Raw genomic sequence first — 57671 nt, forward strand, 5'->3', positions numbered from 1 at the left:
TCTAACTGGTCGTCTAGCAGCTGCATCAGCCCCTCTTCCGGCAACGCGAGAGCCGAACTGATCAGACTGTCTGCATAAACTTGCGCGGTTTCATACTGCATCGTTGGATGCATCTCAGCGGTCATCCGGTCCGCCACGTTTATCTCACCGTGGTCCAAAACGTGCCGCAATAAGGCCACTTCAACGAAACATTCAACATCTTCTATGGTCGCATTGGCCACCCAATCAAGATTTGCGGCCAGCTTCGCACGCGGATGAGCGATGCTAATCAAGCCACTGTCCCGGAGCACTTGCCAAGCCGTGTGGACCAATGGCACATCACTGTGCTGTGCTCGGTGAACGTCGAGGCTTTCGGACGTCTGGAAAATGCTATGCAGCGTCGACGGGTCAACGAGCAGTCGCCGCAGCTCAGACACCGGCATGTTTCCAGCTTTTGTCAGCTGCACGCCATCAGCCGATGCCGCAATAAAGCGGAACAACTCCCTAGCCGCCAGGACATACGGCTCTTCCACCACGAACCATGGCAGATAATGCACATCGCTGGCAGCCATTCCCAAGCGAACTCCGTGATGCATGGTGAGCGCCATCACTTGGCAGATCTCGCTGGGAGTGAGGTCAATAGGCTCGGTGAGCTCAACGAGGATTTGCTGTTGCACCGGGGTCAGCTGCTCACCGTCGGAAGCCTGCAGTATCACGTCCGTTTGCTCAGCCGTTAAGGTCACCGGAATCGCAAAAGGATCGTGTTCGACCCGTATGGCTGACCCCGGCATGCCCGCTGCCGCATCGCCAAGCGCCTCTGCGGATTCGAGTTTGACTCGTGCTCGGTATCCGCGCCCGGGATCTAGCTCAGCGTAGAGTTCGGTTTCTGGGACGAATAGCTGCCCGAACTGGACCGACTCCATTCCATGAACGTTCTCACGATTGGCGCTATTCTCCCAGGATGTTGTGAGACCGAAGTGTTCCTGTGGAGCATCTTGACCCTGACGCGTCAACAGCCCAGATGAACTCGAGGTCAATCCGGTTGCCGCCCACAGCACGTGCATGACCTGGTCAGCTGGCATGGACACATCAATCAGGACTCTAGTAGTCAACGGGCACTCGACACCGGTGGTACTTAGTACAACCGTTCGCATTGTCCCCGTGGGCAACGGTTGATTAAAAGTGGTTTCCGTTTGCGGTTTCGGCCCTGGCCGTTCATGCAACCAGGTGACGTTATCTGAGGATTCCTGTGCTGATGGTCTACTCATGCCAGTTCCTTTACGCATCCGCTAACGTACCGCAAAAACCTTGGTTACTTTAGCGTACTGACCTCACCCGCCAAACACCAAGTGATCGTAGAAAGATCCCAGGGCTACGACCGACGATGCGTGGTAAATGCTGACTTCCCAGTGATGGCTCGCCCCACGATCAGTGCTTGCATCGAGTCGGTGCCCTCATAAGTCGAAATGACCTCCATATCCGTCAGGTGACGAGCCACATGGTTTTCCAACAGCAAGCCGTTGCCGCCCATCATGTCCCGTGCTTCACGACAGATGGCCAGCGCTTTGCGTGAGGTCACCATTTTCACCATCGAAGCAATAGCCTGGTTGTCTTCCCCGAGGGTTTGAAGCTCAGCCAGACGCTTGCACATCAACTGCATCGTAGTCACATCGGACAGCATCGTTGCAAGTTTTTCTTGGACCAGCTGGTAATGCGCGATCGGTGCACCAAACTGTTCACGGTTTAGGGCATAGCGGGCGGCATGTTCAAACGCTGCCATGCCGTGGCCCAGGGCCTCCCACGATGCACCGCCACGCGTAGCTTGCAGCACCCGGTTGACGTCTTTGAAAGACTGCCCAAATTCCAACTGATTATCGTTGCTAACGCGAACATTGTCGATGGTAATGTCGGCTTGCAGGATCGAGCGCTTGCCGACTTTGCCTTCGATGACGACGGGCTCATACCCAGTCGGGAACTCGCCGTTATCTTTTTCGATGACGAATGCCTTGACCTCGCCGTCTGCCTCATCGCGGGCGTACACCACAGTGACGTCTGCGGCATAACCATTCCCAATCCACCGCTTGTGCCCATTGAGAATCCAAGAATCCCCATCACGACGGGCAGAGGTTTCTAAAGCCACCGAATCGGAGCCATGGTTCGGTTCCGTCAAGGCAAATGCGCCGGTCTTTTCAAGCGCAGCTAGGTCAGGCAGCCAGCGCTGACGCTGTTCTTCATTGCCCAGCAGGTAGATGGATCCCATGCACAGGTTGGCATGCACGCCCAAGAAGGTGCATACCGAACCATCAATGCGTCCAAGTTCGCGCGACAGGAGTCCTGCTTCTCGGCGCGAAAAGCCAGGAGCACCGTAGCCTTGAACAAAGCTACCGACAATGCCGAGCTCTTTCAGCGCGGGCAGGATTTCGTAGGGAAATTCTGCCCGTTCCCAATGATCATTGATGACCGGGCGGACATGGTCGATACCGAATTGCCGGATCTTGTCACGCAATGCAATTTCTTGCTCGCTCAGCTCGCTGTCGAGCATGAAAAAATCAGGATGGTCAATCAAATCATTGGTTTCCAGCAAGGTGTTGTCCTTTCATGCCGCCTTCTATGCGATGGCGTGGTGAACCTATGCGTGAGTCAAAGGCCGGGCCCGAGTGGGCTTCTAAAATCCGACGGAATTCCTCGTCGTGTGGTTTCGGTTGACCTGTGTGTTCATCAACAACCACCATGGTCACTTCTGTGTAGACGCACGGTTGCCCATCCTGGGCCAGTAAGTGACCGAAGATAAATGAAGTATTCCCAATCTTTGGGATCCACACCCAGACAGTGGTTTCTTTGCCGTAATGTGCTTCGTGGTTAAAAATAGAGTTGAGTGCCCGAACTACCCGTCGTGGGCCGCTCAGTCCAGGAACTGTATCCGTCCACTGTTTAGTCGCCCTTATTCGTGCTTCTTCCATCAGAGTCAGGATTCGGGCATTATTCACATGTCCGTTGATGTCCTGGTCGGACCACCGGAGTTGGATATCAATCGGGGTTGCTATGGTTTTGATGTGATCGAAATTCGACACTGGTTGTTGCTCCTCATTAGAGGTCGGTGTGTCCGCTGGTCATATACATTGCGTCGAACCTAGTAAGGTCCCCAAGCTAGTACCTGCTCCACAAGTATTCGATTTCCAGTCGTGCTCATCCTGTGGTCCTTTATCGTCGTTCTATCTCATATAATCAGGTACATTTATTGGTGTCCAATACTTATTCGCCAGTAGTTTGATACCGAAACATCAAGAGTGGTGGTTGTTCTGGAGGTTAAACAGGCAGAGGCTTTTCTCGCCGTAGCAGTAGAGCTGCACTTCGGTCGCGCAGCTGGCCGACTACGGATTGCCCAGCCACCGTTGAGCCGGATGATCAAACAACTTGAACGGCAACTGGGCGTGGAGTTGTTTATACGCAGTACCCGCAGCGTCGAACTCACCGCGATTGGGCAAGCACTGCTAGACCCTGCCCGAAAGCTCGTTGCGGCATCTCAGGAAGCTGTCGAAACGGTATTGCATGTTTCTGCAGGAAAAATCGGCCGAGTTCGCATTGGTTTTGCCGGAGCATCCACGTATCAAACTGTTGGAGACATCTCTCGCCAACTCCGGTCGCAACATCCTGGCTTGACGTTGGACGTACACTCAGCCATGTTCTCACCCAATGCACTGCAGCATGTCCTGGATCAAGAATTAGAGCTCGCAATCGGTCGCTGGGATTTCCTACCTCCTGAACTTGATTCCTTGATCTTGGCTCAAGAGGAAGTCATCGTAGCACTGCCTCCAAACCACCGTTTTGCAGACAACGAATCCATAGCAATGCGAGATTTGGCCGACGAAAATTGGATTTCACTACCCATCGACTCGGGTTCTGCCTTGCACAATCGGCTGATTCATCTGGCTTTTGTCGCAGGATTTACTCCGCGCATTACTCAGACAGCTCCAGACTCCTGGGCACAGTTAGTACTGGTCGAAGTCCAAAGCGGGTGCGCGATTACCCTAAACTCCGTTCGTCGGCACCTACCCGACTTAGGTGTTCGGTTTAAAACAATTGCCGATTCCCCAAACCCACCACTCGATGTACGACTGATCTGGCGGAAGGATAACCTCACTCCACCCGTTCAAGCTGCCATCGACGTCGCACGCGAGCTCTTTCCTGAGCCCGAACAGAACTAATAATGACTGGGCTCGATGGTTTCGATACGTCACACACTGTTGGTGTATAGATGCAAAACTTGGGCCGCGTTTCTCCGCAGTAGCTCTCTTTCACAGCCCGAACTTCGGCATCCCAATAGCCTGGTGCACTCAATGTATTGTGCTTTCGAAGGGCTGACTTTAAAGTGAGATTTATCGTCTCACGACCGCCTGATGGAAAGAGTACTCATGGCCATATCATTAGCTGATCGCGTCGTCATTGTCACCGGTGCTGGATCTGGCATCGGAAGAGCCACCGCCCAGCTTGCGGCACTTCGTGGAGCACACGTGATTATTCAGGATATTTCCGAAGCCGGGGCTTACGACACCGTCAAGATCATTTCCGATTCCGGAGGTGCCGCTACCGCGAGCATCGGTGATGCTTCCAACCAAGCCGACATTGATGCAACCGTTGAGCTCGCACTGCAAACCGGTGATCTTCGCGGTCTGGTCAACAACGCCGGGATCATGGATAACTTCGCACCGGCTGCGCGTACAACGGACGAGACGTGGGAACGTGTCATGCGTATCAATGTGGACTCAGTTTTCAAATACACCCGCGCTGTCATACCGCACTTGATCGAAAACGGTGGTGGATCGATCGTGAACCTTGCGTCTGCAGCCGGGATTCGCGGTGCTGCAGCCGGTGCCGCGTATACGGCATCAAAACACGCAATTGTTGGGCTGACGCGCAATACTGCCTATGTTCATGCTGGCGATAATGTCCGAACCAATGCGGTCGCACCGGGCGGTGTAGAAACCAACGTCATGGCCGCCATCGATCCGTCGAGCTACGACGCCGCTGCCATGGAGGTGACCGGCCCGGTCCATGCAACGGCCGTCCGTAGCGCCCAGCCCGACGAATTAGCGCAATTAATTGTGTTTCTCCTGACCGATGCAGCGTCCAATATCAACGGCGCCATTATCCCCAGCGACGGCGGTTGGTCGGCGGCCTAGTCACCGTAGAGATTTCACCCCTCCCAACTTGGCAAAAGCTCTGTTAGTGTTAGGCTCATGGCACGGTTCTCAGTTCTCGGTTGGCCCGTTTTTCGTCAGGCCAAGTCAAAGGACAAATTAGGGCGCGGTCCGGCGGTTGAATCGCCAAAATATGCAAATATGCGCCCTCGCACGGAAGACGCCGATAAAGTAGTTCAGAGCGTCTGTCCGTACTGTGCCGTCGGCTGTGGACAACGCATCTACGTCAAAGATGACGAAGTCATCCACATTGAAGGCGACCCAGATTCACCGATTTCGCGCGGTCGGTTGTGCCCGAAGGGTGCTGCGTCTGAGCAGCTCGTGAATACTCCATCCCGGCAGAAGACCGTCCTGTACCGTCGTCCCTACGGTACAGATTGGGAAGAACTCGATTTAGAGACCGCGATGGAGATGATTACGGATCGGTTTTTAGAAGCACGCCGCAATCATTGGGAAGATTTTGATGAACATGGTTCGCCCGTCAATCGCACCATGGGGATCGCATCCCTGGGCGGTGCGACCATTGATAATGAAGAGAACTACCTGATCAAAAAACTGTTTTCTGCTGCCGGTGCTGTGCAGATCGAAAACCAGGCTCGCATATGACACTCCTCCACAGTTCCTAGTTTAGGAGCTTCCTTTGGGCGTGGCGGTGCCACCCAGCCATTGCAAGATATGGCGAATGCAGACCTGGTATGGATTCAGGGTTCAAATATGGCCGAAGCACATCCCGTTGGGTTCCAGTGGGTTGCCGAAGCCAAGGCTCGTGGCGCCAAACTCGTCCACGTTGACCCGCGCTTCACCAGAACTTCCGCGATGGCAGATAAGCACGTCCACATTCGGGCGGGTACTGATATTGCGCTGCTTGGTGGGCTGATCCGCTACATGATCGAAAACGATCTGTGGTTCAAGGAATATGTCACCCACTACTCCAACGCCGCCCATTTGGTCGACGAAGGATTCAAAGACACCGAAGATCTCGAAGGTCTGTTCTCCGGGTTCGATAAGGACACCGGCGGGTACGACAAGTCGACCTGGCAATACGAAAAAGACCCATATGAGGCCGATGGTATTGCCAAGGACATGACATTGCAGCACCCGCGCTCGGTCTTCCAGATCCTGCGTCGTCACTACTCGCGCTACACCCCTGAGATGGTTAGCGACATCACCGGGATCAAGACGGAAGACTTCCTGGAAATAGCCGATTTATTTGCCAAGAACTCTGGCCGCGAGCGCACCACCGTCATGGCGTATGCACTGGGCTGGACCCAGCACTCGATGGGCTCGCAGTTCATTCGCACCTCCGCGATCCTGCAGCTGCTGATGGGCAATATGGGTCGACCAGGTGGCGGCATTATGGCGCTGCGTGGTCACGCGACCATTCAGGGTTCCTCGGATATTCCAACCCTGTTCAACCTGCTGCCCGGTTATCTGCCATTCCCGGTTGCTGGCAAGCACGACACCCTGCGAGACTATCTCGACGACTCCGTACCAAAGCATCAAAAGGGCTTCTGGTCCAACGGAGACGCCTATATGGTCTCGCTGCTCAAGGCATGGTTTGGCGACGACGCGACCGAAGAAAACGACTTCGGATATAAATACATGCCACGCCTAACCGGTGCCCACGGCACGTATCAAACGTTGATGCGCATGTTCGACAAGGGTGTCGATGGCTACTTCGTGCTGGGACAGAACCCCGCGGTGGGTTCGGCCAACGGGCGCATGCAACGGTTGGGCATGTCGAATCTGAAATGGATGGTCGTTCGCGACTTCCAGCTCATAGAGACGGCCACCTGGTGGAAAGACGGCCCCGAGATTGCCACCGGTGAGCTCAAGACTGAGGACATTGCCACCGAGGTCTTCTTCATGCCTGCGGCCAACCACACCGAAAAAGCTGGAACGTTTACTCAAACCCAACGACTGGTGCAGTGGCGTCATCAAGCCATTACCCCACCGGGTGATGCTCGTTCGGAGCTGGAATTCTTCTACGATCTCGGGGTGCGGCTCAAAGAGAAGCTTAAAGACTCGACCGACCCACGAGATAAACCATTACAGGCCATGACTTGGGATTACCCGGTCGATGAGCACGGTGAGCCATCCGCAGAGGCCGTGTTGAAAGAGATCAACGGCTACTACACGACCGGTCCGAATGCCGGCAAGCCGGTGGATAACTTCAACCAGTACAAGGCCGACGGTTCGACCGCGGGTGGCTGTTGGATTTACGCGGGCGTCTACGCCGGCGGGATCAACCATGCGGCCAACCGGGTACCTGGTAAAGATCAGGATGAGATGGCGCATCAGTGGGCATGGGCCTGGCCGGCGAACCGTCGCATCCTATACAACCGTGCTTCGGCTGACCTAGATGGTAACCCCTGGTCGGAACGCAAGAAGCTGGTGTGGTGGGATGAAGACCAAGAGGTCTGGACCGGTCGAGACATACCGGACTTCCCGGTCAATCGTCCGCCATCAACCAAAACCGCCCATGACACCTACGGTCCTGATGCACTGGCCGGTGATGATCCGTTCATCATGCAGTCTGACGGTAAGGGCTGGTTGTTCACACCGAAGGGTATGAACGATGGCCCGATGCCAACACACTTCGAACCGGCGGAATCACCGGTGGAGAACCCGCTGTACCCGCAGCAAGAATCACCATCGAGAGTGTTGATCACCGCCAAGGGCAACCAAACGGCACCATCTGCCGGAGAACCCGGGTCCGAAGTGTTCCCACATATCTTCACGACCTACCGTCTCACCGAGCACCAGACGGCCGGCGGGATGAGCCGCTTCCTGCCCTACTTGTCTGAGCTGCAACCCGAAATGTTCGTTGAGGTCTCCGAAGAGCTCGCCGCCGACGTCGGGCTGGAACCCTATGGTTGGGCAACGATTGCGTCACCGCGCGGTGCGATCGAGGCCAAGGTGTTGGTCACCCAACGCATGAAACCGGTGGTTGCCGGTGGCAAGACCGTCCACCAGATCGGGATGCCATTTCACTTCGGGGTCGGCAACCAAGCTTTGGTCACCGGTGATGGTGTCAACGATCTGCTGGGTATGACGCTGGATCCCAACGTGTACATCCAATCGGGCAAGGCGGTGGCTTGTACGATCATGCCGGGACGACGTCCACGCGGACCAGCCCTGGTCAAATTCGTGGAAGATCTGCGAGAACAGGCAGGCATTACCCCACTGACCGGACATCGACGGGTGACGTATGAACGCGACCCTGAGACCATGGAAGTATCCGATCCACCAAGACTGACCGAACCCGAGCCTCACACAGGAGAATAGCGTGGTTGATTTCCTCGAGCGCCCCGGCGAGCTGATTGACGCCTACGGTCAAGACACCGAGCGCAAAGCCTTCTTCACCGATACCTCGATTTGTATCGGGTGTAAAGCCTGTGAGGTGGCGTGTAAAGAATGGAACCAGGTCCCAATGAAAGGGGATCTGGAAATACTCGGATCCTCCTATGACAACACGGGTGGACTGGGTGCCAACACTTGGCGTCATGTGGCGTTCATCGAACAGGGCCAAGAGCAAATCGAAAAAGCCCGCGAATCCGGGGCAAAACTCGTCGGGCTCGGGATGCCGGCGTTTGGCGCTCCAGAAACCCGAGAACCCAATACCACCGAGGACCTTGGTATGCCCGAATTTGGGTCGCCCGGCGTTCGGATCAAGAATAAGGTCGATAACCCACCAAATCCTGACACCCCAGAATTTCGTTGGCTCATGAGTTCTGATGTGTGCAAACACTGTACATATGCGGGCTGTTTGGACGTGTGCCCAACCGGTGCACTCTATCGCACAGAATTCGGCACGGTGGTCGTCCAGGATGATATTTGCAATGGGTGCGGAACCTGTGTCGCTGGATGTCCTTTCGGGGTGATTGAGCGCCGTGATTCCGGGACCATTCACACCAAGCCTGACCGCGTTGACTCTCGATATGCGATGGACGTCAAAAACGAAGGCACAGCCAATAAGTGCACCATGTGCTTTGACCGTCTGGTCGATGGCCAAACCCCTGCCTGTGCACAAACCTGCCCGACGACGTCCATCAAATATGGCAGTCGCGAAGAAATGGTCGACACCGCGCAGAAACGCGTGACCGCCATGCACGAAAAAGGTCTCACCGAAGCCCGCCTCTACGGGGCAAATCCCAACGACGGGGTGGGCGGTATTGGCTCGGTATTCCTGTTGCTAGACGAACCTGAAGTCTACGGTCTGCCACCGGACCCACGGGTACCCACCAAGGATTTGCCGTCCATGTATAAAAAGGTTGGTATCGCTGCCGCCGGTATGTTAGCGGCCGCGGCGACCGCATTTTTAGGAGCCCGCAAGAAGTGACCCTGTCTGACTTTGATGCCTACCGACCAGAAAACGAGCCGCGTCGGAAAAAACGCCGCACTCGTCCACCCGGCCAACGTCGTGGTGGCGGTGCCGGCGATGGTTCCCGCGAAATGCCAATGGTCGAAGACGTCGAGTTCGCAGATTCCTACTACGGTCGACCCATCGTCAAACCACCACCATGGGATGACAAAATTTCTGCCTACCTCTTCTTGGGAGGTATCGCTGGTGGGTCAGCAATGCTGGCAATCGGAGCCGATCGTATTGGCTTCGACAAACTACGCAGAAACACCCGGCTGACCGCGCTCGGGGCAACGATTGCCGGGACCGGATTTCTCGTCGCTGACCTTGGTCGTCCCGAACGTTTCCATCACATGATGCGCACGTTCAAGCCGGCATCCCCAATGAACATGGGCACCTGGATTCTCAGTGCCTTTGGAGTTGGCGCTGGAGTCGTGGCAGCCATTGATGTCGACCGGATGACAGGCCAAAAGATACCGTTGGGCGTGCTCCGGCCGATTGTCTATGCGTTCGAAAAACCTGCCGGTCTATTGGCGGCATTGATGGGAGCACCCCTGGCTTCCTACACGGGCGCCTTACTAGCCGACACGTCCGTACCAACCTGGAACGGTGGAAAAGACAACCTGTCATATCTCTTTGTATCATCCGCCGCGATGGCATCCTCTGGTGTGGCGCTGTTGACGACTCCAACTTCGGAAACCCGACCGGCCCGAGTCTTTGCAACCCTAGGCGCCGCCTCGGAACTGTACTTCTCGGAAAAACTCACCGCGGACATGCACCCCGTGGAAGCCGAACCGCTGCAAACTGGACGCCCAGCACGCAAACTGCGCTGGGCGCAGGCGCTCACGATCGCAGGGGGCGTTGGTGCCGCACTATTAGGTCGCAACCGGATTGCTGCAATGGCCTCAGGTGCAGCGCTTGCATCGGCATCATATCTGACCCGTTCGGCCATCCTAGAAGCCGGGATCAACTCGACCAAGGATCCGCGCCATGTAGTTGAGCCGCAGCGCGACCGGCTTGCGGCCCGTCGCGCTCAGGGCATTGTCGACGATTCCATTACGACGGTCGGCTAGCGTACTTCGACTACCCCTGCACGCTGAGTGGTATAGCCGACCACCGGGTAGCCGGGTAATTCGCCGACCACCAGGAGACCACCCGATGTCTGGGCATCAGCCAGTACTAGCAGGTCGTCTTCGGTGATCCCTTCGGCTGCTTCGATGTTCGGTGAAACCCAGTCCAGATTCCGGCGGGTGCCACCAGAGACATATCCATCACGCAGAGCTTCGGCTGCACCGTCCACCAACGGGACAGCGTTGCGATCTATCACGGCACCGGTTCCTGAAGCCCTCATCATCTTGTACAGGTGGCCAAGCAAGCCAAACCCAGTCACATCTGTTGCCGCTTTAATCCCTGCAGCAACGGCTTGTTCGGCAGCAGCCTTATTGAGCGTCGTCATGGTCGCGATGGCTTCATCAAAGACTTCACCGGTGGCCTTGTGGCGGTTATTCAACAATCCCAGGCCGATCGGTTTGGTCAATGTCAGCGGCAACCCGGCCTCAGCCGAGTCATTGCGCAACAACTGATCAATTTTTGCAACACCGGTGACAGCCATCCCGTATTTGGGTTCTGGATCGTCCACCGTGTGCCCGCCGATCACCGGGCAACCGGCTTCTTTTCCGATGGCCAGTCCACCGGCGAGAACTTCCGACATCAGTTCGGAAGGTAGCACACCGCGCGGCCAACCCATCAGGTTAATGGCAACAATTGGGCTGCCACCCATCGCATAAATATCGCTGATCGCATTTGCTGCTGCGATTCGACCCCAGTCATATGCCGAGTCGACAACAGGGGTGAAAAAGTCTGCGGTCGACAGGATCGCGGTATCCCCATCCAATTGGACAGCAGCGGCGTCGTCGCCGTCATCAACTCCGACAATCACGTGTTCATAATCCTGGCCGACAAGCTGTGCCACGGCTTCTTCGAGTTCACCGGGCGGAATTTTGCAGGCGCACCCGCCACCGGAGGCAGTTGTGGTTAATCGTGGAAGTGTGGTGGGTTCTAAAATCTCAGACATATCCCCCAGTATAGGAACGTGACAGCTTCGGTGACAGAAGCGCTGATCTTTGGGTGAGACAAAACAAACGTGATAGTTTGAGATTTTGGAGGCGTCAGGGTTCCTGGTGGTCCCCGCGGTCTTCAAAACCGACGAGACCAAGTAGCTTGGTCTGGCGGGTTCGATTCCCGTCCGCCTCCGCCAGAACCGTCCGATGTGCGATGAAAGGACCGTTTGGTGGCCGCAGATCCGCGCCGCGCGATTCCCTCGACCGACCGTCTGCTTGCCCTGCCCGAAGTACAGGCAACCAAAACCCGACTGGCACCGCACGTCATTCGACGCGTCATCACCGAGGCGCAAAACGATGCCCGGCACGGTGAACTGGCCCCCGACGACGTCGCACCCACCATCATCAATCGCCTCAGCGCGCTGTCGCCAACCCGATTGTCGTCGGTGCTGAACGCCACCGGCGTCATAATCCATACCAATCTTGGGCGCGCTCCCCTCTCCGATGCAGCACGCGAAGCCCTCATGACCGCCGCGGGCTACGTGGATTTGGAGCTTGATCTGCGCGACGGGAAACGCTCAAAGCGTGGCATGTGGGCAAAAGCCGCGCTCTTATCTGCGGTGCCGGACGCCGAAGATGCGCTCGTGGTCAATAATGGTGCCGCCGCGCTATCGCTGGCAACCACCGTTCTGTCGGTCGCCCTTGATATGCCCGAGATGGTGATCAGCCGTGGGGAGCTGGTCGAGATCGGTGCTGGGTTCCGGCTGCCTGATCTCATGGTCTCCACGGGTGTCGAATTGGTCGAAGTTGGCATGACCAATCGAACCAACCTGGACGATTACCGCAACGCGATTACCGAGCGCACCGGTGCGATCCTGAAAGTGCACCCGTCGAATTATTGGATCGGTGGGTTCAATTCGGCGGTTGAGATTAAAGAACTTGCGCAGCTAGCCCACGAGCACAACTTACCGTTGATTGTCGATGTCGGCTCAGGGCTGGTGGATGCGGATGACGTCCTGACTGATGAACCGACCATGTCGGCTGCGCTGCGCGACGGCGCCGACGTCGTTATTGCCAGCGGTGACAAACTCTTAGGCGGGCCGCAGGCCGGGATCCTGCTGGGTAAAACCGAGATCATTCAACGGCTGGCCAAGCATCCGCTGGCACGGGCATTTCGAGCCGATAAGTTCACCTTGGCGGCACTGGAGGCAACATTGAATTCGCCCTCCACGCCGATTCACGACGCGCTGCATGCGGATTCGAAGTCTCTCCGCGAGCGCAGTGAACGCGTCGCCCAAGAGCTGGGTGCCGAGGTTGTGGCGCACGACGGCCGAGTCGGTGGCGGCGGTGGCGCCGGAGTTCCCCTGCCCGGCTGGGCGATTAGCCTGCCCGAGTCCTATGCGTCTGCGCTGCGCACGGGGAGCCCTGCGATTCTGCCGCGGGTTGCGGACGGTCGGTGCCTCGTTGATCTGCGCTGCGTGCCTGCGGAGCAGGACAAAATACTTATGGTTCGACTACGCGAAGTTGCCAATGAGGTGGCCTCGTGAGCGAACGGTTCGTGATTGCCACGGCAGGTCACGTGGATCATGGTAAATCTGCACTCGTGCGTGCCTTGACCGGAACCGAACCCGACCGCTGGGATGAGGAACGCGAGCGCGGCCTGACCATCGATTTGGGTTTTGCCGAAACGACCCTGGTATCAGGTCGATCGGTTTCGTTTGTTGATGTGCCAGGGCACGAACGGTTTCTGGGCAACATGCTCGCCGGGCTTGGACCGGCACCAATTGTGTGTCTGGTGGTGTCCGCTGATGAGGGCTGGTCTGCTCAGACTTCTGAGCACCGTGATGCCATCGCTGCCCTGGGGGTCGACACCGGGATAGTTGTCATTTCGAAACTTGATCTGGCACCGGAAAACGTGGAGATCGTGACCCAGCAAATTCGCGACGAACTGTCAGACACTGCGCTGGCGGATGCTCCGATCATCGCGACGTCGGCAACTATGGGTACCGGACTAGATGCTTTCCGGCAGGAACTCGATCAACTACTCGACGGTGTCCCCTCCCCCGATACCTCGGCACCAATCAGGTACTGGGTTGATCGCAGTTTTGCGGTCAAAGGTGCGGGCACCGTGGTCACCGGGACCCTGGCTGCCGGCACACTTCGAGTCAACGACACCCTGGAGCTTGCTGGCACCGATACCCAGGTGACGGTCCGGAATCTGCAAAGTCATGGTAGTTCAGCAGATGTCCTCACACCGGTAACGCGTGCCGCGGTGAATCTGCGGGGTGTGGACGTCGCAGAGGTCGCACGTGGCGACGTCTTGGTTACCCCGGGGGCCTGGTTCCACACAGAGTTGATTGACGTTGTGGGCACCCCGGGGGTCGATTTCACTGACCTGGCTCAGGAGTTCTCGATCCATATTGGCACGGCGACGGTTTATGCACATTGCCGTGCCCTCGGACCCAATTTTGCTCGGCTGGCCCTGGAACGCGCGCTGCCGCTCCACGTTGGTGACCGACTGATTCTGCGCGGCACCGGCCAGCGGTTGATTACCGGTGGAGCCACCGTGCTGGATCTGGACCCGCCCCAGCTGCGTCGTCGAGGGGCAGCCACGCGTCGAGCCGAAACATTGGGTCACCTCACCGCAGCCAATCACCTAGAACTCGACGTTGCTCGACACGGTGCACTAGAACAAGCAACAGTCACTGCGATGAGCATCCCGGTGCCCGAGCCGCTGGCCGCATCGGTGCTTCTCCATGATCGATGGTTCATCGACCGCGATCGCCTGACCGCTTGGGCGCAGCGCCTCCGCGAGGCTGTGACCGAACAATATAGCAAAGACCCGGCGGCCGGGGGTATTCCCCAGCAGGCCGCGGTGTACCTGTTAGAGCTGCCGCATCGTGAGCTGTTGCCACTGGTTATACAGCGGGCACAGCTGATTGAGCACAGTGGCAGGGTGACCGACCCGGTGCTGAAACCAACCCTGGGGGCGGCCGAAGCCGCCGTTACTCCCCTGGAACACCGATTGCTGGCCGAACCGTTCACCGCCCCCACCGCCGATGAGCTGGCAGAACTCGGCCTGGGTGATAAAGAACTGGCCGCGGCCGCCCAACAACAGCGCCTGCTGCGCCTACCCGATAATATTGTGCTGCACCCCAAAACCCCGGCGATGGCCATGCGCGAACTCGTCCAGCTCGCCCAACCCTTCACCGCAGCCGAAGCCCGCCAAGCCCTGGGCACCACCCGGCGCACGCTGATCCCCCTGTTAGAACACCTGGACGCTCGCGGCTGGACGCAACGCCTTGACGGCAACCTGCGCCAAGTCAAGGGGCGTTAGTCATCGTTGACCAAAACGACAGCTTTCCCGCACCAAAAATAAGTTTCGTATACGATTAACCGCAGGCTGTTCAACTTCAAAGGAGTTCGATGTTAGACCACGAAACACACGTCAAAATCGCTGACGAATTGCACCAGGCCAACATTGACCGCAAACCGGTCCCGCTGCTGACCAAGCGCTACCCCGAAATGGTCATCGAAGATTCCTACGCCATCCAGAAAATCTGGGCCGACCGCCAGATCGAATCCGGACGCCGCAAAGTGGGCCACAAAATTGGGCTCACCTCCAAGGCCATGCAGGCCGCAACTGGCATTGACGAACCCGACTACGGCGTCATCTTTGACGACCAGGTCTTCGAATCCGGTCACGTGTTCGAATGGAAAAAATACACCCACCCGCGCATCGAAATCGAACTCGCATTCGTTCTGAAAGACGACATCCGCGGCCCCAACGCCAACATCTTCGACGTGTTGCGCGCCACCGAATACGTCACCCCGGCACTCGAGGTCCTCGACGCCCACATCGAGATGGAAGGTCGCACCATTACCGACACCATCTCGGATAACGCAGCCCTGGGTGCCATGGTGTTGGGTGGCAAACCGGTCAAACCCGACGACGTCGATCTCCACTGGCTGGGCGGCGCCCTGTACCGCAACCAAGAGATCATCGAAACCGGTATGTCCGCAGGCATCCTGGGCCACCCGGCCAACGGTGTGCACTGGCTGGCCAACCGCCTGTCCGGGCACGACGACTACCTGGAAGCCGGCGAGATTATCCTGGCCGGTTCCTTCACCCGCTACATGTGGGTCTACGAGGGTGATACGGTCTACGCCGACTTCGGTCCGCTGGGCTCCATCTCCGTCCAGTTCGAATAAACCCACCGACGTCGAAGGAGACACCCCACCGTGGCATTAACCCCGCGCCCCTCACTGAAAACCCTGTTCACTTCCGAGGCCAAAACAGCCCGCAACCGTGCGGCCGCCGGCATGTTCCTGTCCTCCGGGGATGCCGGCATCGCCGAAATCGTTGCCGGTGCCGGAATGGACTACCTGCTGATCGATGCCGAGCACTCGCCGCTGAGCCTGGAATCCGTCCAAGCCCAGCTGCGCGCCATCGCGGCCTACGATTCGATCCCGGTCGTGCGCATCCCAGAAAACAATACGACCCTGATCAAGCAGTACCTGGATCTGGGCGCCCAGTCGCTGATCATCCCCATGATCTTCACCCCCGACGACGCCCGCACGGCCGCCGCTGCAGTCGCCTACCCGCCAGAAGGTGTGCGCGGCATCGGCTCGGCCCTGGCCCGTTCCGGTGCCTGGGGTCGCTACCCGGACTACCTGACCACCGCTCGTGAAACCATCACCCTGACCATCCAGATCGAAACCGCTGAGGCACTAGAAAACCTCGACGAGATCCTGGCCGTCAAGGGCATCGATGGGATCTTCATTGGCCCGTCTGACCTGTCCGCATCGATGGGCTACACCGGTCAGCAGAACCACCCCGATGTTGTGGCTGCCGCCAAGAACGTCATCGCCAAGGCCACAGCCGCCGGCTTATTTGCCGGGGTCAACGCGTTCAACCCGGACCAAGCTCAGGACTATGTCGACGCCGGAGCCGACTTCGTCAACGTCGGTGCCGACGTCGCCCTGCTGGCGCGCGCCACCGAACAGCTTGCTGCCAAGTGGACCACCGTCGAAACGGCCACCACCAGCTACTAGTTCAAAGCATCACATACCGACGACGCCCGGTAACCATCATGGTTGCTGGGCGTCGTCGTTGATACTGGTTTTCCACAGGTTATTGTGGAGGCCCTGGGCTATCCACACATCGAACAGATTCGCTGACCTGCTGCCGAGGCCAGCACTACTGTTGCGGGTATGAAACCACCTGACCCATTTTTAGAAAACCTACAGCAGTTGGTACACTCTGTGACCTCGCTGCCGCCTGCTACAACCGAGCTCGAAGCTCTCCAACGCATCAGACGGATCGAACAATACAAGCGGGCAGTGACTGTTGTCCTCCTCAGTCTTATCCTGGAGAAATACGTGCCCTTGACCTCGATATCACGTGAACGTGCCGGCAGACTGATCACGTCATTCCTTCGGCCGCTATCAGACAAGCACTATGCACTCACACCGATGAGCGCCCACCTGACGGCATCCCTATCTCGGGGATACTCCCGTTGGCTAAGCTTGTCCCATGGGCAATCGATATGACGCTTCAAAGTTCGACGAACTGACCGCTTGGGCCCAGCACGCGGCCGAGCAACTCCAGCTAAAACCGCTGACACAAGACGACGTCGACGCCGTACTCACGGCCGCTTCCCAAGCCTCAACCGGACTGGTGCGCTCCGCCGGGCCCGTTGCCATGTATCTGGCCGGCTTACTGGTCAGTACCGGGCAGGCTCCCGACGTCGCCACCGCGTGCCAGATGGTCGGCAGACTCATGGATATCCCCAGTCTGACCGCCGGAAACAACGGCGTCGAGCACACGGTCCAGGGCCTCTCCGACTGATAACCCTTCTTGAGTCCCCGCTAATTGACCAGCCAAAAACGCTGCGACCGCAGGGTTCGCCTCCGACGGCGCATACTTCACCTTGCGAGCAAAATCCAAAATCTCAGCCGTCTGGCCAGGACTCAGCCCCGCAACGCTCTGGCCATGCTCATCCTCGAACCGATCAACCGTGGCCAACAACGATTCTGGTACCGGGCGACCGTCTGCGGTCGTCACGGCACGTGCGAGATCATAGGGCGTATCAATATCGCGTAACTCATCCGGATCACACTCGACCAATTCCGGGGTCAGCCCCTTGAATAGCGCGCGCAGGGGTACCCCCGCAGGATCCCCGACCTGCTCAAGTTGAGCTCGTAAAATTCTCTGCGGCCAGGCAGCGCATAGATACTGTAAATGTCCGGTGGCATCGACACAGCTGGCCACTTCCTCACCATCAATCGCAGCCGCCACCAATTTCGACATCGTCGTTGAAGATAAGAACGGCAGATCCCCACCCAACAGGATGACGACCCCATCCGACGCCGGGATAGCATCCAAGGCTGCGGCCACACCGGCCAGCGGTCCCGAAAACGGGGGATCCTCCCGAACAACGTCAACCTGGTCCCGCGAGTTCGGTGACAGCCCGTCATCCGTCCCAGCGATGATTACCTGAGCCGATGGGGCTGCCGACCACAGTGTGGCTACCGTACGGTCAATGACGCTGCGGCCATCAATCAGGATGCCCGGCTTATGTCGTCCGCCCATCCGCGACGATCGCCCTCCGGTCAGAATAACGGCATGGACGGTGTGCTGTTCGTACATGTTGAACATACCCCCGGGATCATCAAGGCGTTGAATCATCTATCCCAATAGCTATCTGTTCCTGACCTGCGATAGCGCTCAATGGAACCTGTGCAGTGGCTCATAACTATGTTAGCGTAACCCCATAACCGCGTGCATAGGCAGGAACGAGCTGCATAGGCAGGGATGATCGATGAACCACCCCGCGTCCACACCTACTACCGGAGCCCAGCGCACTACAGCGTTGGTTATGGCCACACTGGGCTTCGCCGTCAACTTCTGGGCCTGGTCATTGCTGAGCCCCCTGGGACCTATTTTCGTTGAGCAGGGCATTGTCGATGATGCCTCACTGCTAGTTGCCATCCCGGTGCTGGTCGGATCCCTGGGTCGTATCATCGTCGGAGCACTCACGGACCGCTTCGGTGGGCGACTCATGATGCCCACGATCTCTTTACTGACCATCATCCCGGTGCTCTTCTTGGGTTTCGTCGGCCAATACACCTACAGCACATTACTCGTTGGCGGTTTCGTGCTCGGCATTGCCGGCACCTCCTTTGCCATCGGTGTCCCCTACGTCAATTCCTGGTTTCCCAAGGAACGCCGCGGAACAGCCACCGGCATCTACGGCATCGGCATGGGTGGCACCGCAATTGCCGCATTCACCACGGTGCCATTATTCGAACAAGGCGACGTCGTACCGTTCATTGTGACCGCTGCTGCCCTGTTGGTCTATGCACTCGCCGCATTGGCGTTGATGAAGAACCACACGGACTGGCGACCCAGTGAACAGAATATCGGGCGCAAGATGGCCACCGTGATGAAACTGCCCTTCACCTGGCAGGCATGTTATCTCTATGCCTTATCCTTTGGCGGGTACGTGGCGTTCTCCGTGTATCTGCCCACGTATCTGATGAACGCCTACGGACTAGAAGCCGGCGATGCCTCCCTGCGCATGGCCGGCTTTGTTGTAGCAGCAGTCATTATGCGTCCAATCGGCGGGATGCTCTCGGATAAAATCGGCGCCATCATCACCCTGCTGTCTAGTTACATCATCGTGTTGCTGTGCGCACTGGCGTTGGCCACCAACCCCCGACTTGAAGGGCTGGGTACGGTGGCCTTCTTATTGATGGCGATTGGGCTGGGGCTGGGCTCCGGTGCCGTCTTCGCCCTGGTTGCTCAAGTTTCTGATCCACATCAAGTCGGCTCGATCACCGGGTTCGTCGGTGCCGCCGGCGGACTGGGCGGCTTCGTACCACCGCTGCTCCTGGGTGGCCTGTGGATCGCAACCCAAGAGTATCGCTGGGGCCTGTTGCTGCTTGCTCTAGCCACCATCATTGCTGGACTCATGACCCTGTTAACCGCCCGTGGAATGCGGACGAAGAACGCAGCTGATACCGAAGAACAAAGGAGTATGGGATGACCATCGACGACCGGGCTACCTCCCGAGACAAAGCTGCTGGCATCGATAATGCAGCCATGGATGCACTGGTCGGGGTGCGCAAAATCTTCTCCCGCAAGGCCGCCATTAGCCCGGACAACCGAGAAGTCCACTACGACGGCGGACGACATGGCGACTCTTTCTATCGCAACCGCTGGGCCCACGACAAAGTCGTTCGCTCTACCCACGGAGTCAACTGCACCGGCTCGTGTTCCTGGAATGTCTACGTCAAAGACGGCCTGATCACCTGGGAAGCCCAAGCCACCGACTACCCGTCAGCCGGGCCCGATATGCCCGAATACGAACCACGCGGGTGTCCCCGCGGTGCGTCCTTCAGTTGGTACACCTACTCCCCAACGCGCGTGCGCTATCCCTATGTTCGTGCGGTATTGATGCAGATGTTCCGGCAGGCCAAAGCTGAGCATCGCGATCCGGTCGAAGCCTGGAAATCCATCGTCGAAGACCCAGAAAAAGCCCGCCGCTATAAATCTGCGCGCGGCAAAGGTGGCCTCGTCAGAGCAACCTGGGACGAAGTGGTCGAGCTCGTCGCCGCCGCCTACGTGTACACGGTCAAGTATCTGGGTCCAGACCGGACCACCGGGTTCTCCCCGATCCCAGCCATGAGTCCTGTCTCGTTCTCCTCGGGCGCACGCTTCCACCAGCTGATCGGCGGCAGCATGCTGTCCTTTTACGACTGGTATGCGGATCTACCACCGGCATCACCTCAAGTCTTCGGTGACCAGACCGATGTTCCTGAATCCGGTGACTGGTTCAACGCCAGCTATCTGATGATGTGGGGCTCGAACGTACCACTGACCAGAACGCCCGATGCTCACTGGATGGCCGAAGCACGCTACCGCGGCCAAAAAGTCATCGCGGTGAGCCCCGACTATGCCGAGAACGTGAAGTTCGCTGACGAATGGCTGGCACCGGCCACCGGGACCGACGGGGCACTGGCCATGGCCATGGGGCACGTCATTCTCAAAGAATTCTTCGTCGAAGACACCACCGAGTACTTCGACGGTTACGTCAAGAAATACACCGACCTCCCCTTCTTGGTCGAACTCACCGCGAACGAGTTGGGCCAATACTCCGCCGGTAAGTTCATCGTGGCTACCGATCTGGCCGAGGGCATCTCCAAAGAATCCACCACCGAACACGCAGTGTTTAAACCAGTCATGTGGGACGCCGCCACCGATGCGCCGGCCGTGCCCAACGGTACGTTAGGTCACCGTTTCAGTGATGACGGTGAAGGCCGTTGGAATCTTGATCTCGGGGACATCCAACCAGCCATGACGCTGCTGGGTGCGGCCGAGGGCACCGCGGAAATTGCGCTTCCTCGTTTTGATACCGCCGACCAAGGCGACATCGATACCATCATGCGCGGAGTGCCCTACCGGACCCTGGCCGATGGTCGGAAAGTCACCACGGTCTTTGACCTACTGCTGGCAGAATACGGCGTCGGACGAGACGGACTGCCTGGCCACTGGCCGGCCGGACTCGACGATGCTGAGAGTCCCAACACCCCCGCCTGGCAGGAACGCATCACCGGGGTCCCCGGCGAAGCGGCTGCTCGCATCGCCCGCGAATTCGCCCAAAACGCGCGAGATTCCAAGGGCCGGTCCATGATCATCATGGGGGCTGGCACCAACCACTGGTTCCACTCAGACCAGACCTACCGAACATTTTTGACCCTGACCAACCTGTGCGGCACCCAAGGTGTCAACGGTGGCGGGTGGGCACACTACGTCGGACAGGAAAAGATCCGCCCCTTCACCGGCTGGATCCACCTGGCCAATGCCCTGGACTGGGCACAACCGCCACGGCAAATGACGCAAACCACGTATTGGTATATGCACACCAACCAGTGGCGCTATGACCAATTCGGTGCCGATAAGTTGGCTGCCCGCGCGGGTAAGGGCAAATTCGCCGGAATGACCACCGCCGACGCGGTGGCCCTGTCGACCCGTTTGGGTTGGCAACCGTTCTACCCGTCCTTTGATCGCAACCCGTTAGACATTGCCGATGAGGCTCACGCCGCAGGCAAAACGGCTGCCGACCACATCGTCGATGAGCTGAAGGCCGACCGGTTGCGCTTCGCCGCAGAAGATCCGGACGCAGAAAATAATTATCCACGGATCTGGTCCATGTGGCGTGCCAACACCCTGGCGTCCTCGGCCAAGGGGGAACAGTACTTTTTCAAACACCTGCTGGGCGTGGATAACACCGTCAGCGCCGAAGAGACCCCGGAACATCTCCGTCCCCGAGATGTGGAATGGCGAGAAGACGCACCCATCGGCAAGATCGATTTGATGTTGACCCTCGACTTCCGGATGACGACCTCAACCCTGCACAGCGACGTCGTGCTGCCAGCAGCAACCTGGTATGAGAAACACGATTTATCGACCACCGATATGCACCCGTTCGTCAACACGTTCAACCCGGCGATTTCTACTCCGTGGCAGTCCCGCAATGACTGGGATATTTGGGCAACCATTGCCGAGAAATTCTCGGATTTAGCCAAAACACACCTGGGGACTCGGACCGACGTCGTTGCCCAACCGCTCCAACATGACACCCCGGATGCGCTGAACACGCCCCATGGGAAAGTGCTGGACTGGAAATTCGGTGAATGTGAACCGATCCCCGGCCAAACCATGCCCAAACTGGTCGAGGTGGAACGTGATTACACCGCAATCTATGACAAATACACCACGATTGGTCCGCTGCTTGAAGAAAAAGGGATGACCACTCGCGGCATCAACTACGACGTCAAACACCACGTGGAACGACTCCGGTCCATCAACGGCACCGCAAGGAGTGGTGCCGGAGCCGGCCAACCGCTCATCAAAACCGATCTGCAGGCAGCCGACTATATTCTGGGCTTATCGGGTACGACCAATGGGCTCATGGCCACCGAGGGATTTGCGCATCTGGAACGTCGCACCGGGCAGCAACTCCAGGATCTCTCTGCTGAGCATGAAGGCAAGCTGGTTTCTTTCGAAGATGCTAAAGCCGCCCCCGTGCCGGTGATCACCTCACCGGAATGGTCCGGATCAGAGACCGGTGGGCGACGGTACTCACCGTTTACCATCAACGTCGAACGGCTGAAACCATGGCACACGCTGACCGGTCGGATGCATTTCTATATCGATCATGACTGGTTCATTGAAATGGGCGACGCGCTGCCAACATTTAGGCCACCGTTGGATATGAATGCCTTATTCAACGAACCGGCAATCGGTGAAACCGATGGCACAAACATCACCGTGCGTTACCTGACCCCGCATAATAAGTGGGCCATCCACACGATGTACCAGGAAAACTTCTTCATGATGACCCTGGGACGCGGCGGTCAGACCATTTGGATGAGTGTTGAAGATGCCGAAGCCGTTGGCATCAAAGACAACGACTGGATCGAAGCGGTCAACCGCAATGGCGTGGTCGCAGCCCGGGCAATCGTCTCCCACCGCATGCCCAAGGGCACCGCTTTTATGCACCACGCCCAGGAGCGCACCGTCAATACGCCAATCTCGGAAACCTCCGGGCAACGCGGCGGTGTCCATAACTCGTTGACCAGGATCATGATCAAACCAACCCACCTGGTCGGTGGGTATGCGAACATGTCGTTTGCTTTCAACTATTACGGTCCGACCGGGAATCAACGTGATGAGATCACGGTGATTCGTCGTCGGAATAACCAGAACGTCGAGTACTGAGAGGGAATCGCAATGAGGGTAATGGCGCAGATGGCAATGGTGATGAATCTCGACAAGTGCATCGGGTGTCACACCTGTTCGGTGACCTGTAAGCAGGCCTGGACCAACCGCAAAGGTACCGAGTACGTCTGGTTTAACAACGTTGAGACGCGGCCAGGTCAGGGCTATCCCCGGGGCTATGAGGACCAAGAAAAGTGGCAGGGCGGTTGGGCGCTGTCCAAACGCGGCAAACTCAAACTAAAATCCGGTGGCAAATGGGCAAAGCTAGCCAGCATCTTCTCCAACCCGAAGCTTCCAGGGATCGAGGACTACTACGAACCCTGGTCCTATGAATACGAGAACCTGCTCAATGCCCCCGCACAGAAACACATCCCGACCGCCCCACCAAAATCCCTGTTGACCGGGGAACGGATGAATATCGAATGGTCCGCCAACTGGGATGATGACCTGGGCGGAACCTATGCTAATAAAGACAAAGACCCGATGCTCAAGGGCATCGAAGACAAGGTGAAGTTGGAATTTGAAGATACCTTCATGTTCTATCTGCCCCGCATCTGCGAACACTGTCTGAACCCTTCGTGTGCTGCCTCGTGTCCCTCGGGCGCGATCTATAAGCGCAGCGAAGACGGCATCGTCTTGGTGGATCAGGAACGCTGCCGCGGCTGGCGATTCTGTGTCTCAGGTTGCCCGTATAAGAAAATCTATTTCAACCACAAAACCGGTAAAGCCGAGAAATGTACGTTCTGCTACCCACGCATCGAACACGGCGAACCGACCGTGTGTGCCGAGACCTGTGTAGGACGTCTGCGTTACATCGGCCTGGTCTTCTACGACGCCGATCGAGTCACCGAAGCCGCAGCAACCCCCAATGATCAGGACCTCTACGAAGCACAAAAAGACCTGATCCTGGATCCATTCGACCCAGAGGTCATGGAAAACGCCGAAGCCTCGGGTATTCCATACGACTGGATCGTGGGCGCTCAAAACTCACCAATCTATAAACTCATCAAAGAATACGAAGTCGCCCTCCCATTGCATCCGGAATACCGCACGATGCCCATGGTCTGGTACATCCCGCCGCTGTCCCCCATCGTGGATATCGTTGCCGACACCGGATACGACGCCGAAGATGCTGGCAACCTGTTTGGTGCCATCGACGAGCTGCGCATCCCCATCGAATACTTAGCCAATCTGTTCACCGCAGGTGATGTCGATATCGTGGCTGATGTGCTGCGCAAAATGGCGGCCATGCGCTCCTATATGCGCGATATCAACCTAGACAATGCCCCCGACGAGTCCATCGCCCATGCTGTGGGCATGGACGGTCAGACCATGCAAGACATGTATAGACTGCTGGCCTTAGCTAAATACGATGAGCGCTACGTCATTCCCGCCGGACACTCCGAATCGGCTCACGATCTGGAAGCCATTGGCAGCGATTGTCCGCTGAACTTTGACGGCGGACCCGGTATGGAAGACATTCCCGGTGCTGCTGGTAATGCTGACAAATTTGTTGGTCCCGGCGATAAGGAGCACCTGAAAGGTCGCTTCAACCTATTCAACTGGGACGGCAAAGGCAGACCCCCGGGCCTGTTCCCAGAGCCGAGGGGAGCGTAAGCAGCCATGGTTTCCCCACTCAACCTCCTTGACCTGAAAAAGAAAAAGCGCACTAAGACGCAAGGCACCCTGGATACTCAGGTGCCGCTGACCGATGATCAGGTCCGTGCTGCATGGACTGCCGCCTCCTGGCTGATCGATTACCCCGGCGACGAGCTGGTGGAGCGGTTGCCCCTCCTAGAACGGGTGATCGCAGGCCTGCCGGATCGACCTCGGCAAGGGCTCCAGGACTTGATTACGGCCCTGGACACCGGCGATATCATTGATCTACGCAGTGACTATGTCGAGACTTTCGACACCCGGCGTCGCGGATGTTTATATCTGACGTACTTTTCCAACGGCGACACTCGCCGTCGAGGCATGGCACTGCTAAAAATTAAAGACCAGTATCGCAACGCTGGTTTGGAAGTCTCCGACGACGAACTGCCCGACCATCTGACCTATGTCTTGGAATTTGGTGCAGGCCACAGCCTGGTAGAAGCAGCAAACATCCTCACGACCAACCGTGCTGGTCTAGAACTACTGCGGCTTCACCTAGAAGAGCAGGAATCCGTCTGGCACGGTGCCATCGATGCCGTGTGCGCCACACTGCCCGCCCTGCAGGGGCCCGATATCGAAGCGGTTCAAAAGCTCGCCGCCGAAGGGCCCGAGGATGAACTGGTGGGACTGGGTGGTTACGGTGACGGTTCCGAAGACATGCCGCCCATGGATATGACCCCGTATGCGACCTCACCACCGCCACAATCGCCCGCCGGCAAAACCTTTATACCGCTGGATAGTCTGAAGGGACGAAGCTCATGACCTCACCAACTGCGTGGCACACCTTTTTGTGGGTGATCATCCCCTATCTGGCTCTGGCCAGTTTTATTCTCGGGCACATCTGGCGGTACCGCTATGACAAATTCGGTTGGACGACGCGCTCATCCCAGATTTATGAATCCAAATTGCTGCGGATCGGCTCGCCCATGTTCCACTACGGCATCATCTTCGTGTTCCTTGGACATGTGATCGGCCTTGGGGTCCCCAAATCCTGGACCGAAGCAGTAGGCCTCACCGATGCCTGGTACCACCTGATGGCAATCACCGTCGGGCTGGCAGCAGCCATCGCAACGGTCGGTGGGCTGGCGATCCTGATCTACCGGCGACGCAGCAATAATCGCGTCTTCGGGGAGACCACCAAACTGGATAAGCTGATGTACCTGATGCTGGCCATCACTATTCTGGCCGGCACTTATGCAACCATCTTCGAAAGCGCCCTGGGCCACTATGACTACCGCGAAGGCATCTCTATTTGGTTCCGCCAGTTCTGGACACTGCAACCCGATGTCATGCTGATGGCCGCAGCTCCCCCGGGCTTCCAGATCCACGTCATCTCGGCAATCCTGCTGTTTGCTGTCTGGCCGTTTACCCGCCTCGTCCACGTGTTCACGGTGCCGCTGGGCTATATCACCCGGCCCTACATCGTCTACCGCAGCAAGGACCAGCTGCGTCAACCCCAGCGCCGCGGATGGGAACAGATCGACTTCTGATGTGCAGCATGCAACTGCCTATACCAAACCGCATTCGCCATGCCATACACTGTCCAACAGTGCCCTTTTAGCCTTTGGAAAGTAGCGTGACATGAGCATTTGGTTTGGTAACCCGACCATCGAAGAACTCACCCAGTACCGTGTGAACACGGTTATCGAGGTCCTGGATATTGAGTTTTCTGAGATCGGTGACGACTATCTGGAACTGACCATGCCGGTGACCCAGAAGACCCTACAGAACGCCGGAATTCTCCACGGTGGAGTGTCCGTTGTGTTGGCCGAAACCGCCTGCTCGGTTGGTGCAACCATGACGGTTGATCGGGACAAACAATACGTCGTCGGCCAAGAAATCAACGCCAACCACATCCGCCCGGGTATTCCCGGTGACATCATCACCGCCCGTGCGACACCTGTTTCGCGCGGCCGCCGTTCCCAGGTCTGGGACATCCGGCTGCACAACCAAAATGACAAGCTCGTGTGCATCTCTCGGTGCACCATGGCGGTGCTGGACCACGCCGACTAGTGGCGACTTCACGATCCAGTGAGACAATGGGACTATGACGACCACGCCAGCTCGCCGTTTCCGTACACCCGGTGCCGACCCGCACTTCGCCTCCGATAATATCGCCGGGGCACACCCCGAGATCTTGGAAGCCATCACCGCGGTCAATGACGACGCCGCGGCCTACGGTGCCGATGCAGCCAGCGAGGCGTTTGGCGAAACGATTGACGACATCTTTGGCACCGGAGCCTACGGCTTCCCGGTCTTCAACGGAACCGGCGCCAACATCGTGTCCCTACAGGCCATCTCGCACCCGCACAGCTCGGTGATTTGTGCCGATACCGCCCACGTCTACACCTCGGAATCTTCGGCCCCGGTGCGTGCCGGCATCACGCTAAAACCGCAGCCGCACCATCGGGGCAAACTGCGTCCCGAAGACGTCGTGAAGGTGTTGGCCTCCGACGTCGGCAATCCGCAGGCCACCCAGCCGACCGCGGTAAGTATTTCTCAGGTCACCGAAATGGGCACCGTGTACACGCCGGAGGAGCTAACCGACCTGTGCAATGTGGTCCATGAAGCCGGCCTGGCCATCCATATGGACGGGGCACGCTTGTCGCAAGCGGCCGCGGCACTGGGGTTGGATCTGCATGGCGCGACGACAGCGTTGGGCGTGGATATCCTATCGCTGGGTGCAACCAAGAACGGGGCGATGGGAGCAGAGGCCGTCGTCGTCCTGTCTAATCGGGTGCCGGAAGATGTGCTGGCACCGATCATCAAGTACACCACCCAGTTGGCGTCCAAGACGCGGTTTTTATCGGCCCAGCTCAATGCGATGTTTGGCACTTCGCTGTGGCATCGCAACGCAAGTGCGGCCAATACTGCGGCCATCTACTTGGCAGAGGGGTTGGCTGCGATTCCTGGTGTTGAGGTGCAGACTCCGGATGCCAATACCGTGCTGGCCGCGATGCCCGAGGCACTGGTGAACACCCTGCGTGAGCACTATATTGCCCATTTGTGGGGCAATAATGATGCCGGACTGCCGATTGTGCGCCTGGTGTGTTCGTGGGCAACCACCACCGCCAAGGTCGAAGAACTGTTGCAGGTACTGCGTGCATAACGCCGCAGCATTGCGCCACAGATCACCCGTATGAGCTGGCCCACACTATATTTGATCTCGGACACCTCTTCACGCCTGATAGGAATAACATGACCGTGACCAGCAATAGCACCTCGACGCTGAGCCAATTCGTCAGCGCTCTGGCAAAACAACAGATCCAGATCTTGGACCTGACGAATAAACTTTCCGCTGATACCCCGACCTTGCGACTGCCCGATCCGTTTCCGAACCTGGTGGATTTTAGCCTGGAAAATGTTGCGCACTTCAACGACGAGGGCCCGTTCTGGTCGCACAACAACATTGCCACCGGTGAGCACATCGGCACCCACCTGGATGCACCGATCCACTGGATCAGCGGTAAGGACGGTAAAGACGTCGCCTCGATTGAGCCAGAACGCCTGATCGGCGACGCCGTCGTCCTGGACTTCTCGGCTGAGTCGGCCCAGAACCCCGACTTCCTGTTGGAAATTGAACACGTCAAAGCTTGGGAAGCCGAGCACGGCCCGCTGCCAGAAAACGGGTGGTTGCTGTTCCGAACTGGGTGGGATCAGTACGCCCAGGATCAAGAAGCGTTTTTGAACGAAGACGAAACCGGCTCGCACACCCCGGGCATCTCGGCTGAGTGCGCCAAATGGCTGGCCGAGGAGACCAAGATTTCGGGCATTGGGGTGGAAACCGTGGGCATTGATGCGGGCAGAGGCGCTGAGCTGGATCCGCCGTTTCCCATCCACTACCACCTGTTGGGCAACGATAAATACGGCATCACCTCGCTCCAAAACCTGGCGAACCTGCCAACCCGTGGTGCGGTCATCGTTGTCGCACCACTGCCAATTGTTAACGGTACGGCTTCCCCGTGCCGTGTTTATGCACTCGTGGAGGAATAAAACGAATGACGACGGTTGCGGATCAAATCGGCGCGCTGCTGGGACAACTGGGCATAGGCCACTGCTTTGGGGTGGTCGGGTCCGGCAACTTCCACGTCACCAATGCGCTGCGCGCTGCGGGCGTGCCATTTACCGCAACCCGCCACGAAGGCGGAGCCTCCACAATGGCCGATGCGTACGCGCGCATGTCGGACACGGTTGCTGCGGTCTCCTTGCACCAGGGGTGCGGGCTGACGAATGCGGCCACCGGGATCGGTGAGGCCGCCAAGTCGGATTCGCCGGTGCTCGTACTGGCCGCCGAGGCCTCACGCGGAGCACTGCATTCCAACTTTGCGATGGACCAGGACGGTTTTGCGACCAGTCTGGGTGCTGAGGCCCACCGGATCCACACCCCCGAAACCGCGATAGCCGATGTGGTTCGGGCTTATCGCACCGCGCTGCGCGAGCGACGCACCATCGTGCTGAACCTGCCGCTGGATGTCCAAGCCGCACCCGCGGTCGGCAGCATCCACGGGATCACCATCGAGTCCGCGCAGGCCCAGCGCCCAGATCACCGGGCAGTGGCACAATTCGTGGACCTGCTCGAGGGTTCCGAACGCCCAGTGTTTATCGCCGGACGCGGGGGTCGCTGCGCCAAGTCCGAGATCACCGCCCTGGCACAACAAACCGGTGCGTTGCTGGCGACCAGCGCGGTTGCCAAGGGCCTGTTTAACGACGACGCCTATAACCTCGGGATCTCCGGCGGCTTCTCTTCCCCGCTCACCGCAGAGCTCATCACCGGTGCCGATCTGATCGTCGCCTTTGGTACGGCCTTGAACATGTGGACTATGCGCGGTGGCAAGCTCATCGGTGCTGACACCAAGATCGTCCAGATCGATATCGACGACGCCGCCATCGGAGCCCACCGTCCTGTCAGCCTCGGCGTGGTTGCCGATGCTGCAGCTACCGCAACCGATGCGATGGCGCTGTTGTCTAACAACCAACCGGTCCGGTATCGCACCGAGCCGATCCGCGAGCGCATCGTCACCGGTGCACGCTGGGATCAGACCGAAACAAAGGACCTTTCCGTGCCCGGCACGGTGGTCGACCCGCGGGCCGTGACTCAGCGGCTCAACGAATTGCTGCCGAGCCAACGGATCGTGTCCATCGACTCGGGCAACTTCATGGGCTATCCCTCTCAGTACCTGGATGTGCCCGATGAGTTCGGATTCTGCTTCACTCAGGCCTTCCAGGCCATCGGGTTGGGGCTGTATACCGCCATCGGTTCCGCACTGGCCCAACCGAACCGTCTGGCAGTACTGGGCACCGGCGACGGTGGTTTTCTCATGGCAGTCCAAGAACTCGAAACCGCCGTGCGCTACCAGATGCCGCTGGTCGTGTTGGTCTATAACGACGCCGCCTACGGTGCGGAAGTCCATCACTTTACGGAAGAGGACCACGACACGGTGACCTTCCCGGAGACCGATATCGCTGCGATCGCTCGCGGCTTCGGTGCCACCGGCATCACGGTGCGTGACGTCGACGATCTAGCTGCAGTCACGCAGTGGTTGGATTCCTCCCCCACCGCACCATTAGTCATCGACGCCAAGATTGCCAATGATGGCGGCTCCTGGTGGTTAGCCGAAGCATTCCAGGGCCACTAGAACAGCTGCATCAGTCCCCACGGGACGTATAGTTTTCGTAAGTACCGTTCCTCGTGAGAAAATTGCTAGCAATTTTCTCACGAGTGCGCCGTTGTTCTATGTGAACATCCACATCGGCAACAATGCCCTCGGGGTTAACGATTACGCAGGTCAAAGCCGTTGATGTGTTCACCCATGACGCATCCCCTATCGGCAAGTGCGCTGTGACGGCTACTGTGTGAGGCAACGGAACCTTTAGGAGCAGATATGAGCCTGCCGAACCTCACCTCGCAGTACGCTACGACTTTCCCCGAACTTGTCCGGCCTGCAACCCCAGCTCCTACGCCGGACCCAAAGCTGGTGGTGCTCAACCGACAACTTGCAATCGAACTCGGCTTGGACGCCGACTGGCTGACCACCGATGAAGGCATCAATTTCCTGCTGGGCCACACACTGCCCGAGACCACCGCCGCCGTGGCCCAAGGCTATTCCGGCCACCAATTTGGCAACTATGTTCCAGTGCTTGGTGACGGTCGCGCCATTCTCACCGGTGAGCTCACAGTCAACGACGAGCTGATTGATATTCACCTGAAGGGCACGGGCCCTACCCCGTACTCGCGCCCCGGTTCCGATGGTTATGCCGCCCTGGGCCCCATGCTGCGCGAATACCTCATCTCAGAAGCCGTTCACGCCTTAGGCATCCCAACCACCCGTGCGCTAGCAGTCATCACCACCGGCAAGACGATCCAGCGGGAAACCAAACACCCCGCTGCCGTATTAGTCCGCACCGGCCCCTCCCACATCCGCGTTGGGACGTTCCAATACGCCCGGGCCCACAACGACTTGGAGCTCCTCACCCGGCTGACCAACTACAGCCTGGCCCGCCACTACCCCAATCTACAACCCGAAAACACCGGGCTTGGCCTCCTAACCCAGGCGGTCCACCAGCAGGCCGAGCTCATAGCCGACTGGATGCACGCCGGCATGATTCACGGTGTCATGAACACCGACAACATGACCATCGCCGGGCACTCCATTGATTTCGGTCCGGTAGCCTTCCTGGATGTCTTTGATCCCCACGCAGTGTTCTCCTCCATTGACTACATGGGCCGCTACGCCTACGGCAACCAACCGGTGATCGCCGAATGGAACCTGGCACGCTTCGCCGAAGCCATGCTGCCGGTGATCATGCATCCGCACGACGAGCAAGTCATGACCCAAGACGAGGCAGTCACTGCTGCCACCGAAGCAGTCATGACCTTTCGAACCACCTACTCTGAAGCCTGGGGCGAGCGCTTCCGCACGCGCTTGGGGCTCAGTGCCGAGGACGACGCCGCAAGCCTGGGCACACAACTGCTAGAAAACCTGCGGATCACCAGCATGGATTACACGTCATTTTTCGCCGAGCTGGCAAACGTCGCCTCCTCGGGGTTGATTCCCGCGAATGTGGCCCCAGAATTGATGGCCTGGTACAAGTCCTGGTTGGAGCTCAACCCGGATGCCCAGGCCGTCGCGGAGCACAACCCGGTCTATGTGCCCCGGAATCATTTGGTCGAAGCCGCCATCGAAGAGGCCGTGACCCATGAGAATCTGGAAACCTTCAACCGCCTCTTCGACGCCGTCACTGACCCATATATTCGCCGCAATGAGCTTGTGGATCTAGAACGCCCGGCGTCACTGGCGTTCGCGCAAACGTATCAGACCTTCTGCGGCACCTAAAAAGTCGTTGAGTGCTCGTCAGAGGGCGTGTTGGAGAATCGCGTTCTTGACCTCAGCAATGGCTTTGGTGACTTGAATGCCACGTGGACACGCATTTGTGCAGTTGAATATGGTGCGACACCGCCAGACGCCTTCTTTATCATTGAGAACCTCGAGACGCAGATCGCCGGCGTCGTCACGTGAGTCGAAAATAAAATGGTGAGCGTTCACGATGGCAGCCGGTCCAAAGTATTGCCCATCTGTCCAGAACACTGGGCATGACGCGGTACACGCTGCACACAAAATGCATTTGGTGGTGTCATCGTAGCGTTCCCGCTCTTCAATAGATTGAAATCGCTCATGGGTCGGCTCGTAATCGTTGCTCATCAAAAACGGCAAGATTTCACGGTAGGACTGGAAAAACGGCTCCATATCGACGATCAAATCTTTTTCCACCGGCAAACCTTTGAGCGGTTCCACAATGATGGGCTTCGAGATGTCGAGATCCTTGAGGAGGACCTTACATGCTAGACGGTTGAACCCATTGATACGCATCGCATCGGAACCACAGATACCGTGAGCACAGGAGCGACGAAAGGTCAGCGAACCATCCAGCTCCCATTTGATCTTATGTAGCGCATCAAGCACCCGGTCAGTTCCGTGCATTTCGACGGTCCAGCTGTCCCAATAGGGTGTTTCGTGGAATTCTGGCACATACCGCTGCACTTGAAGGGTGACGGTAAAAGCCCCGCGTTGTCCGGTATCGGCGGTATCAACCACATCAGTTGTCGGGGCCTGCTCGTCTGGCCCAGATGTCGATGTCATGACTGCCTCCCTCACCTTTGGCAGATGATTTCATCTCTTATGGATATGTTGCACCCGGGGGACGCTTTCCGTGATGTGACTCACGCTAACATGACTGCTATCCAAAGGAACAGGGGGCTGTGCTTTGAATAGTCGAATTCAAAGTATCGCTGACCCGGTTTGGAACAGGTGTTCACCACATAAGCGTCCCTCACCATCTGGTTATGGGGCATCTCTGGAGGTGGACGAAGAACACTTAGCGCTAACCGATGTGCATTGGCATCGTGGGATCATCTTCGATCACATCGACGCTGCAAGCCATCAGCCTCACGGCACAGCATTGCATGGACTTAAAGACGAAACTGGGCCGGATGCACCGGCCCAGTTTCGTTGGAAAGTCTAATGTAGGAAACAGCGATCTACCACATAGGCATTGGACCCATCAGGTAGTTGTCGATCTCCCACTGGGTGACCTGGTTGTGGTAGAGCGCAAATTCTTTGCGTTTTTCTTCGGCGTAGAAATCCACGAAGTCGCCGTGTGGGCCCGAGCCCATGGCTTTGCGCATGATGTCGTTTTGTTGGAGTTCGTTGGCGGCTTCCCACAGGGTTGCGGGTAGCGGATCGAAATCGGCCAGTTCTTTGCGGCTCATGGTGTAGGTGTTGCGTTCTTCCATGCATTCGCCCGGATCCAGTTCGCGACGAATCCCGTCAATTCCGGCGGCCAGGATAGCAGCCGATGCCAGGTGCGGGCTGGCGCCGCCGTCAACACCGCGGTGCTCAACGCGTCCACCGTCTGGGATGCGCAGCATGGTGGTACGGTTGTTGCCGCCGTACATGACGTGGGTTGGGGTCCAGGTCGAACCGGAGCTCGGGTGTGGCACACCAATGCGCTTATATGCGTTGACGTTGGAACCGATCAGCGCCTGCATGCCGCGAGCATTGGCCAATACCCCAGCAATGAAGTGGTAGCCGATCTTGGACAGCCCGAAGCGATCATTATCGTCTTGGAAGATGTTGCAACCATCTTGATCCCACAGACTGAAGTGGGTGTTCAGACCGTTACCAGTGTTGTTGGTAAATGGTTTACCCATAAACGTTGGGATCACCCCGTTGCCTTCTTGGAAGGCAACCGAGTGGGCCATGTAGTGGGTCATGATCAGTCGGTCGGAGGTGGTCATGGCATCGGAGTAATCGATGTTGATTTCGTACTGACCGTTGCCGTCTTCCGAGTCGATGGCGGGGTTGCCCCAGCCCATTTTGTTAATGTATCGGGACAGTTTGGACAGATAAGGCCAGGAACGTTCGATGCCGTAGGCGTGATAGCAGGGTTTGACCGAGGTATCCAGTGAGTCAGCAATGCGGATGCTGCCATCGTCATTGTGTTTGACCAAGAAGAATTCTGGTTCCATCCCGGTCTTATAAGTCCACCCGAATTCCTCTTGAACCTCTTCCATCAGACGTTTCAGGATGTTCTGGGAGGCATACGGCCACAGTTCCCCGTTGACGTGCGGGAAGCTCATCAGCACGGCCATTTCTTTACGCCATGGCAGCTGGGTGTAGGTAGATGGGTCTGGGATGTAGGCGATGTCGCCGTCGGAAGGTTCTTGCCACAGACCCCCGGATGCGAAACCAGCAAAGGCTGCACCGTTGTCGAGCAGATCATCAATGTATTGGGCGGGGGCCACCGAGGCGTTGGGTTTACCGTTGACTTCGGTTCCCATGGCCATGAAGAATTCGATGCCGTCTTTTTCGGCTTGTGCTTTAAGTTTTTCCCGTGAGTCGATCATTGTCGTTCAGTTCCTTCCTGAAGTTTTCCTGGCGCATGACCCGTGTGGTGCGCGCCTGTGAAAAAGCGTGGTGCTGACTCGTTGTCTACTAACCATTCAAAATGTGATGAATACCCAGCGACAGCTCCCTTCAGGCGGTTCTGTCCGGCCCAATGTGTTTTCTGGTACGACTCTGCCGCCCGGATTGAGCGCCCGGACGGCAGAGTTGTATGGAATTATCGACTCTTCTTAGTCATAGTTCTGGTGTTGAACTATCGACCGTTTTGGCCCACGACCCAGTCGGTACCGGCCAGTGGAAGCCCGGTCATGGCGGACGCTTCCATAGTCAGCGCCACCAGGTCTTCTGGTTCCAGGTGAGTCACGTGCGACTTACCGCAAGCCCGTGCAATGGTTTGGGCTTCCAGGGTGAGTACCTGCAGGTAGTTGGCCAGGCGCTTACCAGCGGCGATCGGGTCCAGACGTGCCGACAGTTTCGGATCCTGGGTGGAAATACCCGCGGGGTCCTGGCCTGCCTGGTAGTCGTCGTAGTAGCCGGCGGCGGAACCGATTTTTTCGTATTCTTCGGCCCACTGCGGGTGGTTGTCACCCAGTGCGATCAGCGCAGCAGTACCGATTGCACACGCGTCGGCACCCAATGCTAGGGCCTTGGCGACGTCGGCACCGGAGCGGATACCACCGGAGATGATGAGCTTGACCTTGCGGTGCACACCCATTTCCTTCAGCGCCTTCACTGCCGGACCGATGGCGGCCAGGGTTGGGATACCAACGTGTTCAATGAACACTTCCTGAGTTGCCGCGGTTCCACCCTGCATACCATCAACGACGACGACGTCGGCACCGGCAGCAACTGCCAGTTTGGTGTCGTAGTACGGACGAGACGCAGCCACTTTCACGTGGATTGGAACTTGCCAGTCGGTGATTTCCCGCAGTTCCTGAATCTTCAAGGTCAGGTCATCCGGACCGGTCCAGTCTGGGTGACGGCATGCAGAACGCTGGTCGATACCTTCGGGCAGGGTGCGCATTTCAGCAACACGCGCGGAAATTTTCTGCCCCAGCAACATGCCGGAACCACCTGGTTTTGCACCCTGCGAGACAACCACTTCAATGGCGTCTGCACGACGCAGGTGATCCGGGTTCATCCCATAACGGGATGGCAGCAGCTGGTAAACCAATTTGGAGGAGTGACCACGTTCTTCTTCGGTCATCCCGCCGTCACCGGTGGTGGTTGAGGTACCCATGGCCGATGCACCTCGGCCCAGGGCTTCTTTGGCGTTAGCTGATAGCGCGCCGAAGCTCATACCCGCGATGGTGATCGGGATGTCCAGCTGCATCGGGCGTGCCGCGGTTGCCTCACCGGTGGTGATATCGGTATCGCAGCGTTCGCGATAGCCTTCCATCGGGTAACGGGAGATCGCCGAGCCCAGGAACAGCAGGTCATCAAAGTGTGGGACTTTTCGTTTTGCACCAAAGCCACGGATGTCGTACACGCCGGTTTCGGCAGCGTGCTGAATTGCGGCGATGGATGCTTTATCAAAAATTGCGGACTCACGGAGTCCACGATCTTCAGGGCTTCTCATTCACTCTCTCCAGAATTGAAGTGGTACAGGGTACGTGCGGATCCATACCGGGTAAAGGAGTCAACGTAAGCAGCATCGTTGGCTTCGTCTTCCATTCCGGCATCTTTGAGTAGCTGCACCAGTTCTTCGCGGTGCTCTTCACGCATTTCTTTGGCAACGCAGTCGGCACCTAGGGAGGCAACGCTGCCGCGGACATACAGACGCGCTTCGAAAATAGAGTCGCCCAGGGCTTCTCCTGCATCGCCACACACCACAATGCGGCCGGCCTGTGCCATAAAGGCACTCATTGCACCGATGTTGCCTTTGACGACGATGTCGCCGCCTTTGAGCGAGATGCCACAGCGGGTGGATGCATTGCCGTCAACGACCAGCAGACCACCGTGGGCGGTGGCAGCAGCCGATTGCGATGCGTGTCCTTTGACGTGCACGACGCCCGACATCATGTTTTCGGCAACTCCTGGTCCGGCCATGCCGTTGACGGTGACTTTGCCCGTCTTGTGCATGCCGGCACAGAAATATCCGACGTCGCCGTCAATTTCGACGTTGATGTCGTCGTTGATTCCCACCGCTACGGAGTGCACACCCATCGGTTTGAGCACTTTGTAGTTTTTTGCGGTTGGTGCGTGGAGTTCGGCGTTTAGTTCACGAACGGTGTGTTGCGACAGATCGTATTCCACGGTGGTGTCGGTTAGCGTTTCCATGTGTACACCTTCCCTGGAGCTGGTTCGAAAATTTTCGCGTCGTCCATACCTGGCAGGTGCGAGATGGCTTGGAATTCCGAGGCCATGGCAACCCAGTCAGGGTGCTCGGCGATGATGGCTGGTTTGCACGCGTACTGATCCCGCGCCACAGCAAAGCTGTCTTCGGTGGTGATCAGTAGCGTGTAGAAGCCATCAAAGTTTTCGCTGAGTGCTTCGGCTGCTTCATCCAGGCTTTCGCCCAGCTCCTGCATCCGGTAGGAGATGTAGCGAGCGGCAACTTCGGTGTCGTTCTGCGAGTCGAATTCAACGCCTTTTTCCATCAGGTCGCGACGGATGGTCGCGTGGTTGGAAAATGAGCCGTTGTGCACGATCGACAGACCGTTGACCGAGTATGGGTGTGCGCCTTCGGCATCGATGGCGGATTCGGTGGCCAGGCGCGTGTGGATAACGCCCTGGTATCCGGTGGCATCTGCCAAGCGGTAAGTTTCGCGCAGGTCCAGTGGGTTGCCAACGCCTTTGTATACAACGCTGTCTTCACCGCTGCCGATCACGGAAGCATCTGGCGCGACTTCACGAGCAATCAGGACCAGTTCCTTGACTGGTACTTTGGCTCGAATAAAGGTGGTCTCGGCCATGTCTTCGACGCTGACATCAGCCTCGGGCAGTTTGGCAGACACGAGTTCTTTAATGTCCGACGGAGCGTTGAGCAGGGATACCGACGAGTAGTCGTCGGGTACTCGTTCTGGGTCCCCGTACAACGCGACCCCGGCAGAGTCTGGACCGCGAACAACGATTCCTTCGACCATCTCATGCATGAGTGATCCGAGCTGCGAGGCGAGGGACTCGTTTCGCAGTTGGATCCCAGCGATTCCACACATGGATAGACCTCCTAGTTTCTTATGTGGTTGGTAAAGTTTTCCTGCACTAGGCAGGGTCTGTGGCGCGCATCTCTTCGGCGGGGAACGCTTCGGCATCGTCGAGCATCTTGGTTGGCCGCGGCATAATCCTCAGAATCAATCCGACGATGGCGCCTAGGATCAACGCGATGACGAGCGTGCCGATGACCGCGATAGCTTGTGAGCCACCGGCAACGCCAAGCACTATGGGCGCTAGCCCGCCGACGATCCCAGGGACGCCGTGCAGGTTGTGCACACCCATGGTGTCCCACACTCCGGTCTTGCCCCGCAACCATTCGTCGAGGAACAGGAAGGAGAGTGTGGACACCGCACCCGCAATGAGTCCGATGACCCAGGATTGCCAAGGGTTTGCAAGATCAACACTTGCGCCAATGGCAACCCCACCGGCCAGGATGGCGTAGGTAAAGACCAACGGATCAATAGTGCGTTTCAGTGCCCAAAGTATCACGTAGGTCACCAGGATTGAAGCCACCATCGCCAGGTAGGTGTTGGCCATGCCAGGGATGATGTCTTCTGGTGGTAGCAATGCTGTTACAAAGGATGGCCACAGGACCATCAGCAACATCGAAGCCAACCATACGAAGGACACAGAGTGCACACTAGTGGCTGCAGGTTCTTGGTTCACGGCTTTATTCCGTAGGCCAAGAATGACGCCAAGGCCCCAGTAGGCAGCGAACATGTGGACCAGAATCGAGCCGCCTGCGTCCGCCACGTTCTCCAAAAAAGTAAATAAGAACCATTCGATGAATATGTAGCTGGGGACGAATAAAACGCCCACCAATATGTACGAAATAGTAGAGATGTGACCCAAGAACACGCCGATCGCAATCACCAATGTGATCGCGGCAAAGGCTGCTCCGATGATCAACTCAATGCCTAATTCGGCGCCGAATATTCCGGTCTGCGCGAGGATATACAGCGGGAAGGAGGTGGCAAACACTAGCAGTGTTGCCAGTGCGACTCCCCATTCGTAGCGTCGGATGAACATCATCAAGAACGCAACGAGCATCAGCATGAAGAATACGTCTTGACCGCGGTGGAACTGGAAGAGTTCGGCCACTTGGTCGTTCACGTCCGCTGTTGCGGCTTGTATGTTTGTCAATGTGAGTGAGGCGAGATTCATTGGGTCACGTCCCTTGGGTTAGACCTTGCTAGGAACTTCCCGACTTACGGGAAGCGCAGGTAGAGATCAATTTCATGGGTAGTGACTTCGTCAGTCACCTTGTGGTACTCAGCGCGCTTGATGCGAGCGTAGTGGTCGACGAATGCTTCGGTTTCGTCGGATGGACGCCCGAATTCGTCGTCGAGGGGTACCTGACCAAACGCTTCGCGCAGGACGTCGTCTTTGACAAGGTAGTGGATCGATTCCATCAGGGAGTGTGGCAGGGTGCGAATGCCGCGACGCTCGATCTCGCGTGGCGGCGTCAGGTAGAGATCGAGATCATTTGGTTCACCCGGATCCAGTTTGCGCTGGATGCCGTCCAAGCCGGACGCTAAGGCGGCCGTGAAGCCCAGGTAGGTGCTGCCGGAGAAGTCTGGTGTGCGGTCTTCGATGGCACCGGAGCGGGCGATACGCATCATCTGCGTGCGGTTGTTGCCACCGTAGGTCATGGCCACTGGCACCCAGGTGCGAACCGTTTCCGTACCGGCTTTGAGTCGCTTATATGAGTTGACGGTCGGCGCAACCATGGCCATGTAGCCCCGTGCGTGGTCCAGAATACCGGCGGTGAATTGATAGCCGACTTCGGACAGGTCGAGACCGCGTGGATCGTTTTTATCCAGGAAGAGATTCTCGTCGGTGTCTTTATCCCACAGGCTCATGGTGTAGTGCATGCCATTACCGGTGTTATCGGTAAATGGTTTTGGCATGAAGGTGGCAATCATGCCGAATTCTTCAGCAAGTGCGTCAACCATGTACCGGAAGAACACTGATCGGTCAGCCGTTTCCAGTGCGTCTGAGAAGGTGACATTGATTTCGAACTGTCCGTTGCCGTCTTCGTGGTCCACAGCGTAGTTTTCCCAGCCAAGCTCAGTCACGTAGTTCGACAGACGAGTCATCAGTTCATACTGACGAGTCAGGGCTTTGACGTCGTAGCACGGACGCCCCCAGTTATCGTATTTGTCGGCGACCTGGAGTTTGCCGTCCTCGTCGAAGTCCACCAGCATGAATTCTGCTTCGAAACCAAGCTTGAAGACGAAGCCCTGTTCTTCAGCTTTCTTCATTTGGTTCTGCAAGATGGTTCGTGGGCAATACTCCCAAGGTTTGCCCTCGACCGTGGCGTTACCGATGACGTGAGCTAGGCCCTTCTTCCAAGGCACAATGCGGAAGGTTCGGGGATCTGGAATAACTTCGATGTCTGGGCTCTGAGGGCCCTGGCCGATTTCTCCAGCTGCAAAGCCTGCGAAGCCTACCCCCTCGCTGAAGAGCTCATCAACTTGACTTGCTGGTACCAGCTTGGCGCTGGACTTACCCCGAATTTCGGTGAATGAGGCAAAAATAAACTCAATGTCATGTTCTTTGATGAGTTTCTTGACATCTTCTACAGACTGTGGCTGGGACATCGACCGCTCCTATCAGGTGAAAGTTGAACTTCATGGTCGTTCTTCGCTCGTGGGAACGAAGAGCTGTTTCGGACATAGATGTCTGAGGTGCACTCAGCGATGAAACGTAACTTTTCCAGTCGGTTTAGACAGTGTCAACCGCGAAACCATGCGGCAAATGGGCGATGATTAGGGGTAGACAACACCAATCCCTCGTGTTAGGCGATTGAGAATGATCGTTCCGCATATGAGAATGATTGACAATTTCTGTTAACTATGTCACATCATACGAGTAGCCAGAAGTGGGGTCTAGTCCTCATTGCCGAAGTCGCTTGGCACGCATCGTTTCCCCGACCCTCCAGACAAGGAGTGTCGTGACACTCCGGCTCCACAACGCGCTAGGCGACTAGGCCAAGCAGCCGCCACGCTTAGCCATTAACTGACAACATCCGCTCGAACTTGCAACACTCAATCCGCACGGCATGGCTACTAGTAATCCAAGACAGAACATAGACATGATGGTCGACTAAAGCCTCCGTGAACAATCGAAGCGTTTCTTGAACATTAAAATGCCCCGATTTCTCAAATCTTAGGAAATCGTGCCCAGGCTGTTCGGTAAGAGCGAACGATTGGGAGGGATCCTCGGGGCACTTTGGGCGCGTATAGCGCTCATCCATTATCAGGAACGATTGAATCCCATGTGATCGTACAATTCGCCATCAGTCTGAGGAAGAGCGAGAAACATGCCATGGAGGCAGAACCGCGCGGACTACCCGGTACCACCGGGTCGTGGTTGAAACTCGTTACTAGCTTTGTTGCCGCGTATTGCACTAATTGTTGGACAATTCTTCGCCAGCTGTGGAATTTCTTGAAAGTGCGGCTCCATGCGGCAGCCTATTCAAGGTCCCGCTTGACAAGTGAGAATGGCAGGCCGAGCTTACTGGTTTTCAGAGAAAGCACGAAAGGGTCCTTCGTCGTCGTCGAACAGCTCAGTGCCATTGGGATAGACGCGGGCTAATTCGGTGCGGGAGCGAATCGCGAATTTCGAGTAGATCCGGGTCAGGTGATATTGCACTGTCTTTTCAGCAATAAACAGGCGACGGGCTGTTTCTTTATTCGTTAGCCCTTGCACCACCAGTTTGGAGATCGCATGTTCTTGAGGAGTCAGCTCTACTGCAGGATACGTCTCATTTGGCAGGCCTACCGTGCTTGCTGCAACATCAGGTTCACGATGTTGCAGCATGCCGGTGGCACGAAGTTCCTGATTACATCGGTCCACCATCGAGGCCGCGTTGACGTTTTGAAAGAATTCCCGGGCGCTGACCAACCGACGAGCAGCATCTCTTCGGCGGCCGGTTCGTCGCAACATCTGCCCGTAAGCAAATAAATAATGACTGTGATAGGTCGCGTTGCCGTCCATCGACGTCAGTTTGAGCGTTTGTTGAAAAAGCTGCTCTGCTTCATCGATGTCTTTTCGAGCAGCGGCGATCCTGGCTTGGGAAGCTATGGCTGTTGCTCGTACGAATCGTGGAGCGTGTTCGGTGCATCTAACGAAGTCTTCGGTGATTTCAGCTGCTTCATCCAAGCGGTCAGCTGCGATGAGCGCGTGGATGAGTTCAGGTTGCCAATGCCAGAACGAGACTTGCGTTTCGGTCCACGGGTCGATTTCAGTCAATGGCAACAAGGCAGCCAGGGCACCTTCTTGGTCGTTTTTGACTTTGCATTCCACTGCGCGGATCATTCGAGCAGGTACTTCCATCGCAACGTAGCCGCGGAGTTGGCTGCGACCGGTGTCCTGCCACCAGGCTCGCTGCGGATCCTCGCCGCGCCACAGCTGGATCTCTCGTGCGGTCCATTCCAGCATGGGCAGCATGACTTCAATGCCAGCATGTTCGGCGCGCCGAATGCCGTCGAGACAGCCTTGCAGCGCGCCATCCCAGTCACCCTGCAGAAATTGCACCCTGGCTAACCAGGCTTGGGCCCATAACGAGATGCGTAATGACCCGCCACGGGCCTGAGTTGGTAAGGCTGCTTCGAATTCACGGTAGGCAGTACGTAAGTTGCCTTCCAGTAGGGCCACCCAACCGGCACACAGCCGATACCGCTGGTGCTGTGGTCCGTCGTCACTGTCCATCGCGGCCCTGAGTAAGGACTCATCGGCGGATTCGGTGAGACCTTGGGCGGCCAACCCCACCCCTTGAATGGCAAGGGCCTCAATCTGACTGGAGTCACCCGGCCGAGATAGCTCGGCCGCCGCCCTGGCAGACTCCGTAATTCCAGCAGCATCCCAGTTGCACAACATGTCGAGGCAACGCCGCAGCGCCACGATCGATTGCAGTTCTGCTTGAGTAGTCCCCTGGCGAGCTTGTTGCAACAGGTGGCCTGCATCGGCTGGCCTGCCCTGGTGTAATGCAACATGACCAAGCACAGACTGGCGGGCGGAAGACGACGGCATGGCCTCAATAATGGGCAGCCACGGCACAGCCGCAGTGATCTGACCGGCGGATACCAACGCGTCAACGCCCTTCAGGATCTCGGATTGCCGTTGACTATCGGAGGTCATCAACCGGGCTGCGGCGATGCGAAATCTTGCGGCCTGTTCCCACCGCCCGGTGCGGCCAAGTCGCTCAGCAAACCGGATGATCTGTCCGCCAAGGACGTCGTCGCGAGTCAACGTGGCAGCCGCCTGGTGAAGTAGCCGTTGGCCATGGTTTTCGGTGTATTGGGCAGCGCGTAGATGATAGAGCCGATGCTCCGAGGGTCGCAGTTGTTGGGTGATGACCCGTTGTGCCATCGGGTGGACGAAACGCAGTTGGAGCTGGTCGGTATTATAGGCGTTACTCAGCACGCCGTCGTGCAGTACACCGATAGCTACAGCCTGGTCAATTGCCAAGATGAGGTCTTGGGTGTCGGCCACGTTCTCCAAGACATGCAATCCGGGTGGATCTTCCAAAATGGCCAGTGCACACACCAGCTTCCAAACATCCGGCTGGTCGCAGCCTCGCAGCGGATCCATGACTTCTGCAACAATGCGCTCAGGCAGCGGCAGGCGCCCGGGTTCCAGGGGCCATTGGCCATCCGGCAGCACACGGAGCGTCTGGACCACATACTCCAGCCACCCACCCGTGTGATCAATGAGTGCTGTGACGGCGGTCGAGTCCAATTCGTAGATGCCCATTGAGTGCGCCAGGTACTGGATGGCAGCATGATCTAACGGTGTCACGGTCACCCGAGAGCTGACCGGGTTGTGTAGCAGCGTCTCGAGATCACCTGTGATCTCCGGGATGGGGCTGGGCACCGATAGGATCATCACGGCCCCGGTGTCGTGGATTCGTCGGGCCAAGTAGCTCAGCAACATTTGACTATGGGGATCCGCCAGGTGAATGTCATCGACTAACACCACCAGTTTCCCGGCTTGACTCCAGTGGTCTAATACTTGCTGACACGCATCGATGAATTCCGGCCCCAGGGAGGCCTCGGGCTGGTCAAAGGCTGCAGTTAGTTGCGGGAAGAGGCGAGCGTGCACGTCCGGTGCGGTGACTTCCACGAGTCGTTCGAAGAACGCCAGGGGCAGCGAGCGCACCCACTGTTCTACGACCACGTATCGAGCGTCGTTGCGAAAGTGTTGGTAGATGGTGTGCAGGATGCTGGTGCGTCCGGCACCGCGGCGACCTTCAATGATGACCATCCCGCCGCCGCAGTCCCGTTCGCGGGTCACTGCCTCAAGGGCTCGTTGACTGGCCGACCAATGTGGTGGGCCTTCCAGTCCGTAATGCGCTGTGCGCACGCAGTCGTTCCTCCCCTACATTCCTTGGTCGCCGCCACCCACGGGCAGCACGGTACCTGTTATGTACGATGCCGCATCTGAGGCCAAGAACACAATTGGTTCAGCCTGTTCGCGTAGCGTGCCGTAACGCTGCATTAATGTGGAGTCCACCGTTTGGTCCACGACCTGCTGCATCCACTGTTGCTCTTGTGCACCCTCCGGACCGGGCCCGCGTGGGATGGTCCGGGCCGGGGCCTGGGTGCCGCCGGGTGCGGTGGCGACCACGCGGATCCCATCGGCTGCCGCTTCCATCGCCAGTGCGGAGGTTAAGGCGTTGACCCCACCCTTGGCCGCCGAATAAGGTACCCGGTTAATCCCACGGGTGGCAATCGATGACACGTTGACGATCGTGCCAGCCCCCTGAGCTTTCATGGACGGGAGTACTGCTCGGGTCATCCACAGGGTCGGAAACAGCGACCGGGTGATCTCGGCTTGAATCTTTTCGGGGTCGTAATGCTCAAAGGGACGTGCCCAGATTGTGCCGCCCACCGCGTTGATACACACATCAATGCGATCAAACTGTTCCAGGGCATAGGCGACGGCGGCTTCGGCGCCAGCCCAGGTTTCCAGATCGGCCAACACGTGCACCGCCTTGGCGGAGGCTGGCAGTTCTTCAGCGACCTGGGCTACTTGTTCAGCGCGGTCCACGAGGACCAGGCAGGCGGCCTGGTCTGCTGCGACGCGTGCGACTTCTCGGCCAATGCCCTGAGCCGCGCCCGTAACCAGAACGACTTTTCCATCCAGAATCCCTTGTGCGTGGTCATTATGCATCATGCAGCAACTTCTTGTTCGATGGCTGTACGCATCGTATGGCGACAGAAATCGTTGTGCGACAGGATAATTTGGCGCACGGCAGCCAAATCTTCGCGCTCAAGCGCATCGACGAGATCGAAGTGTTCCTGCGTGATCTCTGGTGCTAACCAGCAACTATCGGCTAGCGCTTCGCCCATCTGTGCTGAGACATCGAGCCTACGGTAGGAGTCAAAGAAGGTGGGATTATCGCACAGGCTAAACAGATATTCGTGAAACGCATCATTGGAGCGGATAAATCCGTCGACGTCGACCACCGCATCCCCGGCGGCCGAGAGGTGTTCTTGGATCTGTTCGGCCAGTCGGCGGAACCGCTTGAGCTGTTCTGCCGATAGGTTGCCGATCATCAACTCGCTAACCGCCAATTCCAGTCCCATGCGGGCGTCCAGATGGGCCATTGAGTCTTCGGTACGAAATGACAGCCGACCGGTTTCTATGGTCGAGACGGCTTGGGCAGCAGAAATCTGTTCGCCGGCTTCAGCCAGCACTTGTGTGCTCACCGGTGCGCCAGTTTCCTCGTCGCCGTCGGTGGTGGCCTTGGGGGCAAAACGTTCAAAGTAGAAGTTTGCCGGGGTGATCCTCTCGTCGGTGAACCAGCCCTCCACCGCATTGACCATGGCCGGTGGGCCGCACAGGTAGACGTCGACGTCGCCGTCGTCCAGATGTTCGTTCTGGATGTAGGCGGTCACATACCCGGTATTTTCGTGCGTGGTCTCGGGGCTGGAGACGCAGTAGGTGTAGCTGAAATTAGGCAATTTCTCGACATAGGCATCCAGCAGATCCCGTCCGACGACGTCGATGTCGTTAGTGACGCCATAAATCAGGTGAGCCGGTTGGGTGACGTTATCGGTGACCATTTTTTCAAGCATCGACAAGATGGGCGCTAGCCCAGTGCCACCAGCCAGTAGCAGCATGCGGCGCTGCGGGGCACGTAGGAAGAAGCTACCGAAGGGGCCGGTCATAGTCAGTTCATCGCCGACCTTGGCACGTTGGGCCAGATATGTACTCATCGCCCCTTCTGGCGTGATGCGAACCATGAACGAGGCGTGGTCGTCTTTGGTGCCGGAGCTAAAGGAATAAGAGCGTTGCTGGTCGGTGCCGGGAACCTGCACGTTCATGTATTGGCCGGGTAGGAAGGCCAGGTCGTCACGGTCTTGGACGTCCAGCGAGAACGAGACGGTGGAATCCGAGTGGTGGATCAGTTCGGTGATAGTCGCCTGGAATTGTGCGGCCGAGGTTTTGGCCATCTCGGAGGTGCCGGGCACTTCGATGACCATATCGGTTTCAGGCTCGGCCTGGCAGGTTAAAAGGTAGCCACGGTCCAGTTCGTCTTCGGTCATAGCGTCGTCGATGAAATCACCCGGATCAAATTCGCCGGAGATACACAGGGATTTGCAGGTTCCGCAGGCGCCGTCTCGACAGTCGGAGGGGATGTTGATGCGCGCTTTATAGGCGGCGTCCATGATTGTTTCGAATCTTCCGACGCGGATCATGCGGGTGACGCCGTCTTCAAATGCTAGGGCTACTTCATTGCTCGTCATTGGTACAACCTCGAAAAAACTAGGGGAATTCCGCATGCCACCCAGTTGGTGCGGGCCGACTGGGCGGCAAACGGATGTGGCTCAGGTCTTGGCGGTTAGATCATGTAGACGTCGATCAAATGGTGGATGTAGTCATTTTTCAAAATGACTTTCTTCTCGGCGATCAAAGGTGTGACACCGGCGAGGTCGATGGTGTAGAAGCTGGTGCCGAAATAGGTGGTTGTGGTGTTGTATCGGTAGTACAGGGTGAACCAGTTGAACCGCACCTTGACCAGATTTGGGTCCTGTTCATCGCGGGAGAGGAACTCGATGTCGGTGAGGTTATGACCGGTGCGCGGCTCTGGGATTGACGTTGCCGAGGAGCGTTCGGTCTTGATCCGGAACACTCGATCTTCGATGCCGGAGCGATCCGGGTAGTAGATCAGTGAAATCTCGGTTTGAGGATCGGTGGTCAGGGTTTCATCAACGTCCCAAGCGGGCATCCAGAAGGGCGCGTCTTGTCGGTAGCATTCCAGCCAGGCATCAAAGTCGCGGTCATCGAGCAGGCGGGCTTCGCGGTAGAGAAATTGGCGGATGGTTTCAGCTTCTTCCAGGCTGACCACCGCTCCGGTGGTTTCGATGGTGGTTTCAGACATGAGGCTTTCTTTCGTTTGGTGTAGGCGGTGGCAGCTTAGGAATCGTTGGCGATGGCCTGGGTCATAACGTCTTGCCAGTAGGCGTGCTGAATGGGGAATAGGCCTTCGTCTTCAGTCTTGGCACCCGAAGAGATCGGGTTGATGCCCAGTGCTTTGGCTTGTTCATCTGGACCAGCGATTTGGTGGGTTTGGCCGCGCGACATGTCATTCCAGCGTGCCGCGGTGGCCAGGTAAGACTTCTGAGAGGCACGGAATTCTTCCAGGTCATCCGGGGTAGCCATGCCGGAGGCGTTGAAGAAGTCTTCGTACTGGCGGATACGTTGGACCCGGGCTTCAGCCGGTTCGCCCTTGGGGGCGATGCAGTAGATGGTGACTTCGGTTTTATCTACCGAAATCGGGCGGAGGTGGCGGATCTGCGAGGAGAACTGGTCCATCAGATACAGGTTGGGGTACAAGCACAGGTTTCGAGAGACGTTGACCATGAAGTTGGCCATTTCTTCGCCGTATTTCTCGACGAGTTCATCGCGCCGGTCCCACAGGGGGCGGTCTTCGGGGTTGGTCCATTCCTGCCACAGCAGCAGGTGGCCGTGTGGGAAAGAGTAGTACCCGCCGTCGACCTTGCCCCATCCGCCGGCGTCCATGGCTTTGGTTTCGTTGCTGGAGTCTCCAGAGGTGCGGCGCGAGGTGGTGGCCGCGTAGTTCCAGTGGACGGCGGTCACGTGGTAGCCATCGGCGCCGTTTTCGGTTTGGAGTTTCCAGTTGCCATCGTAGGTATAGGTTGAGGCACCCTTGAGCACTTCGAGGCCTTCCGGCGACTGGTCAACGATTGAGTCGATGATCTTGGTGGCATCGCCAAGGTGTTCTTCAAGCGGCAGCACGTCGGGGTTCAATGAGCCAAAGAGAAAGCCGCGGTAGTTTTCGAACCGTACTTTGGTCAGGTCGTGCGAGCCGTCTTTATTGAAGTTCTCTGGATAACCTGCACGGCGGGAGTCTTTGACCTTGAGCAGCTCACCGGTGTTGCGGAAAGTCCAACCGTGGAACGGGCAGGTAAAGGTGGTGCGGTTATCGGTCTTGCGGCGGCACAGCATCGCACCACGGTGAGCGCACGCGTTGATCAGGCAGTTCAGGCCACCTTCTTTATCTCGGGTGATGACCACGGGCTGGCGTCCGATGTAGGTGGTGAAGTAGTCACCGATTTCTGGGAGCTGGGACTCATGGGCCAGGTATACCCAGTTGCCTTCGAAGATGTATTCCATCTCGAGTTCAAAGATCTCTTCATCAGTAAAGATCGAACGGTCCACCCGGTGGACACCCTCGGCGGAGTTTTCCTCCAGGCCATGTTCAATCAGATGTTGGGCTGAACTGATCGTCTGAGTCATCGCGACCTCCTATGTCATGGCAAAACGTGTGCCAAGTTACGTTGATGAACGAATGATTAACATCCTGGCACCACGTGAGACAACTCACATCAGGGGGGTACCTAGGGTTGACCCAGGGGGTCTCCCGAGGCCAAAAACCCCTTGCTAGTGTCACTATCTAATCCAGGAATCCGTGACCTAGGTCGCAATTAAATGTGGGAGTATTGTGGTCCATCGACTCGCCGGCGCCTGGCGCGATACATCGTTTTCTGCTTGGAATGCCGGACTGATAGCCGTGTTTATCTCATTTGCCGGGCCAATGGCGTTGATCCTGCAGGCCGCCGAAACCGGCGGACTTGACCCCGCCACGACTGTGTCCTGGGTCTGGGCTGCCTCTGTATGCACCGGTATTGTCACCATGATCATGAGCATGCAGATGCGCCTGCCGATGATCGCCGCCTGGTCCATCCCCGGATCCGTCCTACTCATTAGTGGCCTGCAGCGCTACGACATCACCGACCTGGTGGGGGTCTACATTCTGGTTGGGGCCGTCTCGGTCATCCTCAGTGTCACCGGGGTATTTTCCAAGCTCATTGAGTTCATCCCCAGCGGAGTCACCAACGGCGTCCTCGCCGGGATTCTGCTGCCCATTTGTTTTCGCGCGGTCACTGCCAGCCAGCAGATGGCCATCATGGCGGCGGTGATGCTCATCGCCTTTTTTACTACCCGTCGGCTGGCACCCTTATTCGCAGTCCCGGCTGCGATGGGGGCCGGTATTATCGCACTGGTGATCTCCGGTGGGATCGGAGCCAGACCAGCTCCGGCGGGCGGCAGCTACTTCGCCCAACCGGTGTGGATTACCCCCAGTTTTGATATCACCGCGTTGGTCTCCATTGGGGTGCCACTGTTGTTGGTGACGATGGCCGGACAAAATCTGCCGGGCATAGACATGATGCGCAGCTTCGGGTACCGCTTCAAGGCGCGCACCGCACTGACCGCCTGTAATATCGGCGGCATTCTGTTTGCTCCCTTTGGTCTACACTCAGCCAATCTGGCCACCGTGACCGGCATCGTGTGCGCTGGGCCGGAGGCGCATCCGGCTCGACGTTCTCGGTACGTCGCGGGCATTGCCGCAGGCACGTTGTATATTGTTGCCGGAATTTTTGCTCCCGCCATTGTCATGGTCATGACCATGGTCTCCGGTGCGGCTCTGGCCCTGATCTCCGGGCTGGTTTTGCTACCCGCTCTGAACACCGCGCTGACCACTCTATTACGCAAGCCCGAGGTCAAAACGGCCGCTGGATACAACCCCGGCATTGAAGCCGGCATCGTGGCGTTGGTGGTCACCGCAAGCGACATCAATGTCGTCGGCATTACCGCCCCGTGTTGGGGGCTGGCCGCGGGCATTCTCGTATACGCGATGTTGGGGAGCCGGTTGGCCCGTCATTCCAAGACCTCTCAGCGACCAGCAGCTACACAGAAAACCCCCGCCACCAAGTTTTCCCAAAACCCACATGTCACAACCGCCGGAAGGAAATCACTATGAACCGACTTGAACGTCTCTACTCTGATATTTCACGACTGGGGCGTGAAACCGAAATGCTCGACGCCGTGGTCATCATGCTCACCGCCGATCACCTCCAGCGCCCGGCAGCTAATGACCAAACCCAGTACGAGGTTCTCGTCAAACTCATCAATAAAGGATACGGACTGGCCGACGCCATCAACGAAAAGACAGGGCACGCACCCAACTACGACCGTCCAGAAATCACCGATCCATCCCACGTCATCCACGCCTACCGTCAAGCCCATCAGCAGGTGGTTGCTGCCGCAGCTCTGCTGCCGTCGCTACCCGAGGATGAACATATCCAGCACGGTGCCATTAGGCTGCGCCCGGGTGAGGTGGTCCCGCAGCGCATCGCCGAGACTGTCATCGCCCATGAAGATCTCCTATCCGCCTGGACAATTGAAGAAGCCGACCCCGACTCGGCATTGGACGCGGTCGAGGCGATGCTGCGCCGCCTCATCCAGATTGATAAAGCCCCTGCGGTAACCATTGAGACCGAAGAAGGCGACCGTTGGGATCTAGCCGGTGGTGGCCCACGCATCTTTGGCGACCGCGAAAACATTGCCATGTGGCTTTCACGCGGCGAGCAAGGCGATCTGGAATTTGAAAAGCCCATCATGGCACCACCCGTGTGGACCTAAAAAATCTTCCTGCCCCAGAACTGAAAAAGTAACGACAGTATCAGCCGGCCCGGTGGCTTTCTTTCGGGCGGGCTAACTGTCCTGCCCAAAATCCTCTACCGAAGGACATCATGTCAACACAACTGCTCGCGGCTCAACCCGCAAAAGAACGCCGCACCGCCGGCTGGGTTGCATTCATTGCGTGTACCGCCTTGGTTTTTGATGGCTATGACCTGACCATCTACGGCACCGTCATGCCAACCCTGCTCAATGATCCCTCCCAGCTCGGAGCCTTCGACGCTGCAACCGCTGGCGCTCTGGGCTCCTATGCAATGCTAGGCGTCCTGGTGGGCGCCATTATTTGTGGTGCAGTCGGTGATTATCTAGGCCGTCGAAATATCATCCTGTTCAGTCTCGCCTGGTTCTCGCTCGGTATGGTCGCTACAGCCCTGGCCACCTCGGTGTTTTCCTTCGGTTTGCTGCGATTTTTGACCGGTCTGGGCTTGGGGGCCATCCTAGCTGCAGCGGCCACAACCATGGCCGAATTCGCACCCAAAGGCAAACGCAATCTATATAACGCCATCGTTTACTGGGGTATCCCCGCTGGCGGTGTCCTGGCTGCGCTGTTGGGCATCCTGCTGCTAGAACCACTGGGCTGGCGTGGCCTGTTCCTCTTCGGCGCGGCCCCGATCGTGCTGCTGCCCATCGCCTGGTTCAAACTCCCCGAATCACCCCAGTGGTTGCTGACCCGTGGTCACCGCACCAAAGCCTTTGCCGTGGCGGAACGCACAGGAACCCCATTGATCGAGGTCGCACTCCCCACTGCTTCGACCAACGGTTGTAGCGCGGATGCCGATGTCGCGCCCACAGGCTTTGCTGCCCTGATGACTAAACGTTTCTTCGTAGCCACCATCATTCTAGGCTTCGTCTCCTTCTCCGGGCTCCTACTCACTTACGGCCTGAACACCTGGCTGCCACGCATCATGGAGGGCTACGGTTACGACACCAACGGCTCGCTAACCTTCCTGCTGATCCTCAACGGTGGTGCCGTAGCAGGGGCACTGTTCGGCTCCAAACTAGCCGATAAATACAGCCCGCGCCCGATCATCATCACCACCTTCATCTTCGCCGCGCTGAGCCTGGTGATGATGACGTTTGAACTCCACATCGGGTTACTGCTGGGCTTCATCGCATTCGCCGGCGTCGGCACTTTGGGCACCCAGGTACTGGGCTACGGTTACGTATCGAATTACTACACCACCAATGCCCGCTCCGCAGGAGTGTCGTGGTTCGCCGGCTTCGGTCGTCTCGGTGGTGTGGCCGGACCATTCGTTGGAGGCCTGCTGGCCGCAATAAACTTGGGTGGTGCCTCTGCGTTCTATGTATTTGCCGGGGTCGCACTCTTCGGTGCGATCATGGTCGCACTGGTGCCGCGTCAAACCCATGACGACGACGCACCCGCCGACAAACCCGCGGAATCGGTTGTTACCGTCACCCCGACCGATCAGTTAGCGGTCGTCAACACTCGCTAAGCTCTTCAAACTGTCCCGGGATCTGAGCGCATTTCCTCCCAGTGCGCTTGGCTCCCGGGATTTAGTCTTTCTTAAAGTCTTGCTCAGGGACCGGTCTGGTATGCATCGTACTGAACATCATTTTCTTCATGGATGAGCACGGGCTAAATCATCATCGCACTTTCGAGAAGTTGACGAGATGTCTCGATGTCCATCGGTTCGCGTCTCGTCCTGGAACTTTCCGGTGGTGCTGAGACGTACGGCGTTACGACGTGGCGAAGTTGTTGAGGCAGGTGTGGAAGAATGCCGCACGGCGAGGTTGCAGTCGGATACGTGAACGAGTTGCAGAGAGTTTGGCTTTCAGAGCCGTCCGGAAAGTCCCGTGAGGCAGCGTAGCTCTGCGACCGTTGGAAATGTCATTAACCCAGATTGAGGAGCGGGTTGCCCCGCTCCTCAATCTGATGGTTTTACACCGCTCGGAGTGTGTTTTAGTTGCTGTGAAACCGCTTAGGCTTCTGGATCCAGCACGAAGTCGTACTGGACGTTTTCGCCTTTACCGCTTGCGGCTGGCTGCGGATCTAGCATCAGCTCTGGTTTGACGGCCGAGGCAATGTCGTCGTCATTGTGCTCATCGCCTGGGAAGTAGAGCTGAGCGGTGAGCAGCTCGTGACCTGGTGCATGAACCTTGAAGTGCAAGTGGGCCGGGCGCCAGGCGTGCCAACCGGCTGCTGCGATGAGCTGGCCGCAGGCACCGTCGGTTGGGATCTGGTACGGGGCAGGGCGAATGGTGTTGATTTCGAAGTTGCCGTCACCATCAACAACCCAGGTACTGCGCAGGTTCCATTCTGGGATGCCTGGCGCGAACTGTGAGTAGAAGCCGTCGCTGTCGGCGTGCCACAGTTCGACACGGGCATCCTGCAGTGGGGTGCCGTCTGTGGAGCGGACCTGGCCGGAGAATTTCAGTGGGGTGCCCGGCTCATCGTCGCGCATTGGAATGGTGCCATTCCATGGGACTTCCGGGGAGTCTTCAACATAGTATGGGCCTTCGATGGAGCCTTTGTTGCCTTCGCGGTGGTCGGTAGCAACTTCTTCAACCGAGTGCTCTAGCCAGACGTCAAGGAACAGTGGCCATTCGCCATCTTCGCCGACCTTGATCAACCATGCCTTGAGGGCATTATATTCGTCGTAGCTGACACGCTCTTCGATAATGATGTCGTTCAGTGCTTTGATGGCTTTGCCAGCCAGCAGGTCAACGCGTTCGGTGTCGACGACGCCGTCACCGTGAGCTGCTGACATGCGCTCGGCAAAACGTTCCGAAGCCAAGCCACCAGAGGTTGCTGCTGCTGGTGCTTCTGAGAGGTAACCTTCTTGGGTCATCAGGATCTCCTGTTTTCTGTGCTTTGCCGTGGTTTTTGCGAGGACACGGCGTAATCTTATGGGTGGGTGAATTAGTGTGCCGAAGTTACGGCGTCTTCGAGGTCTAATTGTGGTGCGAGTCCACGGAAACGAGCTGCAGCGGCGAACACGTCCATGGACAATTCGGCGCCGCGATGCGTTGCCATGCGCAGCGCCAAGCGCAGTACCATCTTGATATCGCGTGGTGTGATGCCATCGAAGCCGACAACCAGCTGGTCGAGCAGTTGCTCATCCAAGGTGACGTCGTGTTCTGCGGCGAGGTTTTGCCAGATCAGGCGAGCATGTTCAGCATGTGGCGGCATGTAGTCAATGACTGCGGCACACCTGGCGAGGATGGCTTCATCGACGCCGTGGATACGGTTAGTTGTCAAAAACAAAAGTCCGTCGTAGTACTCCAGGGTCCGTAGGAACTCCGCCACAATCGCGTTTTGCTGGAGTTCGAATCCTCGCTCTAGCACGAATACATCGGCTTCATCTAACAGTAGGACGGCGTCCCACCGCTTGGCTCGCTCAAAAATTTCTTCGAGGTTCTGGCGAACCATTTCTGCGGTAATGCCCAGGGATCCGGTGTGGATCGAATACAGGGGCTTGCCGATGACCTCCGCATAGACTTCCGCGGTCAGGGTTTTACCCACGCCGGGGCGACCACGCGCCAGAATGACGTTTCCGGAAGATTTGCCCTCGATAATGTCGCCGGTGAATACAGTGATATCCGAGGTCAAGATGTCCAGCAGTTCGCGCTGGTCATCAGGAAGCACCAGCTTATCTTTCAGGTCGGTGTCGTACTGGTATTCCGTGAGGTCAGCGGTGTTGACGTCCAGGTAGTCCTGGGCCGACAGGTCAAAGACGCGCACGGCGGTGACAACCGGCACGGTCCCGTGTTCGCCCGGTTCAAATAATGTCGAGGCGGTGACCATACGCAACGGAGCAATTTCGTTGGCAGCGATGTCATGCACGACTTTGCGTTGGGCACGATCCTTGGCTGACCGGAAGTCTTCGGTGCGAATAGCTCGCCCGTTGAAGAGGTACTGTTTACCGAAACCGTGATCAATAAGGTGCTGAAAGGCATCACGACGTTGCTGATATTGGGCTTTCAGCTCCGGGGTTTCTTTATATGCACCCTGACTGATCAGTACATCGACCGGAGTTTTGCCCACGAGCTCAGAGTCTTCAAAGTATAGGACCCGTGGTGCCCGCGATGGTCGTTTGACCGTTGGGTTATCGGCTTCCATGGTGATCTTGATGCGCGCTTCTCGGGAACGATCGGCGTGTTCCATTTCGATACGGACTACAAGATAGGGGTGCAGGTATCCATCGGCTTCTTGCACATAGAGCCAGCCGTCAATCAGATCGGCCTTGAGGAATTCTCGGAACATCTCCGAGGCCGAATCAATGTGCGGGATGGGCTGGAAGTTTCCTGCACGGGCGGATTGGACGGCCATGACCGAGCGGGCGAATTGTTCGTGGTCCAGTTCGCGTGCCGCTTTCACCAGATCTACCAGTGCGGCGTCGGTGAGGTATTGCTCTGCGATACCCATATCTTTGGAACGCCAGTTGGTGGCTTGATCTCGGGCTCTTGCTAGATCCTGCGATGTTGTAGCAGCCACGACTTCAGCTGGGGCAACGAACATTCTTCACTCCTAGAACATCTCATCCACGTGACTGCCATCACGCGATAATGTTGTTCACCCTACACAACTTGTTGTGATGAATTAAATACAAGATCGAACTTGATTGAGATGCCACAGGTATAGATGTGGCGCAAGGGCTCCGACACGCTTGCTCGCGTCTCAGGTGCATGACAGGCTGGATGCGGCAGCACACTGCCCAAGTTCCGCCATACTCCAGAGGAGTCAAGCCTTGATTTTCATTGCCGCCAAGTTCAAAGTCCAACCAGAATACGCCGATCAGTGGCCCGAGCACGCTCGGGAATTTACTGAAGCGACTCGAAATGAACCCGGTTGCCTCTGGTTTGACTGGTCTCGCAGTGTCGAGGACCCCAATGAATATGTGTTGTTAGAAGCATTCAAAGATGATGCTGCGGAAGCCCACGTGACGTCCGAGCACTTCAAAAAAGCACAGCAAGACCTCCCACCACTACTGCAAGAGACCCCCAAGGTTCGCAACATGCTCATTGAAGGCGAGCACTGGGATGAGCTTGGCGAAATGGCGGTGAACTAACCGTGGCAGAGACCCCTGGACCACCGGAATCCGGACTCAAACTGCTAGATGACGGAAAGTTTGAGCGGGTCCTGATGATCGTGGCTCACCCCGACGACGCCGAGTACGGCACTTCAGCGGCCGTGGCCGAATGGACTTCTCGGGGTATTGAGGTCGGCTATGTACTGGCCACCGGCGGCGAAGCAGGCATGCAGCGACCGCCGGCTGAAGCTCGCGAACTCCGTGCCGCAGAACAACGAGCAGCCTGCGACATCGTCGGTGTCGAGTATCTGCGCATCTTGAATTTCCCCGACGGACTGGTCGAGTACGGGGTCGCACTGCGAAAAGCCCTGACCTATGAAATTCGCGCGTTTCAGCCAGATGCCATCATCACCGGTTCTGGTGAGCTCCACGTCGCCTGGGGTCTAGATCATCCAGACCACCGAGCAGTGGGCTTAGCCGCCATTGATGCTTCACGCGATGCCGGCAACAAGTGGTTATTTACCGACCATTTCGATGACGGCGTTGGACCATGGCAAGCTTCCACGTTGTTGCTAACCGGCACGACGCCGACGCACTACGTGGAGGTCTCTGAGTCGAGCGTGCAGAAATCGGTGGCTTCCCTGGCCGCCCATGAACATTACTTGGCCGATTTGCCCGACCACCCAACACCCGAATCATTTATCCCGCCAATGCTTGCTGCTACGGGTAAATCCGTCGGCGTGCCATATGCCATGGGATTTGCACTGCACTAATCAACATGATGATGCACCGCCGAATGGTTCGACGGTGCATCATCATGTGAGTGGCTAGCCTTTCTTGAGGCCAAGCGAATGGGGTTCTTGGAATGATCGTAGACCGATGATGCCCATCTCGCGGCCCATGCCAGACTGTTTGACGCCACCGAATGGGGCCCGCTGGTCGAGGCTTGGCGCACCGTGGGCGTTGTGGAAGATGTAGCCGGCCTGGAGTCTGGACCCGACTTCTCGAGCGGTCTGTTCATTGGTGGTCCACACGCTATTGCACAACCCGTAGCGCGTATCGTTGACGAGTCGGATGCCTTCTTCGACGTCATCAAATCCAATAATGGGGATGGTTGGGCCGAATTGCTCTTCGGTTACCACCCGAAGGTTGGGGTCAGGGTCAACGATGATGGATGGCAGGATGAAGTTTCCGCCGGCCCAAGCTCCGGTGGGCATTTCGCCGAATTCACGCACATCGGCGCCAGCGTCTTTGGCTTCTTGCACCAGTTGCGTTACGAAGTCCCACTGTGATTTTTGATGCAACGGGCCCATGGTGGTGTCTGGTTCAGAGGCTGGGCCAAGTTTGACTGTTTCCAGACGCTTGGTCAGCTCGTAGATGAGCTCTTGTTTCTTGGAATTATGCACGTAGATGCGCTTGGCATTCATACAAATCTGGCCGGTGGATCCATAGATACCAGCGAAGAGTCCATCCATATTATCTTGGGTAAATTCGGCGTCGTCGAGGATGAGTACCCCGTCGTTGCCGCCAAGTTCCAGCAGCACGCTCGTCATGGTTTCTG

The 57671-nt window shown here is 57.4% G+C and carries 44 protein-coding genes, 1 tRNA gene and 1 pseudogene (2 of these 46 cut by a window edge); 26 read left to right on the forward strand and 20 right to left on the reverse strand.

The features are described from left to right. From A6F49_RS06880 to A6F49_RS06890, 3 genes are all read right to left on the reverse strand, one after another. Positions 1–1247, reverse strand: partial view of a plasmid pRiA4b ORF-3 family protein gene (locus A6F49_RS06880; RefSeq protein ID WP_052504828.1) — the 5' portion only. 616 nt of this gene lie to the left of the window's left edge; the window shows 1247 of its 1863 coding nt (coding positions 1–1247); its start codon is at positions 1245–1247; its stop codon lies off the left edge, out of view. Between the two features lie 104 nt (positions 1248–1351). Continuing rightward, positions 1352–2563: an acyl-CoA dehydrogenase family protein gene (locus tag A6F49_RS06885; protein WP_043057734.1), complete on the reverse strand. Its 1212-nt coding sequence runs from the start codon at positions 2561–2563 to the stop codon at positions 1352–1354. Beyond that, the gene (locus tag A6F49_RS06890; protein ID WP_052504827.1) at positions 2547–3050 is read right to left on the reverse strand and encodes an acyl-CoA thioesterase; all 504 of its coding nucleotides are present in this window, start codon (positions 3048–3050) and stop codon (positions 2547–2549) included. The genes A6F49_RS06885 and A6F49_RS06890 overlap by 17 nt, the downstream gene beginning before the upstream one ends. 216 nt (positions 3051–3266) lie before the next feature. Here A6F49_RS06890 and A6F49_RS06895 point away from each other — a divergent pair, with 216 nt between their 5' ends. The 5 genes from A6F49_RS06895 (at position 3267) to nrfD (ending at position 10613) form a co-directional block, all read left to right on the forward strand. Continuing rightward, a complete protein-coding gene (locus A6F49_RS06895) occupies positions 3267–4184 on the forward strand; it encodes a LysR substrate-binding domain-containing protein (protein ID WP_235604896.1) in 918 nt (305 codons plus the stop codon). Positions 4185–4391: 207 nt separating this feature from the next. Beyond that, entirely contained in the window at positions 4392–5159 is a 768-nt protein-coding gene (locus A6F49_RS06900) for an SDR family NAD(P)-dependent oxidoreductase (protein WP_043057733.1), read from the forward strand. Positions 5160–5216: 57 nt separating this feature from the next. Then, positions 5217–8465, forward strand: a complete 3249-nt coding sequence (gene fdnG, locus A6F49_RS06910; protein ID WP_235604897.1) for a formate dehydrogenase-N subunit alpha — start codon at positions 5217–5219, stop codon at positions 8463–8465. 1 nt (position 8466) lies between these two features. Then, on the forward strand, positions 8467–9519 hold the full coding sequence (locus A6F49_RS06915; RefSeq protein WP_043057731.1) for a 4Fe-4S dicluster domain-containing protein: 1053 nt from the start codon (positions 8467–8469) through the stop codon (positions 9517–9519). Further along, positions 9516–10613, forward strand: coding sequence for an NrfD/PsrC family molybdoenzyme membrane anchor subunit (gene nrfD / locus A6F49_RS06920; protein ID WP_043057730.1), 1098 nt, complete (start codon positions 9516–9518; stop codon positions 10611–10613). The genes A6F49_RS06915 and nrfD overlap by 4 nt, the downstream gene beginning before the upstream one ends. Here the strand turns inward: nrfD and selD are convergent. Then, the gene (gene selD, locus A6F49_RS06925; protein ID WP_043057729.1) at positions 10610–11614 is read right to left on the reverse strand and encodes a selenide, water dikinase SelD; all 1005 of its coding nucleotides are present in this window, start codon (positions 11612–11614) and stop codon (positions 10610–10612) included. The two genes, nrfD and selD, sit on opposite strands and share 4 nt — an antisense overlap. Positions 11615–11701: 87 nt before the next feature. Between selD and A6F49_RS06930 the strand changes: the two genes are divergently transcribed. The 6 genes from A6F49_RS06930 (at position 11702) to A6F49_RS18835 (ending at position 17451) form a co-directional block, all read left to right on the forward strand. After that, a tRNA-Sec gene (locus A6F49_RS06930) sits at positions 11702–11797 on the forward strand. A gap of 30 nt (positions 11798–11827) precedes the next feature. Continuing rightward, entirely contained in the window at positions 11828–13147 is a 1320-nt protein-coding gene (selA, locus tag A6F49_RS06935; protein WP_043057728.1) for an L-seryl-tRNA(Sec) selenium transferase, read from the forward strand. Further along, complete coding sequence (gene selB, locus A6F49_RS06940) at positions 13144–14937, forward strand: selenocysteine-specific translation elongation factor (protein ID WP_067605669.1); 1794 nt, start codon at positions 13144–13146, stop codon at positions 14935–14937. The genes selA and selB overlap by 4 nt, the downstream gene beginning before the upstream one ends. A gap of 89 nt (positions 14938–15026) precedes the next feature. Further along, positions 15027–15812, forward strand: coding sequence for a fumarylacetoacetate hydrolase family protein (locus tag A6F49_RS06945; protein WP_043057726.1), 786 nt, complete (start codon positions 15027–15029; stop codon positions 15810–15812). 30 nt (positions 15813–15842) lie between these two features. Beyond that, complete coding sequence (locus tag A6F49_RS06950) at positions 15843–16655, forward strand: HpcH/HpaI aldolase family protein (RefSeq protein WP_043057725.1); 813 nt, start codon at positions 15843–15845, stop codon at positions 16653–16655. Positions 16656–17136: 481 nt separating this feature from the next. After that, on the forward strand, positions 17137–17451 hold the full coding sequence (locus tag A6F49_RS18835) for a DUF6457 domain-containing protein (RefSeq protein ID WP_407643830.1): 315 nt from the start codon (positions 17137–17139) through the stop codon (positions 17449–17451). 342 nt (positions 17452–17793) lie between these two features. Here A6F49_RS18835 and mobA read toward each other — a convergent pair. Continuing rightward, positions 17794–18291 (reverse strand): annotated as a pseudogene (mobA, locus tag A6F49_RS18840) (molybdenum cofactor guanylyltransferase); the annotation flags it as partial. A 133-nt stretch (positions 18292–18424) separates the two neighbouring features. On the opposite strand from mobA, the gene A6F49_RS06960 reads away from it, so the two are divergent. From A6F49_RS06960 to A6F49_RS07005, 10 genes are all read left to right on the forward strand, one after another. Next, on the forward strand, positions 18425–19651 hold the full coding sequence (locus A6F49_RS06960) for a nitrate/nitrite transporter (protein ID WP_043057724.1): 1227 nt from the start codon (positions 18425–18427) through the stop codon (positions 19649–19651). Beyond that, positions 19648–23388 carry a nitrate reductase subunit alpha gene (locus A6F49_RS06965; protein ID WP_043057723.1) on the forward strand — a complete coding sequence of 1247 codons (3741 nt, stop codon included), beginning with the start codon at positions 19648–19650 and terminating at the stop codon, positions 23386–23388. The genes A6F49_RS06960 and A6F49_RS06965 overlap by 4 nt, the downstream gene beginning before the upstream one ends. 12 nt (positions 23389–23400) lie before the next feature. Then, positions 23401–25005: a nitrate reductase subunit beta gene (gene narH / locus A6F49_RS06970; protein WP_043057722.1), complete on the forward strand. Its 1605-nt coding sequence runs from the start codon at positions 23401–23403 to the stop codon at positions 25003–25005. A 6-nt stretch (positions 25006–25011) separates the two neighbouring features. Continuing rightward, complete coding sequence (narJ, locus tag A6F49_RS06975; protein ID WP_067605672.1) at positions 25012–25806, forward strand: nitrate reductase molybdenum cofactor assembly chaperone; 795 nt, start codon at positions 25012–25014, stop codon at positions 25804–25806. Next, positions 25803–26534: a respiratory nitrate reductase subunit gamma gene (narI, locus tag A6F49_RS06980; RefSeq protein WP_043057721.1), complete on the forward strand. Its 732-nt coding sequence runs from the start codon at positions 25803–25805 to the stop codon at positions 26532–26534. The genes narJ and narI overlap by 4 nt, the downstream gene beginning before the upstream one ends. 91 nt (positions 26535–26625) lie before the next feature. Then, positions 26626–27057, forward strand: a complete 432-nt coding sequence (locus A6F49_RS06985) for a PaaI family thioesterase (protein WP_043057720.1) — start codon at positions 26626–26628, stop codon at positions 27055–27057. Between the two features lie 34 nt (positions 27058–27091). Next, positions 27092–28153 (forward strand): threonine aldolase family protein, encoded by a 1062-nt coding sequence (locus tag A6F49_RS06990; RefSeq protein WP_043057719.1) that lies wholly within the window; start codon positions 27092–27094, stop codon positions 28151–28153. An 89-nt stretch (positions 28154–28242) separates the two neighbouring features. Continuing rightward, the gene (locus A6F49_RS06995) at positions 28243–29037 is read left to right on the forward strand and encodes a cyclase family protein (RefSeq protein ID WP_043057718.1); all 795 of its coding nucleotides are present in this window, start codon (positions 28243–28245) and stop codon (positions 29035–29037) included. A gap of 5 nt (positions 29038–29042) precedes the next feature. Next, the gene (locus tag A6F49_RS07000; protein ID WP_043057717.1) at positions 29043–30680 is read left to right on the forward strand and encodes a thiamine pyrophosphate-binding protein; all 1638 of its coding nucleotides are present in this window, start codon (positions 29043–29045) and stop codon (positions 30678–30680) included. Positions 30681–30926: 246 nt separating this feature from the next. Next, positions 30927–32378 (forward strand): protein adenylyltransferase SelO, encoded by a 1452-nt coding sequence (locus A6F49_RS07005; protein ID WP_043057716.1) that lies wholly within the window; start codon positions 30927–30929, stop codon positions 32376–32378. Positions 32379–32396: 18 nt separating this feature from the next. Here the strand turns inward: A6F49_RS07005 and A6F49_RS07010 are convergent, their stop codons facing one another. From A6F49_RS07010 to benA, 12 genes are all read right to left on the reverse strand, one after another. Next, positions 32397–33182, reverse strand: a complete 786-nt coding sequence (locus A6F49_RS07010) for a succinate dehydrogenase iron-sulfur subunit (RefSeq protein ID WP_082911641.1) — start codon at positions 33180–33182, stop codon at positions 32397–32399. Between the two features lie 398 nt (positions 33183–33580). Continuing rightward, a complete protein-coding gene (glnT, locus tag A6F49_RS07015; RefSeq protein ID WP_043057715.1) occupies positions 33581–34948 on the reverse strand; it encodes a type III glutamate--ammonia ligase in 1368 nt (455 codons plus the stop codon). Positions 34949–35199: 251 nt separating this feature from the next. Further along, complete coding sequence (locus tag A6F49_RS07020; RefSeq protein WP_043057714.1) at positions 35200–36525, reverse strand: FMN-binding glutamate synthase family protein; 1326 nt, start codon at positions 36523–36525, stop codon at positions 35200–35202. Further along, on the reverse strand, positions 36522–37226 hold the full coding sequence (locus A6F49_RS07025; protein ID WP_043057713.1) for a GltB/FmdC/FwdC-like GXGXG domain-containing protein: 705 nt from the start codon (positions 37224–37226) through the stop codon (positions 36522–36524). The genes A6F49_RS07020 and A6F49_RS07025 overlap by 4 nt, the downstream gene beginning before the upstream one ends. Continuing rightward, positions 37214–38104 (reverse strand): class II glutamine amidotransferase domain-containing protein, encoded by an 891-nt coding sequence (locus A6F49_RS07030; protein ID WP_043057712.1) that lies wholly within the window; start codon positions 38102–38104, stop codon positions 37214–37216. Before A6F49_RS07030 ends, A6F49_RS07025 begins: the two co-directional genes overlap by 13 nt. Before the next feature lie 46 nt (positions 38105–38150). Next, positions 38151–39215: an ammonium transporter gene (locus A6F49_RS07035; RefSeq protein ID WP_235604899.1), complete on the reverse strand. Its 1065-nt coding sequence runs from the start codon at positions 39213–39215 to the stop codon at positions 38151–38153. 95 nt (positions 39216–39310) lie between these two features. Further along, on the reverse strand, positions 39311–40705 hold the full coding sequence (glnT, locus tag A6F49_RS07040; protein WP_043057710.1) for a type III glutamate--ammonia ligase: 1395 nt from the start codon (positions 40703–40705) through the stop codon (positions 39311–39313). Between the two features lie 916 nt (positions 40706–41621). Continuing rightward, positions 41622–44471: a helix-turn-helix transcriptional regulator gene (locus A6F49_RS07045; RefSeq protein WP_043057709.1), complete on the reverse strand. Its 2850-nt coding sequence runs from the start codon at positions 44469–44471 to the stop codon at positions 41622–41624. Between the two features lie 15 nt (positions 44472–44486). Then, complete coding sequence (gene benD, locus A6F49_RS07050) at positions 44487–45284, reverse strand: benzoate diol dehydrogenase BenD (RefSeq protein WP_327019952.1); 798 nt, start codon at positions 45282–45284, stop codon at positions 44487–44489. Further along, positions 45281–46861 carry a benzoate 1,2-dioxygenase electron transfer component BenC gene (benC, locus tag A6F49_RS07055; protein ID WP_043057708.1) on the reverse strand — a complete coding sequence of 527 codons (1581 nt, stop codon included), beginning with the start codon at positions 46859–46861 and terminating at the stop codon, positions 45281–45283. The genes benD and benC overlap by 4 nt, the downstream gene beginning before the upstream one ends. Before the next feature lie 95 nt (positions 46862–46956). Further along, positions 46957–47496 carry a benzoate 1,2-dioxygenase small subunit gene (gene benB, locus A6F49_RS07060; RefSeq protein WP_043057707.1) on the reverse strand — a complete coding sequence of 180 codons (540 nt, stop codon included), beginning with the start codon at positions 47494–47496 and terminating at the stop codon, positions 46957–46959. 35 nt (positions 47497–47531) lie between these two features. After that, positions 47532–48875, reverse strand: a complete 1344-nt coding sequence (gene benA / locus A6F49_RS07065) for a benzoate 1,2-dioxygenase large subunit (RefSeq protein ID WP_043057706.1) — start codon at positions 48873–48875, stop codon at positions 47532–47534. Between the two features lie 205 nt (positions 48876–49080). On the opposite strand from benA, the gene A6F49_RS07070 reads away from it, so the two are divergent. From A6F49_RS07070 to A6F49_RS07080, 3 genes are all read left to right on the forward strand, one after another. Beyond that, complete coding sequence (locus A6F49_RS07070; RefSeq protein WP_052504825.1) at positions 49081–50400, forward strand: benzoate/H(+) symporter BenE family transporter; 1320 nt, start codon at positions 49081–49083, stop codon at positions 50398–50400. Then, positions 50397–51062, forward strand: a complete 666-nt coding sequence (locus A6F49_RS07075) for a hypothetical protein (RefSeq protein ID WP_043057705.1) — start codon at positions 50397–50399, stop codon at positions 51060–51062. Before A6F49_RS07070 ends, A6F49_RS07075 begins: the two co-directional genes overlap by 4 nt. A gap of 110 nt (positions 51063–51172) precedes the next feature. Beyond that, the gene (locus A6F49_RS07080; RefSeq protein ID WP_043057704.1) at positions 51173–52573 is read left to right on the forward strand and encodes an MFS transporter; all 1401 of its coding nucleotides are present in this window, start codon (positions 51173–51175) and stop codon (positions 52571–52573) included. Positions 52574–53059: 486 nt separating this feature from the next. On the opposite strand, the gene catA is transcribed toward A6F49_RS07080, so the two are convergent. Then, positions 53060–53929 (reverse strand): catechol 1,2-dioxygenase, encoded by an 870-nt coding sequence (gene catA / locus A6F49_RS07085; RefSeq protein ID WP_043057703.1) that lies wholly within the window; start codon positions 53927–53929, stop codon positions 53060–53062. A 71-nt stretch (positions 53930–54000) separates the two neighbouring features. Further along, the gene (locus A6F49_RS07090) at positions 54001–55599 is read right to left on the reverse strand and encodes an AAA family ATPase (RefSeq protein ID WP_043057702.1); all 1599 of its coding nucleotides are present in this window, start codon (positions 55597–55599) and stop codon (positions 54001–54003) included. A gap of 229 nt (positions 55600–55828) precedes the next feature. Here A6F49_RS07090 and A6F49_RS07095 point away from each other — a divergent pair, with 229 nt between their 5' ends. Then, positions 55829–56149 (forward strand): putative quinol monooxygenase, encoded by a 321-nt coding sequence (locus tag A6F49_RS07095; RefSeq protein ID WP_043057701.1) that lies wholly within the window; start codon positions 55829–55831, stop codon positions 56147–56149. A gap of 2 nt (positions 56150–56151) precedes the next feature. Next, on the forward strand, positions 56152–56883 hold the full coding sequence (locus A6F49_RS07100; RefSeq protein WP_235604900.1) for a PIG-L deacetylase family protein: 732 nt from the start codon (positions 56152–56154) through the stop codon (positions 56881–56883). A 54-nt stretch (positions 56884–56937) separates the two neighbouring features. On the opposite strand, the gene A6F49_RS07105 is transcribed toward A6F49_RS07100, so the two are convergent. Next, positions 56938–57671: the final stretch of an aldehyde dehydrogenase family protein gene (locus A6F49_RS07105; RefSeq protein WP_043057805.1), read on the reverse strand. It continues 736 nt past the right edge of the window; 734 of the gene's 1470 nt are visible here — the last part of the coding sequence; the start codon falls outside the window, past its right edge — the gene reads right to left on this strand; its stop codon occupies positions 56938–56940.

This window comes from Enteractinococcus helveticum (assembly GCF_001657475.1).
GTDB lineage: Bacteria > Actinomycetota > Actinomycetes > Actinomycetales > Micrococcaceae > Yaniella > Yaniella helvetica.

Bases quoted from the DNA above. Each gene is read 5' to 3' on its own strand.
- A6F49_RS06900 (WP_043057733.1), top strand. From the start codon at position 4,392: ATGGCCATATCATTAGCTGATCGCGTCGTCATTGTCACCGGTGCTGGA.
- selD (WP_043057729.1), bottom strand. From the start codon at position 11,614: ATGTCTGAGATTTTAGAACCCACCACACTTCCACGATTAACCACAACT.
- A6F49_RS06945 (WP_043057726.1), top strand. From the start codon at position 15,027: ATGTTAGACCACGAAACACACGTCAAAATCGCTGACGAATTGCACCAG.
- A6F49_RS18835 (WP_407643830.1), top strand. From the start codon at position 17,137: ATGGGCAATCGATATGACGCTTCAAAGTTCGACGAACTGACCGCTTGG.
- A6F49_RS06960 (WP_043057724.1), top strand. From the start codon at position 18,425: ATGAACCACCCCGCGTCCACACCTACTACCGGAGCCCAGCGCACTACA.
- A6F49_RS06965 (WP_043057723.1), top strand. From the start codon at position 19,648: ATGACCATCGACGACCGGGCTACCTCCCGAGACAAAGCTGCTGGCATC.
- narH (WP_043057722.1), top strand. From the start codon at position 23,401: ATGAGGGTAATGGCGCAGATGGCAATGGTGATGAATCTCGACAAGTGC.
- narJ (WP_067605672.1), top strand. From the start codon at position 25,012: ATGGTTTCCCCACTCAACCTCCTTGACCTGAAAAAGAAAAAGCGCACT.
- narI (WP_043057721.1), top strand. From the start codon at position 25,803: ATGACCTCACCAACTGCGTGGCACACCTTTTTGTGGGTGATCATCCCC.
- A6F49_RS06985 (WP_043057720.1), top strand. From the start codon at position 26,626: ATGAGCATTTGGTTTGGTAACCCGACCATCGAAGAACTCACCCAGTAC.
- A6F49_RS06990 (WP_043057719.1), top strand. From the start codon at position 27,092: ATGACGACCACGCCAGCTCGCCGTTTCCGTACACCCGGTGCCGACCCG.
- A6F49_RS06995 (WP_043057718.1), top strand. From the start codon at position 28,243: ATGACCGTGACCAGCAATAGCACCTCGACGCTGAGCCAATTCGTCAGC.
- A6F49_RS07000 (WP_043057717.1), top strand. From the start codon at position 29,043: ATGACGACGGTTGCGGATCAAATCGGCGCGCTGCTGGGACAACTGGGC.
- A6F49_RS07005 (WP_043057716.1), top strand. From the start codon at position 30,927: ATGAGCCTGCCGAACCTCACCTCGCAGTACGCTACGACTTTCCCCGAA.
- A6F49_RS07010 (WP_082911641.1), bottom strand. From the start codon at position 33,182: ATGACATCGACATCTGGGCCAGACGAGCAGGCCCCGACAACTGATGTG.
- glnT (WP_043057715.1), bottom strand. From the start codon at position 34,948: ATGATCGACTCACGGGAAAAACTTAAAGCACAAGCCGAAAAAGACGGC.
- A6F49_RS07020 (WP_043057714.1), bottom strand. From the start codon at position 36,525: ATGAGAAGCCCTGAAGATCGTGGACTCCGTGAGTCCGCAATTTTTGAT.
- A6F49_RS07025 (WP_043057713.1), bottom strand. From the start codon at position 37,226: ATGGAAACGCTAACCGACACCACCGTGGAATACGATCTGTCGCAACAC.
- A6F49_RS07030 (WP_043057712.1), bottom strand. From the start codon at position 38,104: ATGTGTGGAATCGCTGGGATCCAACTGCGAAACGAGTCCCTCGCCTCG.
- glnT (WP_043057710.1), bottom strand. From the start codon at position 40,705: ATGTCCCAGCCACAGTCTGTAGAAGATGTCAAGAAACTCATCAAAGAA.
- benD (WP_327019952.1), bottom strand. From the start codon at position 45,284: ATGATGCATAATGACCACGCACAAGGGATTCTGGATGGAAAAGTCGTT.
- benC (WP_043057708.1), bottom strand. From the start codon at position 46,861: ATGACGAGCAATGAAGTAGCCCTAGCATTTGAAGACGGCGTCACCCGC.
- benB (WP_043057707.1), bottom strand. From the start codon at position 47,496: ATGTCTGAAACCACCATCGAAACCACCGGAGCGGTGGTCAGCCTGGAA.
- benA (WP_043057706.1), bottom strand. From the start codon at position 48,875: ATGACTCAGACGATCAGTTCAGCCCAACATCTGATTGAACATGGCCTG.
- A6F49_RS07075 (WP_043057705.1), top strand. From the start codon at position 50,397: ATGAACCGACTTGAACGTCTCTACTCTGATATTTCACGACTGGGGCGT.
- A6F49_RS07080 (WP_043057704.1), top strand. From the start codon at position 51,173: ATGTCAACACAACTGCTCGCGGCTCAACCCGCAAAAGAACGCCGCACC.
- catA (WP_043057703.1), bottom strand. From the start codon at position 53,929: ATGACCCAAGAAGGTTACCTCTCAGAAGCACCAGCAGCAGCAACCTCT.
- A6F49_RS07090 (WP_043057702.1), bottom strand. From the start codon at position 55,599: ATGTTCGTTGCCCCAGCTGAAGTCGTGGCTGCTACAACATCGCAGGAT.